Raw genomic sequence first — 57,671 nt, 5'->3', positions numbered from 1 at the left:
TAACGATCATAGTTCACTAGTCTATAGTCTTCAACGAGTTTTTTCATATTATCATTTAATTGATTATCGTCAATTTTATCCTGTCCAACAATGACATAATTACCACCAACAAAAGTAATATTTGCCTTGTACAACTCAATAACCAGTTGATAGAAAGGAGTTCTTTTGTATTCCCCTTGCTCTAATAATTCTGGAATAAGAAACATTGGCGAGAGAACCTTAGTTGAGGTATCTGCTCCATTAACTTTAGTCCGATTCTTATTTTGATAAATGAAATAGGGGGTTAGATATACATCCGGACCAATAGTCTCAGATTTTCCCTGAAGAAAATTTGGTCCGTGGTCACCAAAAAAAATCAGGTTTATTGCTTCATTTTCTCCTTCAAGATCATTGATTAGTGACTCAACGGCTTTATCAGATTCATGAATCTGACGAAAATAAGACTTAACAAGTTCTACATCATCAATTTTTCCTTCTCCTTTAGATAAGTAGGTTGTATCAACCTCAGGAGTAAAATCAGAGTCAGGAACAGCATTCTTTAAATAAAAAGAGTGATTTTGCATAGACAGTGCATTAATAATGCTGTATTTTTTTGCTATAGACAACAAATATTCATGAAAAGATTTATCAGAAACTTTTGTAACATTTTCTAGAGGATATTTATTTGGTATTTCTTTCGAATCAATTAATCGATCAATTCCAAAATCTTTATAAACATTTCTTCTATTATATAGGTTAAAATTGTATGGGTGAGCTGCTACCTTTTGATCGTTATCAAACAAAGAGAAAACAGATGAATGTTGTTGATCTTGTGAAATATAGTCAGTATATGGGGTTACCACACTAGGTTCTTTATGCATGTCCAAGCTCATACTAGTTAGAACAGAAAATTCAATATTAGCGGTCCCGCCTCCGATAAATGTTGATTTAATGTGTCCCCCATTTTTCTGAACCATGCTATTCACAAAAGGTCCCGCTGGTCCATTGATAAGTAGGGAGGGCATATCCCAAAAGCTTTCACTCAAATAGATAATTGTATGTTCATTTCGAAGATCATTTTTCATTTTTGTATTTTCCGTTTTTGCTAGCCCTTGATAGTACGTACCAATTTCAAATATTTTCTTTTCTGTATAATTATCAGGCTTGTCAAATGGTTTTGCGTTGATATCTCTGACAAAAGTTGGTATCAATCCATCTTCTCTAGTTTTTCTAACGGGATTAAAATTTTGTGCATCGTATTCTAGACCTAACCACGTGGACGCAACGATTTCGGATTGAGAATATATGACTGCAAAAAGTAATATTAATATCGAAAACAGTCCTACTCGAACTTTGTTATTCAAATTTATCTGAATTTTTTTGTTGATTTTACCCTCAATTAGAAATAAAAAGACTAAGAAGATAACTGAAACAATAGTTATAATCAATAATGGAATATGCCATTTTGGATCAATAAGTTTCAACATTTCTTTTATGTTAAACAAATTTCTTAGTTCACTAAAACTGACTATACTCTCTCGAGATGTCCACTTCATCTTATTCGCAAACCAGAAAGCCGCAATAACGAGATTGCTACTTAAAAGAGTAACTAACACTCGATTAGATAGAAAATAAAAAAAGAGAAATATCAAGAAAAGCATCGATGTACCGACATGATTAGTAGTAAGTTCTACATTTTCTCCTGCATCAATGAATAAAATCTTATCTAACTCAATTACCCACCAATAAGATATCAATAAGAAAAGACCCATTAATAATAAATGAAAACCAATCTTTTTTAAGACCCCGTTCTTATTTTGTTTTCTATGCTTTGAACGATACAACCTAGTAACCCTCTCTTTAACAAAAATTTATTTTTACACTGTCAATAATTATACTCTCTTCGTATTAGATAAACAATAATTAAGAGATTCAGATCTATCCCCCTCTTTTTTCTTAGTCTTCTATTCTACTGAAAATACACACTGGATTCCTCTAGGTTTCCAATGTGTATCCCTACCTTTTTTATTTCATATACAAATCATAATACGCGTCCATGATTTCTTTTGCAATCTCCACATTTGTGTGATCGCCGGATAATTCCTTGATTTGGGGAATCATGATGCTGATGGATACCTGAGCATTTTCAGAAGGTCCATAAGCAACCAAATTACTGTTGATTAAATTGACTTCTTTGCCATCATCAATTATGAGCGTTTCAGCAGTACCGGTTTTGGCAGATACATCCATTTTTGCTGAAGCCAAACCAGTTGCAGTTGTCCAGCCACTAGTTCCGTGAACTGCATCATAAAAACCGTCTTGGATGATTTTCATTTCTGATTGAGAAATATCTACTGTGTTCAAAACAGTCGGCTCAATTGCTTTTTTCAGCTCGCCAAGATTGCCGTTTTCATCATTGTCATAAATGCCGGAAACCAAATGTGGTTTTATTCGTTTGCCACCATTAGCTACAGTGGAGGCATATTGCGCAAGCTGGATCGTCGTGTAGGTATCATACTGTCCAAATGAAAGGTCTAAAATCAATCCCCCGGTACCATTGGTAGACAAGGATTCTAGGGGTGTAACGATTCCGGAGGCTTCATTTGGCAAATCAACGCCAGTTTCTGTTCCCATTCCATATTGAGCAAAAGCCGTTCGCAATTCATCGAATGCTTTGATCTGTGCCGGTTGATCAATATAAGGCATTGCCACACCAGAACTGTACTCCATTCCCAACAAACGAAAGGCAACTTTCATCATATAGGCATTGGAAGAAATTTCCAACGCTTTTTGTGCAGATAAACTTTGATTGGCACTGCCATCTTTATTATAAATTGACCCTTTGACTGCAGAACCTTGTACTCTGATTGGTTCATCATACAACACTTCGTTTCCTTTTAAAACGCCCGCATCCCAGCCGGCTGTCAAGGTTCCTGCTTTCACTACGGAACCGGGAACAAAGGCATGAGTAATGGTGCCTAGTGCGTATTCTTCAAGTTCAGTAGATTTCGTTTTATGTTGAAAACCTGACATAGCTAAAACACCACCAGTATTCGGATTCATTGCTACCGCATAAATTCCTGGCGAATATTCTGCCCGTCCGCTGTCGATTAAATTCTCAAAATGCTTCTTCAAAATCGCATCGATTTTTTTCTGGAACTCTGCATTGATAGAAAGCACAAGGTTAGAACCTTTTTCTCCTGCAAAAACTTCCTTTTGATTCGAAATGTTGCCTTCATGATCCAAGGTGATCTCGTATTGTGTTTTTGTTCCCTGCAATACTTCTTCATATTGCTTTTCCAGTTGGCTTGTCCCGACACGATCGTTTCGCGCGTAGCCTTTTGCCAAGTATTCTTCTAAATCTTCTGCTTCGATTCCTTGTTCTTCGGTGGAGACACTGCCCATAATGCTCTTCAAGGAACCTTTTTCTTCATATTTCCGTGTCCAGTCTGTTCCAGTAGAAACCCCGGGCAATTCTGCTGTTCGTTCCGAAACGATTGCCAGTTCCTCATCTGTGACATTTCTATTCTTAATAAAAATCGTATTTAAGGCCTGTGCGCCATTCATTCGTTTAAAAATTGTTGCCGCCTTTTCCTGTTCTTTTGAAAATTGAATTTCTTTGTCTGTTACCTTATCAACGATTTTTGCATACTGTTCACTGGTATCTAAATTCTTTTCTTCGTCAGATAAGCGTTCCGTTGCTTCTTCCAGATTTTTTTTATTTCCTAACCAATAATCCTTTTTGTCCCGTTCTCGCAAATTGCTGTCTACAGGGACATCGATCAGTTCATTCAATTTGTTTGCGATGGTATAAAGGTCATCTGCCGTCATCTTATTTCCCCGGGTAAACGTAATTGCCGGGTTGGCTTGATTACTGACTAACGCTTTTCCGGTAGAATCGTAAATCATCCCTCGCGGCGTGCTGCCCTGTACCTTAATCACTGAGGAAGATTTTAGTTGTTTAGTGATATTTTCGCCATTTACAATTTGTAAATAGCCTAATTGCGCAATCAGCGCGACGAATAATGCAAAAATTACAAAAAATAAAAAATTCAAACGAAAGGGAACGTGGGAACGTTTTGCTCCTTTACTTTCCGGTTCCTTTGCACCTTTTTTCATGCTTTCAATCCAGTTTTTTGATTGTAGATTCTTTTTTAAATTTTTCATTCTCCAAATCCTTCCAGACACAGTTGCGTACCATCTCATTTTACCAAAAAAAAGTCAGTTAAGCAGTGACTTTTTGCGAACTATAAAAATATTTAAACACAACAGATAAATTCAACAAAATGTTTCACGAAAAATCTTGAAACTTTTTATTCCTAAAGAATTTTTATTGTCTTTCATTGCTTTCTTGTCTTTTTCAAAAACGCTGCCTGTGAAACACCATCAAAAAAAATACCGCTGTGGAAAAAGTTTTGTGCATAAGCTGCGTATATTTGTTGAGCAATAAAAAAAACTGGTTTCCCAGTTTTTTTAATAGCCGCCTTCTGTGTAGCTTTCCTCATAGTTAGCGCCGGTTTCATCATAATCATAATAGTCGGTTCCCTCTGTATAGGTACCTGTGTCTTCTTGATTTTGCACACTTGCATCATAAGAACCATTACTATCATCGTAAAATTGACCTTCTGCATAGCCGCTTGTGTATTGATCACCTGTAGGCAACGTTTCACTCGTTGGCATATCCAGTTGCGTTTTCAAAGCATTTTGAACTTTTAACAATTCATTGATTCCCAGAATTTGATAGTAAACGCCATTAAGCATCTGACCTTCGCCTTGTAATTGTACTTGTTCGATTTTATCAAAAGCAGGAATGTAGTTTTCAGCGATATCCAGCATATCTTCCCAAGCTAAATCGGTTTTAGAATTTTTTTCCACCGCTTTGAGAATTTTTTGATAATTGCTGACGCTATCCAAGCTCATAACTTTTTTAACGATTTTGGTAATAACTTCCCGTTGACGTTTTTGGCGACCAATATCCCCTTCTGGATCGTCTTTACGCATCCGAGCATAAGCTAGTCCGGTTTTTCCATTTAACGTGATTTTCCCTGCAGGAACATGAACGCCTTCAAGGGTGAAATCAATTTTATTATCCACTTCAATTCCGCCAACCGCATCAATCAAATCTCGCATTCCCTGCATATTGATGGTTACGTAGTGGTCAATAGGAATATCCAACAGATTTTCCACTGAGTCCATCGACATTTCCACACCGCCGTATGCATAGGCATGATTCAGCTTATCCATCGTATCGTAACCAACGATTTGCGTATAAATATCACGGTCCAAGCTGGCAATGGTTGATTTCTTTTGTTCTGGATTCACAGTGACGACCATCATGCTATCTGATCGTCCTTGTTCCGTCCGACCAAGCGCTCCTGTATCGATTCCTAACAAAAGGATGGAGAAAGGTTCACGATCTTCGATACTCACTTCTTTTTCCCGCTTAGACGTTTTGCGATCCACTTTTTCAACAATATTATTAAAAGTCGTGTTCGCATCGTGGTACATTTTGATTCCATAAACAGTTACTCCAGCAACTCCTAATGTAATAATTCCTAGAATCGCTAAAATAATTTTCTGATATAAGCGCATGGTACACCTCGGTCTCTTCAATCTTACAATATCGAATAAATTTTGCCATAGTTTCCGTCTTTGAGCAACGCAACACTTGCTTTATAACACAATCTTAATAATTCTGAAATGAAAATGAAACGCAACGAAAGCCCATTTTTCAAAAAAACAGAAAGATTTAGGTACATTTGCTGAGAAAAAAACTGACGAACATTGAATGTTCTTCAATTCCGTCAGTTCAGATTTTAAATATAATCAACAAAGCGTGCTCGGAATTTCATATGAAGATGGCTTCCTAGGATTAATAAGATAAAGACCATTCCCCAGAAAATCAGCGTAAAATTTGGTTTCTCCCAGAACCATTGGCGGCTCAAGAAACTATCTCGAAAGCCTTCAATGATATAGTAAAAGGGATTCAGCCGTAAAATTTTAACTAAAGCCACTGGCAAATTACGATTATTGATATCCCAAATTGGTCCTGACACATAAAATAATAGACGTAGAATCGACTGTAGCAGAATATGGTAGTCGCGAATCAAAACGGTAATCGTCGCATTTAATAGTCCAAAAGCAAACATAAATACCAGCATGCAGAAAAAGTAATAGAAGTACTGCAACCAATACAAGGTCGGCATGGTATCACTAACAAGGAGTGATCCCACAACGATCACCGTCATTGGAGCGTAAGAAGTAAGATTACTGATAATATTGATTGTTGGCAAAATGCTAACCGGAAACTTCATTTTTGCGACCATACCTACTTGGCGATGAATACTGTTCGATGCCCCCAAAACAGAAGAATTCATATAAAACCAAGCGGTAATCCCAATCAGCATCCAAACAATAAATGGTACGCCGGAAATTTCTCGATTTCGATTGACACCAACGCCAAAAACTAAATAATAGATTCCCACCTGGATTGCAGGATTCAAGATTTGCCAAGCCAATCCTAAATAGTGACTCTGATAAGTTGCCTTGTCTTCATATCGCGACATCCGAGAAATCATTCCCAGATGTTGAAACTGCTCTTTAATTACTACTGAGATTTCTTTCACTAAACTCTTCCTTTTCTCATATATCCCACGAGATATTTTTTGTAATTAATTAAAAACCCGCTGCAACATTTCCAAAGGATGCTGCAATGACCAAATCAATGATTTGTCGCTAAAGGAGACGAGCGCCATAAAGCAAGTTGCTAATACGGCGACACCTAAAATTGCTTTGGTAGGACCACTCATTCGATCCCCCAATGGGATACGTTTCAAGTTTTTTTCAACTGTCGTTTGCGGCAGTTTTTGCTCTGTCAGCCACTTGTCTTGTTTATAATTTTCTGCCAACTTTGCTAAAGTAAAGGCTTTTTGCCCTTCTTTTTGTTCATCTTGGTATTTTTTTTGTTCTTTTTTCGGTTGTTTCTTAAACCAGTCAATAAATGTACGGTACTCTTTCATCACTTCTTCTGTCGGTCCAAACATCCGCATACTTCCGTAATGCATCCAAATCGTTCGATCACAAAGTTTTTCAACCTGTGGCAAAGAGTGGCTGACGAAAAAGATTGTTTTTCCTTGTTCCTTAAATTCAACGATTTTATCCACACATTTTTGATAGAAGGTTTCATCCCCAACGGACAACGCTTCATCAATAATCAAAATATCAGGATCGTTGTGAACTGCAATCGCAAAACCCAGTCGTGATTTCATCCCACTTGAATAGCTTTTAACCGGCTGATTGATAAAATCTCCCAAATCTGCAAAAGTCACGATCTCATTCATTTTTTTGTCAATTTCTTTGTTGGTCATACCAGACATCAGCGCTTTTAAGCGAATATTTTCTAATCCCGTCAATTGGTACTTTAATCCAGCACCGATAGCAATAATCGAGGTGTCCCCATTTACTTCCATCGTTCCGGAAGTTGGCGGAATAATCCCGCTAATCACATTGGATAAGGTTGATTTTCCAGACCCGTTGATTCCAATGATCCCAACTGATTCCCCAGCCTTTACTTCAAAGCTGACACCCTTCAGCGCCCAAAAACGTGGAACATTGCGATGATAGAATTTGAACAGCGCTTTTACTTTATCAGATTTCTTTTTATATAAGTCATACTCTTTTGTTACCAGCGTACTTCTTACTTTGATGTTTGTATTTTCCAATTCATTCATCCTTCTCATGCATAATTGTGTCATAGGAATTCAATGTACATGATACCATATTTTTTCTTCTCGTAAAGTATTACTCTGACAAATAAACAGCCGAGGAGCTATTCTCGGCTGTTAGTCTATTTCAATTTTAAATCATTTTTGATTTGAGTGGTGGAAACTTCTGGTGTTCGGGGTAAATAAATAACTTCTGCTTCTGTTTGTTCTTGGATGAAGTCAAACTTGCCAGCCCAGTCATCTCCCATAACAAACTTATCAATATGGTAAAGTTTGATATCTTCGACTTTTTGTTTCCAACCTTCTTCCGGAATAACCAAATCGACGTAGCGGATTGCTTCCAACAATTGTTTACGTTTTTCATAAGAAAAATAGCATTTCTTTTGTTTTTCGTCCCAATTGAATTCATCCGTAGACAAAGCAACAACTAAATAATCCCCTTGCTCTTTTGCTCTTCTCAATAAATTAATATGTCCATAATGCAACAAATCAAAGGTTCCATAAGTGATTACACGTTTCATCATTTTCCCTCTTTTTTTCATGATACTTTACGATAACAAAAAATAATCAAAATAGCAATATTTTGCCAGAAAGCTCTTTGTTCATCAAAAAGGCACCCAATGAAGGACGATTTCTCGTCCGTATCAGGATGCCTGAAAGCTGCTTGTTGAAGATTAAAGTTTCGTTACTTCCGCTGCTTGTGGACCGCGAGCTCCTTCAACGATTGAAAATTCAACTTCTTGTCCTTCTTCAAGTGATTTGAATCCATCTCCTTGAATTGCTGAAAAATGAACAAAAATATCATCGCCAGCTTCTGTTGTAATGAATCCAAATCCTTTTTCATTGTTGAACCATTTTACTTTTCCTTGTTCCATCTTCTGTGTAGCCTCCAAGAATAAAATTAGTAACGAATACGTTCGTCCCAATTATTATACAAAAAAATGTAAGCGGTAGCAAACTATTTTTCTAAGACGAAATCGTTCATGATAAATCCCTCGCCAATATCGCCATAAAACTCATCAACAATCGTAAATCCGCGATGCTGATAAACAGCCAATGCCTCTGTATTATTTTGATTGACCTTGAGCTGAAGTTTTAGTCCTAATGAGTCTGCCAACTGATCGTACCAATCAAAAATCTGCGTCATCAGTCCTTTTCCCCGATGTTCATGGTCAATGTATAATTTGCTGATAAACACGCAATCTGAGCGGATTTCATACGCGGTATACCCAACAATCTGCTCCTCCGTCAAAGAAAAATAATGGACCCCCGCGCTGATTTCTTGGCAAATATTTTCTGGCGATTGATAATGCTTCAGCATATACTGCACTTGCTCTGCTCCGATAATTGGAGTAAAAAATTCTTGCCAAATTTTTTTGACAACAGGAAAAAGCGTTGAAACTTCATCCGTGGTTTGTATTTCATGCATGGTTAAAATAAGCGGTGCCCCCAAATAAAAAAGATGAAAGGAAAAATTCCTTTCACCTATTGTAGCGAATTATTTTGCATTTGCAAAATGTTCGTTTACTTTTTCCCAGTTTACTACATTCCAAAATGCTTCAATATAATCTGGACGAACATTTTTATATTTTAAATAATAGGCATGTTCCCAAACATCTAACCCTAAAAGTGGGGTTTTTCCTTCCATCAATGGAGAATCTTGGTTTGGTGTGGAAGTAATTTCTACTTTGCCATTTGAAGCAACTAGCCAAGCCCAACCAGAGCCAAAGCGCCCTGTTGCCGCTGTTTTGAATTCATTTTTGAAAGAAGTAAAATCACCAAATGTTTCATTGATTGCATCTTTGATTGCTCCTGTTGGTTCGCCACCAGCATTTGGTGCCATGATTTCCCAAAAGAAGCTGTGGTTTGCATGTCCGCCACCGTTATTACGAACAGCTGTTTTAATATCTTCTGGTATTGCAGACATATCTGAAATCAATTCTTCAACCGATTTTCCACCTAATTCGGGATGTTTTTCGATCGCTGCATTTAAATTTGTTACATACGTATTGTGATGCTTGTCATGATGCAAATGCATGGTTTCTACATCGATATAAGGTTCCAATGCATCGTATCCGTAAGGTAATTCTGGTAATTTGTAAGTCATGAAAAAAAACCTCCTGATTGATAGTCTTTACACTGTAAACACTATCAAAGTTAGGAGGTTTCTTCAATTAATATGCCTACTCTTTGTCGATTTCCTCGATGACAATTTTTTTCTTGAAAATAAACAATTTACTAAATACATAATTGGCAATGACAACCAATATCTGAGTGACTAATTTGGCTAGAAAATCGCCAGAATGAAAAACGTCAATCATTAGAAACATCATTCCCATGTCCATGCCATAAGAGATGACACGATAAAAAATAAATTTTGCAAATTCAACAATCAATTCCCAGAAATTTTCTGATTTAGACTGAAAAACCCAAATCTTATTTGTCAAAAAAGCAAATAAAACCGCTGCAATCCAGGAAATACTGTTGGCATATAAATAATTGAAGTGAAATACATCTTTACTAATAAAATAGGCAGCAAAATTTACCACTGTCGCCAAGCCGCCAAAGAACAGGTAAATAAATATTTCCCATAGACCTCTTTTTACTAATTGTTCTTTAAACCAAAAAAAAAGTTTCATTTCAATGCTCCTTTGATATTTCCTTATTATCATACCTAAAATGAGACAAAATGACTAGTCTCTAGCGATTAATTTATTTCTTTCCCTTGTTTTCTACAGATAGCTTCGTTACAATAGCTTAGAAGCCATACAGTCTAAAAAAGGAGCTTGTCGATGACAGTCTTACAATTATTCAAAAGTTCATTCTTTCGCTTTAAAGATTTAGCGGAAGCCCGCAAGATTTCATTTATAAAAATTATCGGTTATTTGGTTCTTCTAAGCGCCTTTCTCGCAATTCCGATTACCTTTCAAGTTTCAAGGATTATTGATGATGTTCAAAAAGATGGACAGGCCATTGCTGAAAAAATTCCGGATTTTACGATTCAAAATGGTACCTTGACTCCTGAAAAAACAGCGGAAGGTTTTATTTATCAAACAAATTCCATTATTTTTACCTTTGATCCCGAAGGTAAACGAAGCGCCAACGATATTTCTACAGATATGATTGGTAATTTTCTCAGCATCGGTCTGCTAAAAAATAATCTGGTTATTGCCTTACCTTCCTCGGGTTTTACCACTCAATTTCTTGGAGACAATCAGCTGGTTCTTTCCTATAAAGAAGACGCATTACAAACATTAGATGGGAGCCGTATCCGTACATTTCTCCAACAAAATCAAATTCCTTGGTGGATACAACTGGTTACTTTCTTTGTTGCCTTGTACCCTACCTTCTTGGATTTGATTTTGACAGTCTTAATGATTACAGTGGGTGCCACGATTTATTCCAAACTGAGACGTTTACCATTGAAATTTTTTGACAATCTAAAAATTGCGATCTTTTCTGCAACATTACCAGCGATCATTGCTGCGCTTTTCTCCATCTTCGTTACCTTTGATTCTAGTACATTTTTGTTGATTGCGAGTTTATTTATTTATATGCAAGCAGTCAAGGCAGTTTCCCCAATTACCAATTAGTATTTAAGCATTCTCAGCAGTCCTTGAGAATGCTTTTTTTCATCCAATTTGATAGACTAGAAAAAAGGAGGCACTTTCATGTCTAAAATTATTTTATCCAAACGTCCATTTAAACCTGAACTGATTGAACAGATACACGAAATTGCTCCAACCTATGAATTTAAAACCCCAGGAGAAGAATTTTCTTGGGATGAAGTTGCTGTCACCATTGGTTGGTCGGAAGCTTGGAAAGAAAAACTCTTTCCAGTAAAAAATCTTAAATGGGTTCAAACGATTTCCGCCGGTGTCGATTATTTGCCCCTCACACTGTTTGAAAAAAATGAAATTCAGGTGACTAATGGCAGTGGTATTCACGCACAAGCGATTACGGATCACATTTTGGCAACGCTTTTTATGAAGCTTCGTGGCATTGATCAAGCGGTCGCTAACCAAAAAAAGAAACGCTGGCATCCTGCTGAAACCCATTACGGTTATCTTTCAGAGCAACAGATCTTAATTTTGGGTACGGGTCATATTGGACAACGACTTGCTGAAACCTTATCTCTACTTGGTGCTAAACCACTTGGCATCAATACGAGTGGGCATCCAGTCACTGGTTTTTACAAAACATTTTCAATGAATGATCTGTTTACTCAAATCCAACAAGCAGACTTCGTCATTAATATTCTTCCTTTAACAGATGAAACCTATCATTTATTCAATGCTTCTTTCTTCAAAATGATGCAATCTACCGCCGCTTTTATCAATGTTGGGCGTGGGGCAAGTGTAGATACTTCCGCAATCACTGCTGCCTTGGGAACAAAGGAAATCGCCTTTGCTGCCTTAGACGTCTTTGAAGAAGAACCACTACCAGACAACAGTCCACTATGGGAACTGCCAAATGTTTTGATCACTCCCCACATCGCAGGAATGACGCCACATTTTCAAAAAGCTTTTATGGGTATCTTTTTGGAAAACCTTAAAAGCTATGTGAAAGATGGTACGTTGTGTCGCAACGAGGTGGCATTGGAAAAAGGGTATTAAAAAAAACTGCCAGATTTACTTTTCTGGCAGGTCTTTTTGATTCGTTTTAATATCCTCATCCGTTTCCTTCACAATAAAATGCGGTCGTTTCTTGGTCTCTAAAAAGATTTTTCCGATATATTTTCCGATGATACCTAAGCAAAGCAACTGCAAGCCACCAACGAAAAGAAAAATCGACACCATAGAGGGCCAACCGCTCGTTGGATCCCCGTACAACAATGCCCGAATAATAATGAACACTAGTGCAATTCCCGACCCCAAACATGAAAAAGCTCCGACAAACGAAGCGATATTTAGCGGTGCATCAGAAAAGTTAATAATTCCATCAATCGAATATTTAAATAATTTCCAAAAAGACCAGGAAGTACTCCCTGCCACTCGCTCACGGTTTTCATAGGAGATATACTCGGTATCAAATCCCACCCAACTAAAAATCCCTTTAGAGAAGCGGTTATATTCAGTTAATTCTAAAATCGCATCTACCATTTGACGAGTCATCAGACGAAAATCCCGAGCGCCATCCACCATTTGAGTATCACCAATTTTGTTGACTAACTGATAAAATAGCTTTGAAAAAAAACTGCGAATTTTGGGTTCTCCCCTTCGATTGGAACGACGAGTCCCCACACAGTCCAAATTATTAGCTTCTAAGCGTTGAAACATCTCTATCAGTAGTTCTGGTGGATCTTGCAAGTCAGCGTCCATGACAGTAATATAATCCCCTTTTGAAGCTAATAGACCTGCATATAAAGCAGCTTCTTTTCCAAAATTTCTAGAAAACGACAAATAACGGACATTCTCATGACTGGTTGTCGTAAGAGAACGCAACACCGCTAAGGTCCGGTCAGTAGAGCCGTCATTGACAAAAATGTATTCAGTTGGCATATCTAAATCCAACACAACTTTATTTATATGTTCAAAGAAAAGCGGGATACTTTTTTCTTCATTGTAGCATGGAACAATTACTGATAACATTGCGTTACTCCTTTAAAAACATCCTATAAATAAAAAATGTATTCTTCAATCCTAAAAAATAGGCTAGTGATTAGCCTATTTTTTTTGCTCATCTTCATGATTTTTTTCAAACACATACTTCGGTTCATCCAGTTTTTCATCATAATCCACCACTAGATCATATCCTTTAAAAAACCATTCATCCGTTTCATCGATAAAGAATAAAAGACCATCAATGGTTTCTTCTACTACTGGTTGACTAGGAACATCCACAGCCATTCCGACAGAAAATCCTTCATGAACCTGCGTTTTTCCATAGACCTTTCCGTAAAAGCGTACACCCATTCCATTATCCACTACAAGTTCCTTTTTGAACCATTCAATTGCTTTTTCGGTAACTGCTAATTTCAAACCTATCGCTCCATTCTAATCATTCATTTTATCATCAAGGATATCGACGTCACCCGTCTCACCGATCACTAAAAGATTGTCATTTTCCTTAACGATCTCGTCTGCAGTTGGTGACACAACCACTTTTCCGCCAACCCGACGAATTCCTACAACAGTTAAACCAAACCGTTGTCTAAAGTTTAGCTCTAATAATGTTTTATTGAAAAATTTCGGATTGGATACTCGAATTTCAGCTAATGAATAATCATCAGACAGCTCAACATAATCCAAAATATTTTTTGAAACTAGATTGTGGGCGATTCTGATTCCCATATCCCGCTCTGGATGGACAACTCGATCTGCCCCGATTTTCTCCAACACTCGCGCGTGATATTCGTTTTGTGCCTTAGCAAGAACATCCGGTACACCCATCTCTTTAACCATCAAGGTAACCAAAATACTCGCCTGAATATCTTCGCCAATCGCCACAATTACATGATCAAAATTGCGAATCCCCAACGACTTTAAAGTCATTTCATCCTGCGCATTCCCAACAACCGCATGAGTAGCAATATTCATATATTCATTCACCCGATCTTCGCTGGTATCAATAGCTAAAACCTCTTGTCCAGCTTCAATCAATGTTCGACAGATACTACCGCCAAATCTTCCTAAACCAATAATTGCATAATTTTGTTTCATTTTCTTCTCCTTGTAAACGCCTTTATTAACATTACCAGTATAACAAAGACCTCTCCATCTGACTACGGAGAGGTCCTTTTTTATTTCACTAACCCATGTTTAAACGCATAAATCGCTGCTTGCGTCCGGTCTTCCACTTCTAATTTCGATAAAATATTGGATACGTGTGTTTTGACCGTTTTCAGCGTAATAAATAATTCATCTGCAATTTCTTGATTGCTTTTTCCTTGTGAAATCAACATTAAGATTTCATGTTCCCGATTGGTAAGATCCTCATGCAGAATAGGTGTGCGACGAGTCAACCGTTCCATCATCTTGGTAGTCACTTCTGGTTCAAGCACTCGTTCCCCCCGTTGTGTAGCACGAATCGCATCCGCAATTTCATGAGCTGTCGAGGTCTTCAACATATAGCCGGCTGCACCAGCTTCAATTGCCGGATAAACTTTTTCATCATCAATAAAACTTGTCACAATAATAATTTTGGCTTCCGGCCAATCTTTTAAAATAGCTTTTGTGGATTCGATTCCATCCATCACGTCCATGACCAAATCCATCAAGATGACATCTGGGCGTAATTCCATCGCTTTTTCATAACCGATTTCGCCATTTTCTGCTTCACCAACGACTTCAATATCATCTTGAATCGATAAATAAGAAGAAACACCCAAACGAACCATCTCGTGATCATCCACGAGCAATACTCGTATCATTTTCAATAACCTCCTTCAACAGCGGGATCTTTATCTCAATACTCGTTCCCTGTCCTTTAAAACTAATAATTTTCACCGTACCACCAACACCATTGACCCGCTCACGGATATTCATCAAACCATAACTCCCGGCTTTCTGATTGCTGGCGTCAAAGCCAACACCATCATCAAGCACCCGCAGCAAGACATTTTGGTCCACTTGATGCAAATAAACTTCCAACTCATCAGCTTTTGCATGTCGCAACGTATTTGACAGTAATTCTTGAATAACACGGAATAATTGATCTTCAATCGCCGCTGATAACGGAATATCTTCAATTTCCCATTTCAATGAAATTTTTATTTTTGTTTGCAGCTCTTTTAATAATTGCTCGATTCCTTGACGTAAACTTTTACCCTCTAAGGTTATCGGACGCAAGTGCAACAATAGCGCCCGCATTTCTGATTGTGAGGCGTTGATAATATCGGTGACCAACGCTAACTGTTTTCGCTGATTTTCAGGCGCTTGCGTTTTTTCTGCCTGTTCATTCAGTGCCGACATCATCATCATGGCAGCAAAAAGCTGTTGCGAAACGGAGTCATGCAACTCACGGGCCAATCGATGCCGTTCTACCTCTAAAATCTCTTCTTTCGTCTGCCCATCAACCAGCTGCGGACGGCTGTTCAAAAGTTGCAGCTCAGAAGACATTTCTTTCATCTTTTCCGAAACCTTCGTAATGTCTGCATCAATTTCTTGAATATACCGATTTTCTTTTGAATGGGGAATAGCTTCCGAAAAAATGGTACTTTCATAATTGCCGCCTGCTAACAAGCGTAGTTTCTCTTCAATTCCACTATAGAACCTTTTACGAAAGACACTGATTAGTAGATAGGCAAGCAACCCGATACCCACCGAAATCGTGAGGATGTAAAAGATTATCGGGATGTAAAAAATTTTTGTTTGAAAGGTCAGCGCCCACCAGTTGCTCTGCCCGCTGGCATACAAAAAAGAAAAGTACAGTAGCATTTGAATCAAAAAAGCAGTGATTCCAATATATAGAGCCAACATTCCTTTGGTAATTTTTGCGATCATACACGGATCACCTCAATATCACCAAATAAGGTGTTTGTAATCACCTTGATTCGTCTGGTACTCTCATCATAATCTTCACTGTAGACTTTTAGGCTTTCATTTTTTAATGCGGTCTTTTCCCCTTCAAAGTTCACTTCACCTATAAATGTTGCATGCTCCAGCATCACACCCACACCTGAAGGAACCAGAACTCGCGTACGACCAAATCCTTTACGGATCAGAACAGTATTGTCTTTTTTAGGTAATATTGTATTACCTAAATCAACGATGGTATCACCTGATAGGATATTGATATTGATATCATCCCACTCATACACTTGATTACCGATTCGTTCATTGCCTACCCATTGTTGCTTGATTTTTTCTTGACGATGACTCCGTGGTTGATCTGTTTCAACAATGATCATTTGTTTTTTTCGCCAAAAAGCATTTTTCGTCAAGTCAATCCCGGAAATTTCAAAACCTTTTAGGCCGATAAAGATCACCGCAAATACTACCATAATCCACAAAGCAGGACTGTTTAATAAACTGATAAAAATCGCCAGACAACCAATAACTAACAAAAAATTATTTGCATTGGTTTTTTGCTTGCGCTTATAGGCTGTGTAAAGGAAGAAAACACCAATTATAAGTAGGATTAATAGCGGTGGATTGCTTATAATCTGCCAAATCGCAAAAATAAACAACAATGCCTCAACTACAATGAAAAAACGCCATGGATTATTCATCTATCCACCCCCATTCTTAATTCTATCTTATCATATCGCATTCTTAACAAAATAAAATCGGTCTGTAGTCTGAAACAAACCTGTCTCTTAAAAAAGCTGGAACAGCATCTTTTGCGGCTCTATAATTTATGGGACTGATGAATCAGAATTGATTCTTCAGTCCCATTTTCATTTTAGGTATTAAAAAACATATCGTTCTCTAGTATGATTAAATCACCACAAAATAAACAGACTGAGAGGACGATATGCTATATGAATGATTCTATCAAAAAAATGCTGAGAATAATAGATAAAGATTTGATGATTAAAGAGGTCTCTTACGAGACCTTTCAGAAGGAAAAGACGTTAATCGTCGATGCTGTTCTCTCGCCTGCTCCTCGTGCTTGTAGAAGTTGTGGTTCTACTGTGGTAGATGGAAACGGGAAAGCAATTATAGTGAAAAATGGAAAAAAGGAAACTATTGTCCGTTTTGAACAATACAATCATATGCCAATGGTTATGCGCCTAAAAAAGCAGCGCTATACCTGTAAGAACTGTCGAACCCATTGGACTGCTCAAAGTTATTTTGTCCGACCCAGACATTCAATCGCAGATCATGTTAGATATAAAATTGCTTCTTTACTGACTGAAAAAGTATCTTTATCTTTTATTGCGAAAAGCTGTCAGGTATCTTTGACCACCGTTATTCGTACATTGAAAAAGTTTAAAAGCTATTTACCAAAGCAATCTAAGAAGATTCTCCCCAGAGTATTGATGGTTGATGAATTTCGTTCGCACACTTCCATAGAAGATAAAATGAGTTTTATTTGTGCAGATGGCGAAACAGGAAAATTAATTGATGTCTTGCCTACGCGTAAATTGCCTCGATTAACAAGCTATTTCTTAGGCTGTACCAATCCAGAAGAAGTAGAATTCTTAGTTACAGACATGAACGCCGCCTACTTCCAGCTCACCAAACGTGTTCTACCAAATGCGAAAGTAGTGATTGATCGGTTTCATATTGTCAAACACATGAATCAGGCGTTCAATGAGTTGCGTATCCGTGAAATGAATGAACTTCGTAAAGCAGGACAGAAAAGCCAAGCAGAAAAACTGAAAAAGAACTGGCGCTTTTTGCTAAAAAATCGTGCAAACATTAACCATTATGAATACAAAACATGGAAAAGTTTCCGAGCGCCAAAATACCCGTTTCTTACTGAAGCGATGATGATCGATCGATTGCTTGGCTTTTCCACGCCCCTTAAGGAGGCATATCCCATTTTTCATGAATTAGTTGAAACCTTTCGAGACAAAGACCCTGACTTGTTTTTCTCCTTATTGGCAGAACTTCCCGAAACATTAGATGACGGCTTTCGGGAGAAGCTTCAAAACCTTCTGACCTATGAAGAAGGCATCACCAACGCGATGATCTATCCTTATTCCAATGGAAAAATAGAAGCGAAGAATACCCACATAAAGACAATGAAACGAGTATCCTACGGATTTAAATCATTTGAGAACATGAGAATTAGAATCTTTTTGATCAATCAATTAATCAATGTAAGATAACAAAAAAATCTGAGCCAGAATGAGGTTCATTCTGACCCAGATTTGATTTTGCACAACTCATCAGTCCTTATTGACAAAGAGCCTCTTTTGCTCTCCCAGCTTCTGCAATGACTATTTTGTTTGAGCCACTTCAACGATTTTTACTAACATATCTCCACCAGGTGTAGCAATCGTTACTTCATCATTGACTTTTTTGCCAATCAACGCTTGAGCGATTGGAGAATCATTTGAAATCTTTCCAGAAAATGGATCTGCCTCAGCACTGCCTACGATCGTATATTCTTCTTCTTCTCCATCTGGTAATTCAATAAATTTAACAGTTTTTCCAAGGGACACTTCATCTTTATCAACACCTTGGTTATCAATAATCTGTGCAAAACGAATCATATTCTCTAATGTTGTGATCCGACCTTCAACGAAAGCCTGTTCATCTTTTGCTGATTCATATTCCGAGTTTTCGGATAAATCGCCAAAGCCACGGGCGATTTTAATTCGTTCAATAATTTCGCCACGTTTGACCGTTTTCAATTCTTCTAATTCTTGTTCTAATTTTTCTTTTCCTTCTGCTGTCATAGGATATACTTTTTCTACCATATTAATAATCTCCTTTGCTTCATCTAAAAAAATCGCAAAAGGTAATCTTTTGCGAATAAGTCCACAAAAGATTACCATGCTTTCTGCTAAATGTAAATAACATAATTGATAAATAATTGATTAATTATTTACATATTTCTCTACTAATTCCATGTGTTCTTCATAGGTTTCAGCGAAATAAACTTCCTTCGTATCAATGTCTGCAACGAAATAATAGTAATTATTTGCTGTTGGTTCCAAAACTGCTTCAATCGATTGTTCGCTTGGGCTGTCAAAAGGTCCCGGACCGTATCCGGTGTTAATATAAAGGTTATACGGTGAATCCGTTTGTGTTTCGGCAATCGTTACGACTTCTTTATGTTCACCAATTGCGTAAAGAATAGAGATATCTGATTGCAGTGGCATATCCGTAGCTAACCGATTGAAGAATACTTGTGCAATATTTTTACGATCTGTTTCTTTTTCTCCTTCTTTTTCAACAAGTGAGGCTAACGTCAGTACTTCTTGCACCGTCATATCCTTTTCTTTGATTGTTTCAAAATACGGAGTCAGTACCGCATTTGATTTATCAACCATCTGCGTAACCATCTCTTTAAGCGACGTTCCTTTGAAATAATCATAGGTTGCTGGGAATAAATAACCTTCCAGTCGATAGCGAACATTTTCCGCTTTTGCCGCACTATCCAAAAGATCTGGATATTTTTTATGCAGTTCATCAAAGAAAGCTTGATCTTTCATCAAGGCAATGAATTCTTCTTTTTTGATTTTCGTTGCTTTGGCAATAGCATCACCGATTTGCTCAATGTCATATCCTTCTGGAATTGCTAATTTTGCATCGACACCAGCCGATCCTGCGCCACCTTGCTGCAAAGCTTCACCGATGTCATCTAATGTCATATCTGGTGAGAATTGATAGCTACCTGCCTGGAATCCTGTCAAATTATTAAATTTCGTATAATAATTAAACACCATACCACTTTTAATAACATCTTTGTCCTCTAAAATTTCTCCAATTGCTTTATTGGAGGATCCACTTGGAATCTCTACGGAAATTTTTTCAGAACTATCCGGGTCTAATGGTCGTAAACTGGCTGACACATACCGATAAACGGAGAACACCAATATTCCACCAATCACTAATAACGCTAGCACAACGACCGTAACGATTTTATTAACAATTCGGTCTTCTTTGCGCCGCATCACCTTACGTTGTTTGACATCACTTGGGTCTTTACTATCAACTATATTTTTTTCTATTTTATTTTCTGTTTTCTTTGCCTTTTTTGGCGTAGGCTTTTTTGAAGAGCCAGCAGGTTTGCTTCTTCTAGATCCCACTGATTCTGATTGATCTTGCTGATCGTTATTTTGGGCCATAATTTTTTCCTTCTCGGCATCCTTTAAAGCGCCGGTAGTATTACTTGAATCTGAATTATTCAGAGAATTTAATATCTTATCTTTAAATGATTCTTCCTCTGGATGTTGTTTAGACAAAAACAACTCCTCCTTACTTTCGTAGTACTAGCTTGTACTATTATACACGAAAGTTTGGAGGAGGGGAACAGGTTTAGAAAAGATTAAAAAATCACTTTGTACATAAACTTATAATGATTTTACAAAAGATTTATTAGCAGTAATATAACCATTTGAAGTTTTCAGTCTAGGATATCCATTTGTATCAAATTCGACATCTATGACCTCAATGACCTGCCCTTTTTCAATTTTTACTGAGCGATTTTGTTCTATAAAGTTCGTAGAGTTATAGTAATAGTCATCTATCAAAAGTTGAACTTTTTTTACATCTGTATAATATTTTTCATAATGTGATGTTATTTTCTCTACATAATTCTTATTTGCAGTTAAAAATCCGTTAGATGTTACTAATCTTGGAATTCCCAAAGATGGCATAAATGATATCCCCGAAGTTTTTATAACTGCTCCTTTATTGATAGATTCGCCTTTTACTTTAAAGGAAAGATCTTTATAATAAGTATCAGCTTTTTTTAGATAAACATACGATGGATTGTTCAAGTAATAGGTTGCATAGTTTGCTGTCAAAACATTCACTATAGATTTATTCGATGTAATAAAGCTACCGTCTGCCAATTTAAATCGAGGAAAGCCATTTTCACTGTATGTGATACCGGTCACTTTAATTGAACTACCGGCATTATATCTATTTTTTTCACAGTGAACATTGTGTCTACGTAAGAATAATCAGCTTTTTTGAGATAAATAGTACCCGTTGTAGATCCGGTATAAAGATAATTTTTATAATTAGAAGTAATTTTTGTAACATAAGCCATATTTGCAGTGAGGTAACCCTCAGATATTTTTAATCTGGGGATACCTTCTTTTGTTTTTTCGATTCTTTCTACTTTATATATATCATTCTTACTTATTTTTCTTCCACGATTATTAGTACTAAAATTTATACTCCGATAAATATAATCATCTTTATTCATAATGACATATCCAGGATTTATTTGATAATATTTTGCTACAATAGGCTTTGTAGTGAATTTTTTTGTATAATCTGAAGACATATCGAATGGAATATTTATCCCAGGATAAAAAACACGTGATGTCCATTGCCATGCCCCATAAGCTGTATAAAGTTGTGTTTTTGATGGATTGTATGGGTACGCTGCCACCCATACATTTTTTTCACCCAACGTTTTTGCGTTTATCCGGCCTTCATTAATCCAATTTAAACCAATATAATGTTGAATATTCGAGTATCCTAGTTGTTTCAATCGATTGGCAAATGCTTGAGAATTCTGTGTATGGTTTTTATTCTCTTTAATTTTTGGTTCTTCAATATCATTGACCATAATTGTCGATTTAGGTAACTTTAACTCTGCCGCATATTCAGCAAAATAATCTGCCTCTTTAGCTGCCTCAGCACTTGTAGTAAACCAACTGTAATGATACGCATGAACATTCAAACCAGCTGCCTGAGCGTTTGCAATTTGACTTGCAGCATACGGATTTCTATAAGTCGTATATTCAGTTAATTTAACAACTACTGCCTTGACACCATAACTTTTCATAAGACGATAGTTTGCCACACTAATTATTCCATTATGAGAAGAGACATCAATGAAATCTTTTGTTGGAGTATTAGAATTATCATGAGCGATATCAGGAAGTGATGGCGTAGCTGCTCGTGCACGACTTACGGTTGGTTTGATCATTTCATATAAATCCGACCTCCCCTTATCTGAAGGAAATGCATTTGGTGAAACTTCATACTCGTTCGCTATTTGAGACTGCTTTGTTACTTCTTTTGATACAGTAGAAGACTGAACGGTGTTTTCAGATGTTGAATCACTACTTTCTGAGCTTTGTTGAGTAGTAGAACTATCTGAACTATTTCCCGAAACCGGAGTCGAAGACTGACTTTCATTCTTAGTTTCATCAATTGTTGTGGATTCGATACTTTCATTATATGAACTCCCAACCTCTTCTGCTACAGATATTTTAGGATTCACACCAATGAAAAGAATGAGTAGTAAACCAAATGAATAATAAGTTCTTTTTTTCGTATTTTTCATCTATTCCTCCATAAATTTTATTTTAATTAAATTATAATACAATTTTAATTTTTAAGCAATTGCATTGTATGTACTGTACACATTGTCTATAAAACAAGTTTCTAGTTTAAAATATTTGATTGACTTATAATAAGTCAATCAAATATTTTTTCCTTGAGGAGCTATCCGAAAAATCTCCATAATTTTAATTAAGTATAGTATATAATTTTTTTAACGCCTCTTGATTATATTCATCCACATCTAGCCCAGAGGAAATATCTTTACCTTCCAAATATGCAATGATTCCCTTTTTCAGTCCTTCTATACTATTTTCCACAACCAATCCCTTAGTATCACCTAAAACTGATCGGTTTCCAGGAATATCTGTTGCAACAATTGGTTTCTCCAATGCTAAACATTCTAGCAAGGTCATAGGTTGACCTTCATGATTCGATGGAAAAATAAAACAATCACATAAATCAAGAAGTTCCATAGCTTTATTAGTTTGACCAACAAAAATAATATTCTCCTCTAGTTTTAACCCCTTAACTAAAGCCTTCAATTTTAGTTCATCTTCTCCAGAGCCGACTATATATAATTGATATTGTATTTTTGTTTCATCAATTATTTGTTTAAAAGCTTTAATTAATTTTTCTTGATCTTTTTCAGGTGATAAGCGACCTATAGTGATAAAGTTCTTCTCATTTTTCTGAGGAATTTTTATTCCAGCCATCTCTATTTTTCCACATTCTTCGTGCATGTCAATAATCAATTTTTTTTCATCTAAAATATTCCCTAAAAATAATTGTGGATTACTTCTATGAGAAAAAAGATAGTCTTTATCTAATAGATTGGGAATATAGGTAAATTTTTCTTTTGGAACGTATTCGGTTAGATTTACCTCATTTTGTTCTTTTGTAAGTTTTCCAACAGAAGCAATAGAATCAAAATATTTGTATAATTGAAAAATAGTAGATAAGTTTTTCTTATGAACATATCTTCCTGAAACAATTTTTTCTGATTCTTTCTTCATATCATTATGCTGATAAACAATTTTTTTTCGTGCATTCGAAAATGCCATCATATATGTCCAAAAAGGAGCATAGCCGCCAAAGTCGATTGCAATATCAACACTAGTTTTTCCCAGTAATCTCTTCCACTCTCTTTGAACAAATATCCTATGGTCATCTATATTTGATACTAATGAACGATTGAATAATTTATTATACTTAATCCATTCAGAATAAGTTAGATCAATTCCTCCACCACGATAAAGAACATGTGCTTTTTTCGATATCTTAGCTACATTATCATCAAACTGTTTATTTTTAGCATTTTTATCAATAACAATTAAATTATATTTCTCATAGTCCAAATTTTTGGAAAGATTAATTATCGACGAAGTAATTCCGTTGTTTAACAAAGCTCCTCCGTATAATATTATGTTTTCTCTCCCATTATTAAAAGATATATCCTTTAGTACCGATTTTTTATTGTTAAAGATATATTCTACATAATCTTTGGTTACTACACCTGTATCATATGGTACATACTCATTTTTGAAATTACAAATCTCAGTTTTATTTTTTTCTAAAACAAGATCAGAATTATTAATATAGTAACTAACGCTATCCTCGTCTAAACAGACTTCGCCTGGCAAAGATTCTAAATCAAAATAAACACCTCGAACCTCTTGATATTCATCTTTATCATACATAAAAAAGATTATTGGTTTATCTGTTACTAAATAATCAAAAAAGATGCTGCTATAATCTGTTATCAACAAATCTGTAAAATACAGCAATTCATTTGCATCTACCCAATCTGATATAAAAGTTACATTATCAATATCAAATTTTTCAACGAACTGAAAAACTAAAGGGTGCACTTTCACAAGTAACTCGTTCTGATTCTTATCTATTTTAGAAACTATTTTACGAATTCTAGACATTAAATCCTCAAATGTATTTTGTACTGAACCAGTTTGGCCTCGCCAAGTAGGTGCATATAGTATTACTTTTTTTTCTAAGTCAACACCTTTACTATTTAAATAGTTTTTGACAATTTGACTTTCACTATAGATGCTATCTATCCTTGGATAACCATTCTCTAAAACTTTTCCGTTAAAAATACCATCTACTTGGTAAGAAAAGATTAATTTATCAGTAGTAAACTGGTTTGGTGATAAAATATAGTCCGCTTGCAAAAAATTTCTTTGAACATTATAATTTTGAGAAACAGAGCCCAACATTTCTTTCCCTAATGTTTTTAATGGTGTACCATGCCATGTGTTAACATATATTTGCTCTTCTTTTTTTATAAAATAAGGAGGCAAAGTAACATTATGGATCAGATATTTAGCAACACAGAGATAATAGAAGTATTCTTTAGTATGTGGCTGAATAAATTTTACATTTTTAAATTTCGAATAATATTTCACATATTCATTTTCTTCCGTATCTTCTAGAACCCATATGTGGACAAAATGATCATATTCTTTAGAATCAATAAGATATTTAAAAATTGCAAATGGATTATCATTCATAGCCTTGCCGTGAAAAGATTCATACAATATATAGTTGTCTCTTACTCTGCTTTTCAGATAATACTTTGTATAATTTATTCTCCGATAAAATTGTACATCTGTATAATTTTTACTTATATTTTTAATAACACCTTTTACATCGACCATTTAAATTCCTCTATTCATAAATAAAATTTTCCAACTTTTTAATTATTCTATTACAAATTTTCACACTTCCTCTTACGATAGGGGTAAGAAAAGTATAAATAACAATTCCAACAATATATATAGCTGTGGTCACAAGTACGCCATATATCAAAATATATTTTCCAGATAAAAATCGTTGTCCATTAACAAGAATAGGCCATAGATATTCTGTACTGAACCATGGAGCACTCTGTAGAAGATAGACTCCAAAAGCAGCTCTTGAAATATACTGGTATGCTTTCCTAGGTTTTATTTTTATTTTCATTGCTATAATAAAAATATTAACAGCCAATAAAAGCAATAAGGGACTTGCATCACGTGTATAAAATATTGTTTCGTGCCATCCCAAAAAGGTTAATATTTTAGTGAGCATATATTCCTTATTAGAAAATAAATATTGTAAACTAATATTAATCAATACCAAAGAAGAAAAGATCACAATAACATTAACAAATAACTTTTTGAAAGTAATATTCAAAAAGTTATTTTCATTTAACCTAATATGTGCTCCTAAGCTATATAAAAAGACAAACCAAATTGGAAAACTAAAAGTCATACCTTTATCATAATAAATGAAAGTATAAATAGATAGTAAGACAAACGTAATGCTTAATATTCTAACTCGCTTTTTATCATTATAATCCAACATAATTTTATTAATAATTGGAATCACTAAATACATGAGAGAATACGCTGTAACAAACCAATATTGGCCAAAAACAACTGGGAATAAGCGGCGAATAAATACTTCCATACTAAAAACTTGTCCCTCCAGTTGAAATAAAAGTGTGAGGAAATAGATAAATAATGAAATTACGGTCGTTTCCATCCAAACTATAATCAAGCTCTTTATTTTAGGAGAAGACTTGATCATAAAGTAACCAGTAATCATTATAAATATATTTACTCCCAACTTTCCTCCTACCAATAACGACTGCGCGATTATTTTATTAAAATGAATACCTTTTTCAAAATTCCAGCCAGTCCACAATGCGTAATGATGCAAAATAATAAAAAATATAGCACCTATTTTCAAAACATCAAAACTACCCATTCTTTCATAATGCTTCATTACACTTTTTCATTCCCCTCTATTTTTTGATCTTTCGCATTTTTGTAATACCCCCAAGCTAGTGCAAAAGAAATAAAAGCAATAAAGTAGTTGGGGAACGCATAACGAACATCTTGAGCTGGTATAGCAACAAACATTGTACCTAGGTTTAATAAAAACGGAGTAAATGCTAGCGTAAGCTTAAATGCTCCCTGCCACCAAAGTACTATAAGAGAGAACATAAAAATACAAAAATACAACGCTGGCATCAAAAATAAATAGAGACCCTTTTCTTCAATGTATTTTAGGAACTGTGATAAAGTTCGATTTAAATAATTATTTTGATATTTTGACGGTTGTATTACCATTCCTTTATAATCTGGTTTATATTTTTTAATTTCTGCCTGACGCATGAAATAAAATGGACCTTGCTTCCCAATCAATGGTTTTCTAAAAATTGGTCTCATGTTCATAAGTTCCATATTGGTGTGCCATAAAATTTCTGTTTGTAATAAATAAGCTTTTAATGCAATAACGGGATTTTTTATTGAAAGGCTAAGAGCATTTAGAAGAAATTTTCTGGGATTTTCTTTTAAAATTTCTTTATCAAACCGTTCTTTGAACTTAATCTTATCTACATCTCTCGGATCATATAACTCTTTCCAGTCTTTTTCATCCATTATAGAGTATAGATACTTTTCCTCATTTAAAGATATATTTCCGTCGTGTTTAATAACTGCTGCCGAAATCTGGACAAATATCCCAAAAGATTCTGTAGGATCCGATTGGATAACTTTAAAGTGAGAATATATTGGTCCCGTTGTAAAAAGATAAATACCAATACACAAAATTGATATCAAATAAAAACGTAAATATCCTTTTCTAAAAAATAATGCAAGAATAAAAATTGACACCAAAAAAACAGGCCAACCATTATGTCTAAAAAATAAAACTCCAAGAATAGAAATCATTAGCATAAGCAAGTTAAATTTGCCTCTTAACCAAATTCCCTTGGATGAGATGATTTTGATTAAAAGCAATATATTCCATACTAAAAAGTATGTATATAAGCTATCTTTTACTACATATATAGAGGAGAGGGGAAAAATTGGAACTAGAGTAAAATAAAGTAAAAAAGAAACAACCATTTTTTTACTTAAGAATCCTTGCAAGAAGTCAAAAATCTGTCCCATTACAAAGCTGTAAAAAATAACTTGAAACAGGACGAACGTAACTAGTTGATCACCAAAATATGTCATAATTTTTATCATCATTGTGTGGCCAACAGGATGCCAATCATTCCATGGGATGCTCGAATGTATTTGATTCCACTGATTAATAGAGTCCGGTACTAATATTCCTGGGTAAAATGCCCATAAATATAGTAATGAACTAAGGAAAAACGAACTAAAAAAAATATAGAATCTTATTCTTTTACTTTCCTTTTTTTTCTGTTGACTGCTAATCACCTTAGTTATATCTCCTAAAAACAGATAGAAAAGTAACATTAAACAGACAACTTCTATTTTCTTATGAGCAATTTCTTCAATGGTTGATAAGCTTAATATTGAAAAAGTATAGAAAACACTTAAGATTCCAATTATCATATTTAAAACGTTTGATAATGGGATTTTATGATATCTTATCGTAAAAAAATGTATTCCAATAATAAAAAATGAAAGAATACTTCCACAAAATAAGAACTGCCAACTAATATCTTCAAAAAGTAGCAATAATGCACCAAAAGAAATTATTACTCGCAACACTAGGGACATAATTAGTTTCATTTTAATTTATTCTCCAACCTTAATTGAAAAATAATTAGTTGAACATCTATTTCATACTGAGAACGAGATTTCCTTGCTACAGTATCCAGAATGAGTCCACAGACAAAAAATAATATTGCTAAAACCACCAGTCCTACGGCTAAAATGGCAGATGGCATTTTTGTAATTATTCCTGTTTGATGAAATTCTGAAATTACAGGTAAACCCACTAATAATCCTAGCACCAAAAATACTATCATCCATAATGTAAAGAAAATTAATGGCTTATAGTCTTTAAAAAGGGAAAAGATAGTTTTTAGCACTTTAAAACCATCAGAAAATGTATTAAGTTTAGACTCACTACCTTCTGGTCGATCACGATATTCTATAGGAACCTCAACCAAGTTAAATCGTTTATCTAATGCATGTATACTCAATTCAGTTTCAATTTCAAAACCGGGACTCAAAACTGGAAAACTTTTTACAAATAGCTTATTAAACCCACGATAACCAGTCATAATATCTCTATAGTTTGCTCGGTAAAGTCCGTTTATCAAGGAACGCACAAGGTTATTTCCGAAATCGTGAAATGCTCTCTTATTCTCTTCAGAATAAGTTCCGTTAGAGAGTCGGTCACCAATTGTCATATCAGCTTTACCACTCTTTAAAGGAGCGAGAAGTTTATCTATCTCTTCAGCTGGGTAGGTATCATCTCCATCAGCCATAATGTAGTAGTCAGCATCAATATCTCTAAACATTGCGCGAACAACGTTTCCTTTACCTTGTTTATATTCTTTCTTAACGATTGCTCCAGCCGCCTTAGCAGTTTCATAAGTTTTATCTGAAGAATTATTATCATATACATATATATCTGCCTCTGGTAAATATTTTTGAAAATCTTTTATTACTTTAGCAATTGTCAATTCTTCGTTATAACATGGTAATAGTACAGCTATCTTCTCATTCATAGATACTCTCCTAAAAAATATATTATTGGCTATGGTATTTTCTTAATTATATCATAATGATTAATTAGTTCTTGCTATCTTCAAATTTAAAACTTAATTCAAGGATAGTGACTTAGCAATCTCCTTAATTGTCTCAGAACTATCCCTATTCAAATATTTTTTTTCTATTATTGTATTATATTCTGTCTTACTAGGTTGCATAATTTCATCTGCCAATTCTTTTTCTGTTAAGTTTCTCCCTGTTAAACCAGTTTCAGCAGCAAGGTCAAAATACCAGCCGATTAATTTTTGATAATCAGTTTTATCTTCTTGTAATACAATCGTTTTCTTCTTTAGATGAGCATAATCAAACATAGCCGATGAATAATCGGTAATCAATACATCAGATATTAAAAATAATTCTTGTATATCTGTTAACTCATTTGGAAAACAATGAACTCTTGAATCAATATTACGATAAGTATCAAATAATTTTGATTCTAGTGGATGTAACTTAACAATGATTTCATAATCTGATGGTAACCCTTGGACCACTTTTTTAAGGTCCAAGGCGCTTACTTTCTTCCTTTTATTTTTTCGCCAAGTAGGACAATAAAGAATATATTTTTTTTCTCCTCCGAACGGCTGGTTAAAATATTTTTGTATAATTCTTATTTTTTCATTCTTATTATTCTTATTATTAATTAAATAAGAATTTCTTGGTGCCCCTTTTTCTATAATTTGTAAATAATCGTTTTTTTCTAACATAAAAGCACTATAAAATAATTCTGTGTTTCTAGATGACGAAGATAGGAGATAATCCCATTTCAACATTCTAGGTAAAAAAGCTTGACTTTCAATCTTTTGTTGTTCTTGATTTTCTAAATCAAATACCATTTTTTTCAATGGAAATCCGTGCCAAGTTTGAAGAAATATCTGTCCCTTAACTTTTCCTACTTTATCTAACGAATTACCATTAAGTATGACCAATTTTGATTTCCTGAATTTCTCAATATATTGATTTCCACCTAATCGTAATGGAATACATCCATTATCTAAAATTTCCATGTCTACTAGTTCATTAATTGAACTCACATAAATTATCATTTCAGGATTTTCTTTTTTTAATGCTAAGGCCAAGTATTTAGGATCCCCTGAAAAAGATTTTCCATGGAATGATTCAACAAATATAAAATTATTCCATAGCTTTCCTTCAAGTAACCGATCCGTTGATAATTTCTTTTTTTTAAAAAGGGATAGTGCTTTTTTGATAGAATTTTTTATATAGTTACTGCTAACTACTTTTCCAATGAAAGGAAGTTCCTTCATTCTTAAATATACGTTTAATATCAATCGTTCTTTTTTTAGATTATTATTTTCCATTAGCTTATTATAAATAAGCTCTTGTGAAACACTTGAAGTGTATTCCTTTTTATATTTTGAATTTATAACTGTTAGAATATACTGTCTTCCGTAATCACGTAAAGTTAAAGTTTCTCTTGCATGTTCAACATCAGCAGCATATTTTTTCTGTGATTCACTGAAAGAGCATGATAAAAACCTGTCAATTTCTTGACTGTCAGAAAAAATATTTTTGTTAATCCAACAGATAGATTTAAATCCTTGGTAAATATCGGAAAGTGATTGATCATCTCCATGATAAAGAATGATCTGTTTCCCCTCAGAAAAAGCTTCCATTATAGAATAGCCAAATGTTTCATATCGAGCTGTGGATAAATAAATATACGCATTTGGTTTTTCCTGATTGATAAATACATAACTTTGCAAAGAATAGAGTTCTATCAATTTTCTGTACAAAATTTCCCCAGAACCATTGCCATTTATATAAAGGAAATAGTTTTTTTTCTTTAATTTATTGACATAGTATTCCATTAGTTTAATTGCATAAGCTATATCTTTCTGTCTTTCATCAAAACGAGAATATATTAAAAAATTTTTTCTATTCTCGTTATTTTGATATGTCATATTAAATTTTTTAATATGGCGAGCACTCACGGGGAAAACAACAACATTATCTCCTTTAATTCTTTTACAAAACTCCTCCTTTATTGATTCAGTGGCTACTCTGTAGACATCAATAGAATCAGGACAAAGATCAACCTCTGGTTCGATTAAATCTAACGGTGCATGTACTTCTCCAATGACTTTACTATCAGGAAAAGACAATTTTATTACTTTTGAAAATAGGAATAAACTTTCCCTAGTAATAATATATGTATCACATGAGTCAGACTCTCTGAATTTATCAACAGTAGAAAAATTAATACTTTTCCTGTCTAAAATTTCTTCTTCTATTTTCTTTATCTTTTTTTTAGAGAAAGGAAGAAGATTAAAATAAGTGACAGTTTCACCAATTTCTAAAAATTCATTTATTAAGTTAATATTACTTCGACTTGTCCCTCCAGTTCCAAACAAATCGTAGCCAATAATTCCAATACTCATAAAATACGGCAGCTATACTGACTACCGTCTTCCCTCCCTCATCTTCCACCATAAACTCTTTACCACAAAAACCGGCAGTTGAAAAATTCGACCGATTCGCGCTGGATTGCTCAACGAGCGATACAGCCATTCCAAATGATGATCCAAATAAAACTGCGGTGCGCGTTTCACATGACCACTCAATACGTCGAAACTGCCGCCGACGTCTTGAAAAATCGAAACTTTGAGGCGTTCGCTATTCCGTGCCAACCACTGTTCTTGTCGGGGAAAGCCAAGTGCAACAAATAAAAAATCAGGAGCTGCCTGATTGATTTGTTCAACGACTTGGTCTTCTGATAAGGTGGTATAACCGTCAATCGCTCCGGCAATTCTCATCTTAGGATATCTTTTCTTAAGATTTGCGATGGCATCTTGCAAAATTTCTGGTTTTGCACCATAAAAAAAGGCACTGTGCCCGTAGAGATTCGCATATTCTAAAAATTTCTGCATCAATTCAAAACCCGCCACGCGCTCATTAATTTTTCCACCTGTTAATTTCGAGACCAACACAATTCCGATTCCATCAGGGATACGGTGCGTACTTGTCTTGATAAAGTCAATTACTTCTGGATAATTTCTTGCCTGAGTGACAATTTGCGGATTGACACTGATTGCAGTCATTTTTTTCCCTGAACTCAGATACTGAGGAACCTCTGCCAGAATCATGTCATATGTTAATTGATCGACCGGGATTCCCATAATGTATTCATGCGCCATTTTCTTCCATCCAATTCGTTAATTGTTTCATTGCAGTTCCGTGATTGTATTGATTCCACGTACGATTAAATACCTGAAAATCGATTGACTGGGCTGCTGCCGTTTTTTTGATTAGCTCATCCAAGGTTTCTGCCACAGCCTCTGGAAACTGTTCAAAAAACGCTGTTTGAATCCCCACCTCTGTTTGATAGCTCTGCAAATCATAGCAGAAGAAAAGTAATTTCCCTTGCGGATTTGCTAAGGTATATTCAAAAGGAACAGAGGAATAATCCGAGATTAGGCAATCTATTGAAGGCAGGATTTCCTGCAAACTCATTTTTTTAAAGTCAGTGATTACCTGTGGATCAGCCGCTAATTTTTGTTGCAACGTTTGATCATGAGGATGTGCCTTTGCGAATACTTGCCACTCATCCCCTAATGCTGCTGCTAATTTTGAAAAGTCAATCGGATTGGCGGAGTCATTTTCCCGATAAGTGGGAACATAGAGCAAACTTTTTTTTGTGCCAAACAAGTGACGAAATTGTTTTTTTGCTTGTACAAGCCAAGCTTCATCAAAATAACGATCCGTCGGTATATATCCGAAGGGCAAAAATTCTGCATTTTTTGCTTGATAACTCGCTTTAAAAATTTCCGACATTCGATTTGAACCAACAACATAATGCGTTTGCCGATCATAGACTCGTTGAAATCGCTGGCGATCTTGGATTGAACTATTTTTGGCGTATTCTGCTTGAAGTCCAAAGGTTTTGATGGCACCACCTGCATGCCAGAGTTGAACAACTTTTGTGTCTTCATCAAAAGTGACACCTCCCAAAAATGGAAAATAGTTGTCACACAAAATCATAGTAGATCCTTTGATTATGGGAATAGCTTTCCATAAAAGTTCGCTGAAAGAATCCAAACGATAGATGTCGCAGCCGAGATTTTGATAACTTTGCGCCAATTCCTGTGCATTTTTTGTGTAGCAAATAACTAGCCGTTTGCCAAATTTTTCGTACAGTCCGGTTAACATCCAATGACTCGTCAGTGGAAAACTCAACAAAAAAATAATTTTGTCATTTTTTTGTGTTTGCTGATTGCTTCTTTTTGCTACCATGAAAAGATAAAGAGACTTCATACTAGCTAATAGGGCCTTCATTAAAATCCCCCTTTACACTGCTTCTTATTTTACCTGAAAGCCCGGGAAAAGAAAACAATTGTAAAGAAACTGTCATATTTCTTTCAATCGTTTTCAATTTTTTCACAAAAAAAGCTTGCCGTTTATCAAGAGTCTTGATACCAGCAAGCTGCATACTTTTTAAATTTTACTAGATTTTAACTGAAAAAATATTTTTCTCCTACTTGTTGTTTCACATCGGCACAATCAGCAAGTACGGTTGTTGTCGCCTTGTCTCGATCACAGATATCACAATATTCGACATCAAACACGATTCCTTTTCCAGTGATTTCCTTCGCGACACCAACAAATGAACGGTGAAATTCGTGAGGTTTGACTTCATACTTCTTTCCAATTTGAATCGCTGTTTTTGTAATCATTTTAAAACTCCTTTACTGTTAACCTACATTTACAATACCATACCAATTATCATTTATCAAATATCATCATGGAAATATCTATATTCTCATCGTGTATATACAAGTATACCATTTCTAAATAAGAGAAAAGTTATTCCTTTTTATTCCTTATATAGAAAAAAGCTTTCAAAATCCCGACAGATTTTGAAAGCTTTCATTTTATTTATGGATAAATACGATTCAACAAACGTGGAAACGGTATTGCTTCCCGGACATGCTCGATACCTGAAAGCCACGTGACCGTTCGTTCCAAGCCCAGACCAAATCCAGCATGAGGTACAGAACCATATTGGCGTAAATCAAGGTACCAAGAATATTCCTGTTCATCTAAACCATGCGCCTTGATTTCCTCCAATAGATATTCATAATCAGTGGCACGTTCAGAACCGCCGATGATTTCCCCATATCCTTCTGGAGCAATCATATCTGCACAGATAACAAGATCTTCCCGGGTTGGGTGTGGCTTCATATAAAATGGTTTGATCGCTTTTGGATAGTTCAAAATGAACACCGGTTGATCAAAGGAATTGGCAATAAAGGTTTCATGAGGTGAACCGAAGTCGTCTCCCCACTCAATATCTTCAAACCCATTTTTCTTCAATAAAGTGACCGCATCATCATAGGAAATTCGTGGATAAGGTAATTGCGTATATTTTTCCAACACTGCCCGATCCCGCCCTAATACATGAAGCGCATAATCGCAATGGTCTAATACATTTTGAACCAGATAAGCTACATAATTTTCTTGAATTTCTAAACTTTCTTCTTGATGCATAAATGCCATTTCTGGTTCGATCATCCAAAATTCAATTAAATGACGACGTGTTTTCGATTTTTCTGCCCGGAATGTTGGACCAAAAGAAAATACCTTGCCAAAGGCCATTGCCGCAGCTTCCATATATAATTGCCCTGATTGAGAAAGATATGCCTTTTGATCAAAATAATTGGTTTCGAATAAATCGGTCGTTCCTTCTGGTGCTGAACCAGTTAAAATCGGTGGATCGATTTTGATAAATCCTTCTTTGTTGAAAAATTCGTAACTTGCACGAATAATTTCATTTCGAATTTGCATGATGGCGTGTTGCCGTGAAGAACGCAACCACAAATGGCGATGATCCATCAAAAAATCTGTTCCATGTTCTTTTGGCGTAATAGGATAATCTTGGCTTTCACCTACAACTTCAATGCCGGAGATGCCAATTTCGTAACCAAATTTTGAACGGCTGTCTTCACGAATTTCACCTTCCACCCAAATAGATGTTTCTTGGTTTAAATTTTTTGCCAATTGAAAAATTTCTTCGGATACTTCGCTTTTAACGACTACCCCTTGAAAATAGGCCGTTCCGTCTCGTAACTGTAAAAAAGCGATTTTGCCGCTTGATCGCTTATTTGCTACCCATGCACCGATTTTCACGATTTCACCTACATGATTCTTTGCGTCAATAATTTGAATTTGCTCCACTGATGTCTCTCCAATCTAATTTATACACTCATAGAAATTTTATTACTTTCCTTGCTTCTTTTCAACAAAAGAATGGATTCGTGCCACAGCCTTTTCTAAGGTTTCCCAATTTGCTGCATAACTAATCCGCAGATTTTCCGGTGCACCAAAGCCTGCCCCCGTTACAAGAGCGACCCCCGCTTCTTCCAAGATTGCTTCAACAAAAGCATTGATATCTGAGTAGCCGCATAAAGTCATCGTCTTTTTGACATTTGGAAATAAATAAAAAGCACCTTGCGGTTTGTCCAACTTGACTCCTGGAATTGCTGTAATCAAGGGATATAATTTGTTCAATCGTTCTTCAAACGCTTTGCGCATGATTTCTACGGAATCTTGCGGACCATTTAACGCTTCAACTGCTGCATATTGACTCACTGCGGTCGGATTGCTGGTGGATTGCGAAGCGATATCAATCATTGCTTGAATAACAGTTTCGTTGCCCACTGCAAAACCGATCCGCCAACCAGTCATGGCATACGTTTTAGAAACACCGTTAATGATAATCGTTTGTTTGCGGATTGCTTCAGAAATTGTGGCGATTGGGGTAAAGGTATTTCCGTTATACACAAGATTGCCATAAATATCATCAGCAATGATCAAAATATTTTCAGCAACTGCCCATTCACCAATCAGCCGCAATTCTTCTTTCGTATAAATCATTCCTGTTGGATTTGACGGTGAATTTAAAATCATGGCTTTCGTTTTTGGAGAAACCGCCTTTTTCAGTTGTTCAACGGTCACTTTAAAGTTATTCTCGTGACGACCTTCAACAAACACCGGAACGCCTTGTGCCAGCTTGACCTGTTCGCCATAGCTTACCCAATAAGGAACAGGAATGATAACCTCATCTTCCGGATCCAGAATTGCTTGAAACAGCGTGTAGAGAGCAAATTTGGCCCCATCTGTCACAATGGTTTGCTTTACCTCGTATTCAAGGCCATAATTTTTCTTGATCCACGAAACAACAGCTTGTCTAAGCTCAGGGATACCTGCAGATTGCGTGTAAAAACTAGCTTTGCCGCTTTCAATGGCACGGATTGCTGCTTGTTGAATATTTTTAGGCGTAACAAAATCCGGTTCCCCGACAGTCAAACTTAAAATATCTTTCCCTTGTGCTTTCAACGCCTTTGCTTTAGTAGACGCTGCCAGCGTTACTGATGGTTCTAATTTCTCCGCTCGTTGCGAAAGTTTCATACCCTTCACCCTTTCAAATTAAACGTTCGTGATTGTTTTAATCTCTTCACCATTTTCAAACGCAATTAAATAATAATTAACTCCCTTAGATGTTCGTGTGACGATTTCCCAAACCGGTTCGTCCTCAAAAATTCCCAGACTGGCCTTTTCCACGGATTCTTTTGGATAGGTTTTTGCGACCATCGCCTTTGCTGCATCCTCCGTGATCCCATCTTTTTGTGCCAACAGCGTGATTTTCTTTCCATCTTTTGGAATGATTACAGCAATTTGCTGGCCTTTTTTATTTTTGCCAGTCAAACTAAAATAGGTTTTCTCCCGGGTAAACCAATAAAATTGGTCCACCTCTTCAAGATCCGTATATTTTTTTGCCATGGCCGTCGCTTCTTTTTCTGCTTGTCTTAAAGGACGAGTTGCTCGAGTATAAAAAATACCGCCAAACAAAAGAATTGCCGCCAACACACTAGCTAAGATGATTAAAATAACTTCCTGTCGTTTGCTTTTGTCTTTGCTCACTACATTACTCCTTGTTCCTTTTTTGGCGCTGAATTTTATGTCCCTAGCTGACGGGTAACAACATAAAGTCAGCTCAGGTCTTCAACAAATTGTTGTTATTCATTATAGCAGATTTTTTTGTTTCCATACCGCTAATTTTCATCCGTTGCTGAGGATTTATCCAAAAATTTATACATTTCTGAAGATATTTCTGAAAGCGGCAGCTCTGCGATCACGGCTTCTTTCGGTAGTGCTTGCCGGATTCGTTTCCCGTATTTCGTTGTTAGCAGTCGACGATCCAATAAAATCATTACCCCATGATCTTGTTGGGAGCGAATCAATCGCCCCAACCCTTGACGCAATTTCAATGCCGCTTTTGGAATAGCTTCTTGAAAAAAAGGATTGATTCCTTTTTCCTGTAAAAAGGCGTTTTTAGCTTGAACTTCTGGACGTTTAGGATTTTCAAAAGGCAAGCGGGTCACGATTACCAGCTGCAAAGTATCTCCTGGGAGGTCGATTCCTTCCCAAAAACTATCTGCACCAAATAAAATTGCCGCATCTGATTGACTGAAGCGTTTCAAGATTTTTTCCCGGCTACCACCAATTCCTTGGGCAAAGATTTCCCTTCCTTTGGTTAAAAACGCCAAGTGCATTCGACCGTAAACTTTTTGCAAAATTTCGTGGGAAGTGAACAATACCAGCACCGGCTTATTGAAATCTTTTAAAAGATTTTCCAAAGTCTTAACTAAATAATCCACATATTCTTCGGAAGAAAGTTCTGGAATCGAGCTTCCTTCTGAAGGAATAAAAATCCGAGCCTGCGCTTTATAATCAAAAGGCGAGGGCAAAATTTTTAAGGGTGCTTCCGGTATTCCCATTTTTTTAGGAAAATACAAACGATCAGCAGCGATTTTCAACGTTCCACCAACATAAATGATTCGATCATATCGTTGATACCACGTAGTTTGAGGTAACAAGGAAGCTTCAAAATCGGTGATTTTTATTATTCCAGCCGGCGCCTTCGTTCCCGGAACAAACCAATGAATATAGCGTTCCTGCCAATTTTCCAGCCACCGTGACATCACCATCGCCTGCTGTTGCATCTCCTCAAATAAATCCAACAATTCGGTATAAACAAACTGCTCCCGTTTCAACCACTTATTTTCGTCTGGCAAAAGATAGTCGGTAATTTGCGTCTGCAATTCGATGATTTCTTCATAATACAATTGGATTTTCTGAATATTTTTGGCATCTGATAAAGACAGTTGCTGCAACGTATCTGCAGTAATAATCGTTTCTTTTTCAAAAGATACTTGTTCCGACAAAGCTTCAAGAAAAAGTTCCTGGCTTTCCACCAAAAAACGAATCTCCTCTTGATAAATAGCCAACAACCGCAAACACTCTGACTGATCTTCCAACAATTCTTCAAGTCGAGCAAACAACCCGATAGGCTCCAACAGTTGTTGAGCTTTTCGATGAAATACCGCAAAATTAACCGATTGGCTGGCAACTCGCTCACAAATATCTGGAAGATGATGTGCTTCATCAATAACTAAATAAGGGCTTCGGGGCAACAACGGGTTCTCCCGCAAGCTTTCCTGCGCTAACAGCGCATGATTTACAATCAGAAAATTGCTCTCCTTCATCCGTTGATGCAGATAACGTAAAAAATCCTGTTCATAAAATTCATCTGTGACAGACAGATGGGATACTCCCCGATGGTGAATTTCTTTAAACAGCAGATGGTTCAAACTAATAAGATTTAGTTCATCAAAATCTCCAGTCGTTGTTTGAGTTAACCAAACCAAGACTGCCGACTGATACAGTGCATATTGTTTTTGCGGCAATGGCCGCTGCAATGTCGCTTTAAAGCGTTGTAAATCGATGTAATGCTGATTGCCTTTGATCACCGTTGCTTGGATGGGTTGGTGAAATAATTGATTCAATAGTGGAATGTCTTTTTTCAACAATTGATCCTGCAAAACAAGTGAAACGGTACTGATAATCGCTGGCTGTTCCGGTGTGGCAACATAATTCAGCGGCAAAAGATAACCAATCGTTTTTCCCATCCCGGTAGCAGCTTCAATCAGCAGATTTTTGTTGTCCGGTGTCTCGGTAAAATGCCGATAGACCAAATTCATCAATCGTGCCTGATCTTTTCTGAAGGCAAGCTTTCCGGCAAAAAGATGTTCTTTGCCTTTTTTCTTTTTGGGATAATCCTCTGCAAAATAATTTTTCTCAAAGTAAGTAAGCCTTTTTTTGCGCAAAGCAATCCCGCTAACCACCTCCAGTTGACTGTCCAATGGTTTCGGGTGTCGTTTCATTTCATTTGCTAATGAGCGAATATAGTTGCTGGTCTGCATGCCTAAAGGTTTGCTCAAAGCGGCGATTTTCTCCACTGTGATGACCGGCAGTTGCTTAATCATCGCTTCAATATATAAAAATAATGCTCCGGTAACTTCCGCATCACTATCTGCCTGATGAGGATTTTCATGGCTCAAGCCCAGACTTTCCGCCAAATCTCCCAGACGAAAACTGATTTCTGTTGGCAAAAATATTTGTGCCAGCTCCACCGTATCGATTCCAGGGATCGTCAATTCCGGCGCACCGCAACGTTGCAATTCCTTATTCAAAAAATTGTAATCAAAATAAATATTATGGGCGACAAAAACCGTATCTGCCAATAAATTGTAAATCGTTAAAGCGATATCTTCAAAATAAGGGGCTTTTTTTACCCGCTGATTGCTAATATGCGTCAAATTTTCGATTTGTTTCGGAATAAGACGATCGGGATTGACATCTGTTGCAAAGCGCTGGATCACTTGCCCATTTCGAATCAACACACAGCCAAGTTGAATGATCCGATCAACTTTCGGATCTGTCCCCGTCGTTTCTATATCTACAATTGCGTACGTCTTCATTTTGACTGGTAGCCTCCTTGCATATACCTTTGCATTATACTACAAATCCCAAAGACATTTCAGCGCTTTTCAAGTAGATGCCTGCATTTTTGAATAAAAAAAGAGGAAAAAGCAACTTACCTTTCTCCTCTACTTTTTGATGACTGGCATCATCTTTTTATTTTTTTCCATTGGCTGCTACTTGTTTGGGAAAATCTTTCTTAAACTGCAACCATTTTTTATTGTCCACGACAAGTAACTTTTTTTCTGTCCAATCGAAAACAGGAATCGTTTTGCGCACACTACTTACTACCAACCAGAAAATCATGATCCCAACTAATAAAAGTAGCCACCATAAATTTTGTACAAAGGCAAAAATAATTGAAACAAGTGCAAGAATGCTAGTGAGGATGAATAAAATCTGCGTCGCTTTCGTCGCTTGCTGCGAATAAAGGTGATCTTTATTTAATGAATCCATGTTTGTTCCTCCTTTTTTATTAGTTTACTCCATCTAAAAAAATTGGTAAAGAATACTGGCAAAACGATTTTTGGGTATAAAAAAAGCCTGATGCAAAAGCACCAGACTTTCCAAGTCAATAATTAGAATTAAGCTTTGTTAACGTTTGTTGCTTGAGGGCCACGTTGACCGTCTTCAACATCAAATGTTACTGCTTGACCTTCTTCTAAAGTTTTGAAGCCGTCACCTTGGATAGCTGAGAAATGTACGAATACGTCATTTCCGTCTTCAGCAGTGATGAAACCAAAACCTTTGTCTGAGTTGAACCATTTTACTGTACCTGTTTGCATAATAAAAATCCTCCTTGTGTTTGATACACATATTTGCAATTACTTGTATCGGGTGAAAATGTGGAAGATGTTTTAAAATGAAACAAGCTTACCATAAATTACCGTAACAAATACTACATAAAGTATTGTACCACACTAATTTGTTTCTGGCTAATCTTTTTAGCAAATTATGAATTATTTAATAACTTTTTCAGTCTCAGCGAATGAAATTTTATTAATAAATCTACTAATTAAAAAATAACTACCTGCTTCCCACAAAGAAAAGCAGGCAAGAGATCAGTCTTTCTTGAAAAATGAAGGATTCAGCAATCAATAGCGCAAAATCGCAACGAGACTTTTTTCATCCGGTGCATCTTTTTGATCAAGAATAAATACTTGTCCGCCGTTTTTCACCACTTCATCTGCCATCGTATTCAATACTTGGCGCCGATCATATTCCGTATCGACATCTTCTCCAAATCCATCTACCAGATTGGCTGTTGCGATGAAAAGATGAGAGATACGCCCTTCTGTAGCTGCTAACTTGATATCGACTAATTGATCGATAAATTTTCGATCCATCAATTTTTGATATTCAGCCATTTCCTTTTTCGCCAATGCTTCTGTCAGCTGCTCTGCGCCATTCTTGATTTCTTGAATAGAAAGTTGTGCAGGAGAAGCCGACACAGCCGCATCACTGCAATAATAAGGGGTTTTCGCATATTTTTTGAACATCGTTTGATTTTCCGGCAACGCATAAAGATAAAGCGGGTAATTTTCTTCATTGTTAAATTCATCTTTAAAGAAAGTATCAACTGCTTGATAATAATTTACCCAGTCAATTTCTACTTCTTCATCTTTTGCATTTACGCCATGATAAGCAACGCCTTCTTTGGAGCCATTCCGACTGCCTTGAGAGCTGTAATTCAAGCTTCCACCAGTCAATTCATCGCCAAGTGCCGTGGGAACATCCACAGGTGCCCCTTCTGGCAGTTCCACTTCTTTAACAATTTTATTGTCAACAAAATACAGCTTAATGGAATCACGATTCAATCCCAGTAAATAATAAGTATAATTAAATTGAGCATTTTTGATGATAGCTAAAATGTAAGGAAGATTGCCTACATAGTATTGATCATCAACTGAAATACTCAAACGATGGATATAACAGTCACTTTCGGTAAGAATGATTGCCACACTGGTCGTGCCGCTACGCCAAAAGGATTGATCCGCCAATAACGCATCTACATTTTTTTGGAACACCGTCCAATCTTTTTCAGGATATTTTTTATCAAACCGTTTTTTTGCTTCTTTCGCAAAGTTTTTCAACTTGATTTGATCCTTTTCTACGTTTTGATGCCCCACGTGAGTATTCAGCATAATGGTGACAAAGGGTCCCTCTACGCCTTCTGATGTTAATTGTGACAATAATTTCTTCCCAATTTTTGTCATGTAACGATCCCTCCTTGGATAGCTTTAAATTCTACAATAAAAGTGTAACACGCTTACAACTATTCATAAAGAAAAACGATTTACACCATTTTCTGACTATCTTTCTTTCAAAAAAATCAAACTTTACCTTTTGTTCGCTTTACAAAAGCAAACGTACGTTCGTATAATTAAGAAGAGGTGAAGCACATGAGAACCATCGATTACACACAAGAACCCGTTCGCGATATTTTGTTTATCGATGTTAAAAGTTTTTACGCCACCGTCGAATGTGCCATGCGGGGATGGGATCCCCTAAAAACTATGTTGGTAGTGATGAGTAGCGAAGACAACACCGGCAACAGCTTGATTTTAGCATCTTCTCCCGAAGCAAAAAGAATTTTAGGCATCACTAATGTCACACGAGCGGATAATTTGCCCAATCATCCAGACTTAAAAAAAGTGCCACCGCGAATGAGTCTATACATCCAAGAAAACAAAAAATTCAACGCCCTTTTCCGCCGCTATGTGGCAGATGAGGATTTGCTGATTTATTCCATTGATGAATCGATTCTGGATGTCACCCATTCCCTCACACTATTTATTCCTGATGATTCCTTGACTCGACAAGAAAAGAGACAAAAATTAGCAGAAAGAATTCAGGAAGAAGCCAGGACTGAACTCGGTTTGATTTTTTCAGTAGGCATCGGTGATAATCCCCTATTAGCTAAGCTGGCTCTTGACAATGAATCAAAACACAATGCCAATTTTATCGCTCAATGGTGCTACGAAGACGTCGAAAAAAAAGTTTGGTCTATTCCGGAGATTACGGATTTTTGGGGGATCGGTAATCGCATGAAAAAGCGCTTGTATCAATTAGGAATCGATACGATCTATCAATTAGCGCATACAGACCCCGATTTTTTGCATTGCCATTTCGGTATTCTAGGAGAACAATTGTATTACCACGCCAACGGAGTCGATCGAACGTTACTTTCTGAACCGTCCCCGATAACTAAAGACAAATCCTATGGGAACAGTCAAGTATTGCCAAGAGATTATTTTAAACCGCAAGAAATCGAAATCGTGGTCAAGGAAATGGCTGAACAAGTAGCTGCCCGCTTGCGGCGTCACCATTGCTTGACCCAATGTGTTTCCTTGTACATTGGTACTTCGCGAGGAGCCAACGAAAATGGTTTCTCCCATCAAATGAAAATCACCGCTACTGACAGCACGAAAAAGTTAATTCATTATTGCCTACAAATTTTTCGCACTTACTATTCTGGACAGGTGGTTCGCCATGTCGGAGTCAGCTATTCAAACTTATTATTTACTGCCGACAAACAACTTGATTTGTTTGAACTTCCCGAACAAAGTATCGCAAATGAACGCTTGGATCAAATTATTGATAAAATCCGTGAAAAATATGGATTTTCAGCGATCGTCTATGCTACTAGCAAATTAGACGGCGCAAGAAGTATTGCCCGTAGCCACCTGATTGGCGGACACGCTGGCGGAGCAGGAGGTTTAGATGGCCTATGAGTTTACATGAATACCACGATCGCAAGAAATTAAAATGGCAAGGCTTTTATTTGTCTGAACACACCAATCAGCTTGCCCAGGAAAAAAAAGAACGTTCTTTTATCTGGCCGGCAAAAGAAGTCATGACAAAAAATGAGATTGATCATGTTTTATATGAAGCCAGACTCAAAGGAAGAATGATTGCAATTCAAAAAGAAGAAATCAACGAGGAAGGATTGTACTCCGCGGATATTATTGGAAAAATACAAGGATATGATGAATTAGGCATCTACTTAGCAGATCAGAAAATTGATTACGATGAAATTCGTCATGTCGCTTTTCATCAGCAAAAAAAGTGGAGTGACCTGACGTAGATATAGAAAAAGAATCGTCCCTGACAGTGGGACGATTCTTTTTTCTATCGATTGATTGAACGGGCAACTCGATTGATCGTATGACGCATCCCCCGAATAGCTACCGACATTTCAAAAATATTTTCAGTGGGTGCCATGCCACCATACCCAGCATCACCGATATGTTGAATATCCACCCCGCAGGTTTTATTGATGATCGCCATTTGTCGTAACGTTTCCGGACGTGCGCTTTCCTGACTGGTTCCGATTGCAGTCATCGTTAACAGATTACGCGCTTTCGCAAAACGAACCGCTTCCACAAGGTCTTGTTCTAAAAAGCCTTGGATTGTACCAACAGAAGGTAAAAGTAAGATATCTGCCCCGGCTTCGGCATAAGCCTCAATCGCTTCTTTGGAGACCACTGGTTCATCTGCACCAGCACTGTGCATCTTACCAGCAATAACTAAACCGGAAAAGTTTGCTTTCGCAATTTTTACTGCCTTAGCAATCTCCGCATTGGTCACACCAGTTCCCGGATTTCCAGTGAAGCAAATAAAATCAAGCCCCAATTCTTCTGCTTTTTGAATTGTTTCTTTTGATGCTGCTCGACCTTGGCTGATTGAGATTTTTTCACTCAGCATATCCGTTGTATCGGCGATTGGTTCAAGATTGATTCCCACTGGTCGACCAATCAATTCCTTCAAACGAGGAATCGGATTTACAATCGTTCCATCCGGTTGTAGGGCTTCTTCTCCCTGCCCTGGCATCCCGGCAATATACGGATGAAAACAGTCAAAAGCATTCAATAAAAGCAAGTCTGCACCAAATGCTGCCGCTACTTCGGCGTTAGTGATATCATCTGCTTGCGGTTGTGAAACAACCACATTCTCCGCCAAAAGTACTCGACCTTCACTTGCCTTGATCGATTGTTTTAATTCCTGAGCATCCATTAATGCCACTTCGCTATAATTTGCGCTGATTAGGCGTTTTACCATGATTTTTTCTCCTCTACTCATTAAATTTATTTGATTTCTAGTCATTTCTATGCTAAAAAATCGTGCATTACCAAGTTGATACTGGTACTAAAGAAGACACCTCCACAAAAAAGAAAGCCTTGAAAAAACAAGGCTTTCTGAAGGGGCAACGTCCTTGACTGGAATTGAACCAGCGACCTGTCGCTTAGGAGGCGACTGCTCTATCCTACTGAGCTACAAGGACAAGTCACTTCATTTTAGCCTTATCTTTTCTTCTATGCAAGCTACTTTCAACTTTTTGTGTGTTTCATTTGTCATCTTTTACAAAATGAAGATAAGTGCTTAAAAATAATCCTCTAAAATCGGTTTTTGCGAAGGCAAAATCTCTTGAACAGCAGACAGTGCCTGCGCATCTCCAGAAATCAGTCCATGAAACGCCAACCTCTCCGCAGATTGGTATCCCATAAATAATTGGGTGAAGTGCTGAATCGATGTTGTTATTCGTGGCAAGGAAGTCGTCGCCGTTTTGGTGACTGTCGTTTGTCGCTTCTCAAGACTCACTTCATATATTCCATCGTTCCAAGGTGCATAGGTATCCCCTTGAATTTCAATAGCAAAATCTGTTGTTAGATTTTTTAAAAATGGATAATCCACCAAAAAGTCAGCGACATTTACAACTCGTGCCATCATTTCAGGACGAACACTGACTTTCTCAATCGGTGCATTGGCTAAAAATTGTTGGTTGTCGCCGCCAAATCCTTCTTCATAAAAAATCGTCTGCACTGAGCCGTTATGAGAGGCAATCAATCGGTTTAATCCCCGATAGGCTTCCCCAGTCAGGTAAGACCATTCATAGGCGACAAATTTTCCGCCCTCCACTTGATAGATAAGATAGCCTTCCACTTCATTTTGAGTATTTTTATAAAGAGCATAGGTAAAATCTTTTCGTAATGGAAATTTGAAGGTCAACCACCAATCGGCGCGAAGAACGCCTCCACGATGATGCTTGGGAATTTGTTGATACACTTCTTTAATCGCTTCTTTTGCATCCTCCCAGGAAACCCGCTCCACATGCCCAGATACTTTTTTGCTATCTGGCCATTGAGCCGCAGGTACTTCATAGGCAATTCGCTCGAATGTCAATTCGTACCCATATCGACGATAAAATGGATAGGAAAATGGTGCCAGATAGGATAAAACCACACCGCGATCGTTGCAGTCTTGCAAGAGTTGCTTCATGATTCGATCAATCCGTCCTTGACTGCGGTATTCAGGATAAGAAGCCACAAAGCCGATACCCGCCATCTTATACTGCTGTCCAAAAAAGTCAACCGTGAAAGGTGTTGCCATTACTTGACTTGCTAAAGCACCACGATCATCAAAGGAACCATAATTCCAGGAATTTTTCGTCAGCATATCAAAGCGCTTGAGATTTCGTTCTGAAAGCTCCCATTGAAATGCATATGCAACTAAAGCCAGCATCTCTTTTGTATAAAGGGTGCCCATTTCTTTTACATCTGTCATACTCTGTCCTCCAAATAAAAAAGGCGTCGACCGACCCCTTTTTAATATGATTCTTCAATCATTTCCAGCATTTTTTTGAATTGGCGCCGTTTAAAGAACATCAAGATTGTTCCCAGCAGCATATCGTTTAACCGCTGAAGAATGCCAAAAGATTCCATCGTCTCTGTATATTCCACTTTACAGGATTTATCATCTAATTGATCTACTTGATAACGAGCAACAAATTCATTTCGTGTCGTAGATGTTTTAAATTGATAGGATTGATTTTCAACGACTTCTTCAATCTTGATTTTTGCACGACTGGACTGAGAAAATTCTTTCACATATTCAAAATCTTTTAGTTGTTTTCTCGTCAAGCTTTTACCGGTTGCTTTTCTGACATCAAACAGAACCGAATCCATCACCTTATCATAAAAGAAACTGGCAGGGATATTTAATGTTTTAACGACTTTCATCCTTGTTTACCCCCGTTTTGTCCTTCTGATTTTTTCTTCCCTTTGAAAAAAATATACGCTCCCAGGGCGACTAAAGCCACGCCTGTTGCTAAACTAAGAACATCTAGCTGCATATTGCCCGGCTTCATGCTGAATAAGATAATCAAAAAACCGATACTGCATAAAAACAAACCATTTCTTTCCATCTTCAATCATCCTATCTCTTAATTAAACTGCTACTGATTGGAAATAAAGTACTGTGCCCCAAGGCTGTGCTTTGATCAATTCTTTGGCTTTTTTAGCCGCTGCTTCTTGATCTTCTCCGGTTGTTTCAAAAAACATCTTAATTCCTTGTTTTTCCTTAAAAGTAAAAGAAAGTCCATCCTCATTGTAACCTTCCAAAAGTTCTTTGATTGCGTCTTGTTGCATTGCGCTTGCGATACTAATCATTGTGCATTCCTCCTATATAAATCTATTCTCCCACAAAACCTATCTATTTTTCAAGTAAAAGAAAGAACTGCTCCCACCTCGTTGGAAGCGACAGCAGTTCTTCGGATAAACCGTTGATTATTCTCCAGCAGCTACATCGATCTTGTTTGCAGAGATAACGAATGGTGCCCAGATGAAGAAGGTAACGATCATACATACCAATGTAACGATCGGTGCTCTCCAGTCTGCCCCTGTTGCCAAGAATGAAAGAAGTAGTGGCGGAACAACCCAGGTTACTTGTTGTGAAACCGGTGCAACTAAACCAAAGTATGTTGCTAACCAACCGATTGTTGTTGCGACAACTGGTGCAACCAAGAATGGAATAAACATGATTGCATTCAATACGATTGGTAAACCAAACATAACTGGTTCATTGATGTTGAACAAGCCAGGTCCAATTGACAGTTTAGCAACTGTCAAGTAGTCTGCACGTTTTGAGAAGAGCAAGATAGCGATCAGCAATGTGATCGTACCACCAGATCCACCAAACCATGCAAAAGCATCAAAGGACCCACGTACCCACATGTACGCCTTGCCGTCTTCGATTGCTTCTAAAACTCCGGCCGTACCAGTTTTACCATTGTATCCTTTTTGGAAAACGTCAATATTTACTAATTGTGCTTGGCCCCAAATACCTTCTAAAACGGGTGCCAAAACGTTAGGTCCATGAATACCGAAGAACCAGAAAAGTTGAACGAATACGGTAACGATCAATACAGCTCCGATACCTTGAGAAAGCCCCAAGAATGGTTCAGCGATATATTTTTGTACCAAGTCGATGATCAATTGACCATCTGTTAATTTACCAACGACAAAGTTGATGATTGCAACAACATACAATGCCAATGTTGCAGGAACGATTGCTGCAAAGGCTTTGGATACTGCTGGTGGTACAGAATCAGGCATTTTGATTGTGATATCAGCCAACATTAATTTACAGAAAATAATTACTGAAATAGCTCCCATGATCATAACAGTGAAGTAAGCATTTGCATTTAAGTGGTTCAGGTTCAGCCAACCCCAACCAGTTGCTGTTAATCCTTCTGCTGTTGCAGACCAGCCTGTATCAGCAGAACCCGCGTTGATAGAATCAACCAATTCTGGAGAAACAGTTGTTGCCAATGTGTTTGTATAAGAGAAGGCAATCCCTTGAACCAAGGTTGCCAAACCTACGATCCCACCGGCTAAATCATTGACGCCATAAGCACGTGCCAAATTATAACCCCATGAGAAGGCAAACACCAAACCGGCGATTGCTAAAGTACCATTCCAAACAAATCCATTGACGCCGATGATTTCGCGAATCACTGGAATTGTGTTACCATCATAACTTGGCCAAAATTGTGGTGGTAAATCACGAATAATTGCATTGATCATTACGGCGATCGAGCCGGCCATTGTTGCTGGCATTGTCCCAATAAATGCATCACGTAGCGCGACTAAGTGCTTTTGGGCACCAATTTTAGCGGCTACTGGAAGGATGTGTTTCTCCATCCAACTTGTTAATCCGTTCATTTCATTTCCTCCTATAAGTTCTATTTATATAAAGAAAGGAACTTCTTCATACCTTTTTTCAAAGAGCTGTTCAAAACTATCCGTTCAAAGAAAATTTTGATTAAGAGTGATTTATTTTTCGTCTAAACGGCGATATAAATCAATAATTTCTTTTGCAAGATCCGTAAAAGCAATTGCGGTCATTAAGTGGTCTTGACTGTGAACAGTCAACAGTGTCACCGTAATATGATTTCCTTGTGCTTCTTGTGTCAGCATGTTGGTTTGTGAATGGTGTGCTTCAACTAGAGAAGCTTCTGCATCAACGATTTTTTGATCAGCTAGTTCAAAGTCGCCTTTTTTTGCAGCTTGAATCGCTTCCATTGCATCACTTTTCGCATTTCCTCCATACATGATTAAACCCATAATTGCTTCTAAATTTTGTTGTTCCTCCACTTAACTGTCCTCCAAATTCTTTTTATCCGGTATGAACTATTTTTCGTCCATCAGTTTTTCTGCTTGCGCAAGTACCTTTTCACCATTCATCATGCCATAATCAGACATATTGATAACGTCAAAAGGAATTCCTTTTGGTGCAAGTTTTTGCTCGAATTGTGCTTTCATAAAACGAACTTGAGGACCTAACAATAAGACATCCACGTTTTTCGCTTCTAGATTGTTATCTGCATCAGAAGCAGCTACCGCAAAAATATCGGCATCCATTCCTTTTGCTTCCGCAGCTTTTTGCATTTTGGTAACCAATAAACTGGTACTCATTCCTGCAGAACAAACTAACATAATCGTTTTCTTTGCCATTTTTTTCACCTCTCTTTCTTTACACTTAACTATAATGCAAAAAGCATGCCAAAAATTAAGAAAGAGTAAAAGCTGATGATGATAGCGTTTTACTCTTTCTTTTATTTGCACACTAGTCTAAATTTATCTTACACACTAAATTTGTGTGTAATTTTGTAATCGCTTTTTATCTTATTTTCTAAAAACATCTGTGTAATAAAGGCAACTTCATCCTCAGGAATATTAATTTGGTATTCTTTTTCCAACGACATCAAATTGGTACGAATCGAATCATTTTCAAGTCGATACTTTTTCTGGAACTCAGAAAGGTTCTGAAACACCCGTGTCCTTTCGCCTTTGATCAAGCCTTCAATCAGAAACGCCAAATGCATAATCAGACCCGCATCAACACTGGGTTCTACTACCAAATGAAGCTGACCTTGAATTTGATGAACGATACGTTGCAGCAAACGAATCAATTGGGTAAGCGAAGGAACATGAATCAAGGTATCCTTTAAGGTCTGAACGATTTTCTCCACCGGAATTTCTTCACTGACGATGCGTTTCAACACATTGAGTCGTTCGTCATCAAACACTTCGTAAGCAGAAAAGAAAGGAATGTTTTGATAATCTACTTCAACGGTTCCGGCAATTGCCTTGATTTCATATTCCTCCATTAAAGAATCAATATGCTTGATGAAGGCTTCCCGTTCAATAAATTGCATTTGAATAATATCCACTTTTGACTGGTCGATTACCGGAACAATTCGTTGATAAAGCTTTGCAGCTACCCCTTCTCCAGTAAAGCACGTAACGACAACCGCTTTTTTTACTTCTTTTCGGTCGTGTTTTTCTTTGAATTGTTCACGAATGATATTTTCAAATGACAACTGAATGTTTTGATAGATATCTTCCAAGCTTCGACCATTTGCTGCCATCCGCAAAGCTTCAATCACAATCATTGTACTGGTCATCGAAATCGCCTTAGTACGAACCCCGGTTTCTTCAAACACCAGATTGGCAAAAGAATTCAGCGAGCCCATATCGGTCAATAGCAACACGCCGTTTGATAAGCGGCCTTTGTTTTGTCGCACATGAGTCAATAGTTGTTCATACATCGCTTGAACCTCGGTATCCAAGTGCATGTTCATCGCAATTCCGTTAGTCATACCTAATAGCTCCTGAGCCGTGTTCAACATACTGGAGGCCGTTGCATTGCCGTGCATCAAGACGATAATTTCCACCAGATTTTCTGGCGTTTTTTCGCTATTGCCGACTTGGATTGAAAGAAACATACTGATAAAACCGATTTCATCAAAGGGAATCTCAATATCCCATTCTTCTTCAATAATACTGGAAAGATCCAAAGCGATTTGAAATTCTCTTTTAAGATTTTTACGAATGGTATTTAAATCAGGATGGACAATAGTATGTCCTTCCTTCAACCGTTCAATCGTACTTTGTAAATGCAGGGCAAAAGCAAAACGAGCTTTTTCATTGTAAGTCCGCTCCAATTTTTCTTCTGCAATATCATACAAGTGATTGGTCATCAACCAGATTTTCTCCGGCAATAGTTCTTTGTGTACAGTATTTTGGGTCAATTCCTCCACGTAAGTCTCAAAATAAGCGTCCACATCTCGAGAAATCAATTTTTCCAAGTCAACACTGGCAACTCCGGTTTCACTTAGAGAAGTAACTTTCTCTTCAATGTCATTGTAGACCTGCATGTTTCGTTCGGGATCTTGAGACCAAACAACTTCAGCTTCCCCAGGTTCAAAACTTAGATAATTTCCTTTTCCCTCCAAGAAACTATCCAACCGATCCGAAATGTCTCGCATTTTTAGCAAACCCTTTTGGACTTGCAAAGAACAATCCTGTTTATGAATTAACAGACTTTTTTCATTATGAGTTCGATAATGAAGAAAGGCTTTGGCACAAACTAGTTTTAAATCACGTTTGACTTGACCAATGTTGCCTTCTGCATCATAAAGCATGAAGGCAATGATTGCTTCTTTTTCCACTTCGATTCGCTGATTCAAACGATTGGCTTCTTGTTTGATAAATAAGGTAATAATTTCATAGCGTTCATCCAATGAGCGTCCGGCTAAACTGGGCAACGTGATCGACATTGGGATTCGTCGATTGAAGGTTGTCAAGAAAGATTCTGAGGATTCTGTCGTAGCACCAATGATTTGGACTGAAGCTTCATAAGTTTTGGCACTTTCGCCTAAAGGTCGATAGGTTCCCTTATCAATAAAGGTGAACAGCATTTCCTGTCCTTCTGGTGGCAAACGGTGGATTTCATCCAGGAATAAAATTCCGCCGTCTGCTTTTTCCAGCAACCCCGGCGCATCTTCAGCCGCCCCGGTGTAAGCCCCTTTTTTTATACCAAAAATATGCCCAAATAAAAGCTGCGGATTTTGAGCATAATCTGCACAGTTAAAAGAAACAAAAGGAGCATCTCGTTTTACCACGTGTGATTTTACCGCAAAATGATACATACATTCAGCAAAAAGGGATTTCCCGGTACCCGTTTCACCAAAAATAATCGTGTGGAGTCCACGAGGGGGATACAAAATCGCCGCCTTTGCTTGCTGGATTGTCATTTTCAATGAACCATTTTTTCCCACTAAATTATCAAAAGTCACTTCTGAGGAGGTATCCACATGGACTTGTTCTTCTACTTCATTTATTTCGTAAACCACAGGTCGACCGGAATGTTTGCTGATTTTGCCTTCTTTAGCCAGTTCATTCAAATAACGGCTAGCGTTTGTGCGATCAATGTTCAGCAGTTCTGCAATCTGCAGCGCCGTCGTTCCTTGTTTGTGCATTTCTAAAGTATGCAAAATTTCTTCTTTTCGAGAATTCATAAGTATCTCCTTCGATCGAATAAAAAGCATTTTTTCCCTTTAATGGTAACACAAAAAGGCGCTCATTTGCGCCTTTTTCCTTTGTCTTTTTGTGATTTTCGTTTTTTATGAAGCGATTTCTTACGTTTTTCTTGTGTCGTCGCTATTTTTTCGTGAATCTCTAATTTTTTGGCAAAAACCGTTGGTGCTTTCTTTGGTTTTTCTGTTTGACTAATCGGTGGGGTTGTTTGTAACGCACCCCCGTGAAGAAAAATTTCTTCTATGGTAAGGCCCAACTCCTTAGCCAATCGTTGCAGATCTCGCATTTGATTGTCTTGAAGGATAGTGATTACCGTTCCCGTTTTCCCCATACGCCCTACTCGCCCGGCACGATGGAGATAGCTTTCTTTTGTTAGAGGTACTTCGGCATTGATCACAAAAGGCAAATCCGTAATATCCAATCCTCTAGCAGCAAGATCTGTTGTCAATAATTCAACGATTTTTCCTTCTCGAAAGGAGCCCAATGCTAATTTGCGGCTTTGTTTGGATTGATCAGAAGCAAGAGAAGCCACTGGCACCCCGTGATACAACAATTTTTCTTCAGCGTTGCCCATCTCTGTCAGTTGATTGAAAAAAATCAATCCCCGAAAGGAATCGAGGTAAGCCAAACGACGCAGTGCATCCACACGTTTTCTTCCGGGATAACGCAAGAAGTAATGGTGGATTACGCCTTTACTGTCATCTTCTTTAGTCACATCGATTACTGTTGGTACTTGATCAATCAGCGTCGCAATTTCAGCGATAGCTGCATCCGCTGTTGCTGAAAAGAAAGCCAGTTGTGTTTCTTTTTGCAGTTGTTTAACGATTTCGGTCACTAATTCTGTACTGCCTTTTTGCAGCATTTGATCTGCTTCATCCAAAACAACCGCCCGCAACAAATGACTTTTTAGTTTTCGTGCCTTCATCAATTCAATGACTCTGCCAGGTGTGCCAATCAAAACTTCCGGCTTTTCCTTCAACTTTTCGATTTGCCGTTTGACATTTGCTCCGCCAATCAAAGATTGAACCCGTAAATCGATATCCTTTGCCCAAATATTGGCAACATCTGTAACCTGTACAGCCAATTCTTGAGAGGAGGTCAGAATTAATAGTTGGTTGCCATTGTCTTTTTCAACGTTTAGTAAAAGCGGCAATAAATAGGCGAGCGTTTTCCCCGAACCGGTGGGAGAAATTCCGACGATGGTTTCGTGGTTCTTTAATGGAGCAAAAACTTGTTGCTGGATTTTTGTCGGTTCTTGAAAGGCTTGATCAGTCCATCTTTTTTGCCAAGCTTCTGGTAATTCTTCTCTATTCATTCACTAACTTCCTACTCTTTTTTGTCAGCGGCAAATTCGATTCCTGCCTCTTGACGCATATGATAAATAACTTTATTAACATTGCGGGACAACTCGACCCATTCTTGGTAAAGTGCACCTTGCATTTTATCTTCTGGGTGTTGGATTACTTTTGCAAAGTCGGCTGCCTCTTCAACCATAGGATTTTCCTTAGCTGTCAGATCCAGTTTTACGATTTCCTTTTGGTTGCGATCATGAAACTCTGCTGCGTCAAAAGCATTGATGCCACTCATTACCAAGGTACCATTATCTAGATAAATTTCAGAGGGCAAATAAGAGTCGGCAATTTTCCCTTGTTGAATAGTTACATCAAATAAATCGTACCGCAAAATAATCGTGCCGATTCCGTCTACTTCGGTGGCAATTTTCCGAGCAAAATAATGCATGGATTCAGGCATTCCAAACCAGCCCATTGCAGCATACAGCGGATAAATTCCCAGATCCATGATGGACCCACCGGAAAAACGTGGAGAAAAAATGTTCGGTTCCTGTCCGTCTAAAACGGCATCGTAACGGGAGGAGTATTTCATATAGGTAAAGTTTGCTCCAATGATATGATCTTTTACTGGTAAAAATTCAGCAATTTTTTTATAGCTTTCTTCGTGGATGTTACGAGCGGCTTCAAAGAAAAAGACCCGTTGCTGATTTGCCAGTTCAATGATCTCGTCCATTTCTGCCGGTGTGGAAAATGCCGGCTTCTCAACAATTATATTTTTTCCTGCCAAAATTGCCTGCTTGGCCTGTTCAAAATGCAGACCGTTTGGTGAAGCAATATAGACAGTATCCATATGAGCCAATCCAAAAAATGTTGTTAAATCCGTTGCATACTCTACCTCGCCATACCTTGCACCAAATTCTTGTGCAGATGACAGTCTCCGTGAATAAACAGCAACCAGCTGATAGCTTTTCGTAGCATGAGCTGCCTCAACAAATTGATGAGTAATCCATCCTGTACCAATAACGCCTAAATGAATCATCTTTCTCCCCCTCTTTTAATTTGGATCGATGAAAGGATAATCCAATTCAAAAGGAATCGCCTCTTTCACCGTCACAGTATTTGGTTCTACGATACAATTATACGCTAAAACTTGCACGCCGTCTGCCATAGCCTGTAAAAACTCATTTCGCAGCTCTTCTTGCATGGCTGTATGGATCGTTGCAAGCTGAACTTCTTCAAATTGAATAATAAACAAGACGTAGCTTCGGTAGCCTTCCTTTATTGCATCTGCCAGTTCATGTACATGTTTTTTCCCTCGCAGAGTTGGAGCATCAGGAAAAGCCCCGATTCGCAGGTTTTCCAAGGTCATTCCCTTTACTTCAATAAACACTTTTTCTCCAAGAGTGGTTTCCAGTGCCAAATCAAATTTGGAGTTTTCAAAACGGACTTCCCGTTTTAAAAGAGTGACCTCACCTGCCAGTCCGGGTAAAATAATTTTTCCATCCAATATCCCTTCGTATGCCAAACGATTAGGCAATTGACTGTCGATGTTGAACCATGCATTTTTCTTTTTGACTGCAATCAGATCATAGCTGGTTTTTCTGGTGGGGGCTGGACAGTGTTGCAAAGCGACTACTGCTCCCGGCAGCAACACTTCTTTTCCCCGTCCGGTATTTTTTACATGAACCACCACAAGTTCGCCAGTTTCCAAGCGACAATGAGCAATAAAACGATTTACTCGCTCAATAAATGCTGCTAAAATGACATCTTTGTATTCCATTTTTTCACCTACCATCTGTATCCTATCACACACAAAGTTAAGTTTCTAAAAATTCAAACTTAAGTCTGAGTCTTTTCGACTTTTTTCATGTTATACTACGTCTGTACTTTGAAGAAGGGATGTGAAGCGAATGAAAAAACATTTTCCGTTGGTGATCGGAGCATCTTTGCTCACAGGATTGGCGGGTTCTATCTTGTTGCGAAAAAAGCAGTCCGTCCATTCTGAAAATTATCGCCGGTTCATAGGAGAATGGCAATACAAAAAGGGACGTACCGGAAATCCGATAGCTGTAACAGTGACGGACAAGTATCAGCTCCTTTTTCAAGATCAGTTGGAACCAACGACTTTAGTCGAATTGACTCCTTCTCGATTGGTTTTATTGGATAAATTAGGCTACCATATTATTTTTGAAGAAAAAAACAATCAGTTGACCTTTTATGACGAAACCGAAGATAAAACATTCTCCCTCACTCCCATTAACAAAAAAAGTTAGGATAACAAAGCTAATTTATTAGTAGGAACAGGAAAAACTTGTTATACTAAAGTAGGAAGAAGAATTTCAGCACAATTAGATAAAATTTTGATAGAAAGAAGGTCATGCATATGTTTGCTCCATTAGCTACGCTTTTAACGATCTTTAGTTTGATGGCCTTATTAGCCATTTCGTTAGTTGCCGTTTACAAATACGTAGAAGAAGATCAACGGATGGAAAAAGTTCCCGTACGGATAAAAGATCAACACCATCGCTAATTGTACTTTATGTTATCACTGACGAAGTTTTGGCTTCGTCTTTTTTTTGCGGAAAATTTGTCAATTAGCGCCAGATTCACGGCGAAAAAACAGTGATTTTCATCATTTTTCTTAAATCAGCGGTTTTCTTGCCTTCTGATATTGAAACTAAGGATATACTTTGCTAAACTTTTGACTTAGATTGTATTAACAAAGGAGACTATTCATGTCAAAAAAAATTCGTACCCTCTTTGCCCTCGTATTCAGTTTGATCCTGTTGGTAAGTATCACACCTATACGCGCAAATGCTGCTGAATCAGATTTTCAAGTAGATGCTAAAGCAGCCATCTCAGTGGATTATGAAACCGGCAAAATTTTGTATAATCAAAATGCTGACACACCGTTGGGCATTGCTTCAATCACCAAAATCATCGGACTGTATTTAGTTGAAGAACAAGTCAAAGAAGGTAAATTGGCTTGGGATGATACGGTGGAAATTTCTGATTATGCAGAAGAATTAAGTGTTACCCCAGATTTGTCCAATGTTCCGTTACATAAAGAAAATCAATACACTGTCAAAGAGTTGTTCGATTCTGCGGTTATTCAATCAGCAAATGCATCAATGGTAGCTCTTGCTGAAAAAATTTCCGGCAGTGAATCAAAATTTGTTGATTTAATGAAAGAAAAACTAAAAAGTTGGGGCATCACGGATGCAGTCCTCGTCAATGCTTCGGGATTGAACAATAGCTACTTAGGAGAGCATCTTTATCCGGGTTCAAGTGCAGATGCAGAAAACACACTTTCTGCCAAAGATGTTGCTATCGTTGCCCGCCACTTATTGATTGATTTTCCCGATTTCTTGGAAGTATCAAAAACGACCACCAAAATGTTTGGTGAAAATACCCAATCTCCTGTTGAAATGGTCAATTGGAATTGGATGCTACCGGGTTTCATCAATGCCAAAGAGGGTGTTGACGGATTGAAAACCGGAACAACAGAACTAGCGGGTGCTTGTTTCGTGGGTACAATGGAAAAAGATGGCCGACGAGTTATTACTGTTGTGTTAAACGTTGCTGGTCATGAGGAAAATCCCAGCGTTCGTTTCATTGAAACGGGAAAATTGATGGACTATTCTTTTGAAAACTGGTCGTTAGAAGAGGTTTCAACTGCTGATGCAACCATTCCTGATCAAAAAACGATTGCAGTGACAGATGGCAAAGAGTTGAAAGCACCAATAATTTTGAAAGATTCGGTAAAAGC

At 37.1% G+C, this 57,671-nt stretch carries 55 protein-coding genes and 1 tRNA gene (2 of these 56 running past the window's edge); 8 read left to right on the top strand and 48 right to left on the bottom strand.

Translation table 11 applies throughout. From position 1 onward, the window contains the following. The 10 genes from BN1875_RS11715 to BN1875_RS11670 form a co-directional block, all read right to left on the bottom strand. A protein-coding gene (locus tag BN1875_RS11715) for an LTA synthase family protein (protein WP_048605014.1) crosses the window boundary here: on the bottom strand, positions 1-1,823 show its 5' portion. 46 nt of this gene lie to the left of the window's left edge; only the first 1,823 of its 1,869 coding nucleotides appear in the window; it begins with the start codon at positions 1,821-1,823; its stop codon lies beyond the left edge, outside the window. A gap of 181 nt (positions 1,824-2,004) precedes the next feature. Continuing rightward, positions 2,005-4,146, bottom strand: a complete 2,142-nt coding sequence (locus tag BN1875_RS11710; RefSeq protein WP_048605013.1) for a peptidoglycan D,D-transpeptidase FtsI family protein — start codon at positions 4,144-4,146, stop codon at positions 2,005-2,007. Positions 4,147-4,452: 306 nt separating this feature from the next. After that, entirely contained in the window at positions 4,453-5,571 is a 1,119-nt protein-coding gene (locus BN1875_RS11705; protein WP_048605012.1) for an LCP family glycopolymer transferase, read from the bottom strand. Positions 5,572-5,795: 224 nt separating this feature from the next. Continuing rightward, positions 5,796-6,605, bottom strand: a complete 810-nt coding sequence (locus BN1875_RS11700) for an ABC transporter permease (protein WP_048605011.1) — start codon at positions 6,603-6,605, stop codon at positions 5,796-5,798. Positions 6,606-6,650: 45 nt separating this feature from the next. After that, the gene (locus BN1875_RS11695) at positions 6,651-7,709 is read right to left on the bottom strand and encodes an ABC transporter ATP-binding protein (protein WP_048605010.1); all 1,059 of its coding nucleotides are present in this window, start codon (positions 7,707-7,709) and stop codon (positions 6,651-6,653) included. A 116-nt stretch (positions 7,710-7,825) separates the two neighbouring features. Further along, on the bottom strand, positions 7,826-8,224 hold the full coding sequence (tagD, locus tag BN1875_RS11690; RefSeq protein WP_048605009.1) for a glycerol-3-phosphate cytidylyltransferase: 399 nt from the start codon (positions 8,222-8,224) through the stop codon (positions 7,826-7,828). 153 nt (positions 8,225-8,377) lie between these two features. Then, positions 8,378-8,578 carry a cold-shock protein gene (locus tag BN1875_RS11685; protein ID WP_048605008.1) on the bottom strand — a complete coding sequence of 67 codons (201 nt, stop codon included), beginning with the start codon at positions 8,576-8,578 and terminating at the stop codon, positions 8,378-8,380. Positions 8,579-8,661: 83 nt separating this feature from the next. Continuing rightward, positions 8,662-9,033 (bottom strand): GNAT family N-acetyltransferase, encoded by a 372-nt coding sequence (locus BN1875_RS11680; RefSeq protein WP_315968931.1) that lies wholly within the window; start codon positions 9,031-9,033, stop codon positions 8,662-8,664. A 168-nt stretch (positions 9,034-9,201) separates the two neighbouring features. Beyond that, positions 9,202-9,810, bottom strand: a complete 609-nt coding sequence (locus BN1875_RS11675) for a superoxide dismutase (protein ID WP_048605007.1) — start codon at positions 9,808-9,810, stop codon at positions 9,202-9,204. A gap of 76 nt (positions 9,811-9,886) precedes the next feature. Continuing rightward, positions 9,887-10,342: a GtrA family protein gene (locus BN1875_RS11670; protein ID WP_048605006.1), complete on the bottom strand. Its 456-nt coding sequence runs from the start codon at positions 10,340-10,342 to the stop codon at positions 9,887-9,889. A 153-nt stretch (positions 10,343-10,495) separates the two neighbouring features. On the opposite strand from BN1875_RS11670, the gene BN1875_RS11665 reads away from it, so the two are divergent. Next, the gene (locus BN1875_RS11665; RefSeq protein WP_048605005.1) at positions 10,496-11,296 is read left to right on the top strand and encodes a DUF1189 domain-containing protein; all 801 of its coding nucleotides are present in this window, start codon (positions 10,496-10,498) and stop codon (positions 11,294-11,296) included. Between the two features lie 78 nt (positions 11,297-11,374). Beyond that, a complete protein-coding gene (locus BN1875_RS11660) occupies positions 11,375-12,319 on the top strand; it encodes a phosphoglycerate dehydrogenase (protein ID WP_048605004.1) in 945 nt (314 codons plus the stop codon). Between the two features lie 15 nt (positions 12,320-12,334). On the opposite strand, the gene BN1875_RS11655 is transcribed toward BN1875_RS11660, so the two are convergent. The 6 genes from BN1875_RS11655 to liaF form a co-directional block, all read right to left on the bottom strand. Beyond that, positions 12,335-13,294 carry a glycosyltransferase family 2 protein gene (locus BN1875_RS11655; protein WP_048605003.1) on the bottom strand — a complete coding sequence of 320 codons (960 nt, stop codon included), beginning with the start codon at positions 13,292-13,294 and terminating at the stop codon, positions 12,335-12,337. Positions 13,295-13,369: 75 nt separating this feature from the next. Next, the gene (locus BN1875_RS11650; protein WP_048605002.1) at positions 13,370-13,684 is read right to left on the bottom strand and encodes a HesB/YadR/YfhF family protein; all 315 of its coding nucleotides are present in this window, start codon (positions 13,682-13,684) and stop codon (positions 13,370-13,372) included. Between the two features lie 15 nt (positions 13,685-13,699). Next, positions 13,700-14,365 (bottom strand): potassium channel family protein, encoded by a 666-nt coding sequence (locus tag BN1875_RS11645; protein ID WP_048605001.1) that lies wholly within the window; start codon positions 14,363-14,365, stop codon positions 13,700-13,702. 80 nt (positions 14,366-14,445) lie between these two features. After that, positions 14,446-15,075 (bottom strand): response regulator transcription factor, encoded by a 630-nt coding sequence (locus BN1875_RS11640; RefSeq protein ID WP_048605000.1) that lies wholly within the window; start codon positions 15,073-15,075, stop codon positions 14,446-14,448. Then, complete coding sequence (locus tag BN1875_RS11635; RefSeq protein ID WP_048604999.1) at positions 15,050-16,147, bottom strand: sensor histidine kinase; 1,098 nt, start codon at positions 16,145-16,147, stop codon at positions 15,050-15,052. The genes BN1875_RS11640 and BN1875_RS11635 overlap by 26 nt, the downstream gene beginning before the upstream one ends. Beyond that, the gene (gene liaF / locus BN1875_RS11630) at positions 16,144-16,875 is read right to left on the bottom strand and encodes a cell wall-active antibiotics response protein LiaF (RefSeq protein ID WP_048604998.1); all 732 of its coding nucleotides are present in this window, start codon (positions 16,873-16,875) and stop codon (positions 16,144-16,146) included. Before liaF ends, BN1875_RS11635 begins: the two co-directional genes overlap by 4 nt. Before the next feature lie 252 nt (positions 16,876-17,127). Between liaF and BN1875_RS11625 the strand changes: the two genes are divergently transcribed. Beyond that, entirely contained in the window at positions 17,128-18,423 is a 1,296-nt protein-coding gene (locus BN1875_RS11625) for an ISL3 family transposase (protein WP_048603109.1), read from the top strand. Positions 18,424-18,534: 111 nt separating this feature from the next. On the opposite strand, the gene greA is transcribed toward BN1875_RS11625, so the two are convergent. From greA to BN1875_RS11530, 19 genes are all read right to left on the bottom strand, one after another. Further along, entirely contained in the window at positions 18,535-19,017 is a 483-nt protein-coding gene (greA, locus tag BN1875_RS11620) for a transcription elongation factor GreA (protein ID WP_048604997.1), read from the bottom strand. Positions 19,018-19,137: 120 nt separating this feature from the next. After that, positions 19,138-20,508, bottom strand: a complete 1,371-nt coding sequence (gene mltG, locus BN1875_RS11615; RefSeq protein ID WP_048604996.1) for an endolytic transglycosylase MltG — start codon at positions 20,506-20,508, stop codon at positions 19,138-19,140. Between the two features lie 108 nt (positions 20,509-20,616). After that, the gene (locus tag BN1875_RS11610) at positions 20,617-21,165 is read right to left on the bottom strand and encodes a DUF5776 domain-containing protein (RefSeq protein WP_048604995.1); all 549 of its coding nucleotides are present in this window, start codon (positions 21,163-21,165) and stop codon (positions 20,617-20,619) included. After that, positions 21,162-22,571 carry a GH25 family lysozyme gene (locus BN1875_RS11605; protein WP_053082159.1) on the bottom strand — a complete coding sequence of 470 codons (1,410 nt, stop codon included), beginning with the start codon at positions 22,569-22,571 and terminating at the stop codon, positions 21,162-21,164. Before BN1875_RS11605 ends, BN1875_RS11610 begins: the two co-directional genes overlap by 4 nt. 184 nt (positions 22,572-22,755) lie before the next feature. Further along, positions 22,756-25,242, bottom strand: coding sequence for a glycosyltransferase (locus BN1875_RS11600; protein ID WP_048604994.1), 2,487 nt, complete (start codon positions 25,240-25,242; stop codon positions 22,756-22,758). Positions 25,243-25,252: 10 nt separating this feature from the next. Continuing rightward, positions 25,253-26,353, bottom strand: a complete 1,101-nt coding sequence (locus tag BN1875_RS11595) for an acyltransferase family protein (RefSeq protein ID WP_048604993.1) — start codon at positions 26,351-26,353, stop codon at positions 25,253-25,255. Next, positions 26,353-28,119 (bottom strand): DUF6020 family protein, encoded by a 1,767-nt coding sequence (locus BN1875_RS11590; protein ID WP_048604992.1) that lies wholly within the window; start codon positions 28,117-28,119, stop codon positions 26,353-26,355. The genes BN1875_RS11595 and BN1875_RS11590 overlap by 1 nt, the downstream gene beginning before the upstream one ends. Next, positions 28,116-29,066 (bottom strand): glycosyltransferase family 2 protein, encoded by a 951-nt coding sequence (locus BN1875_RS11585; protein ID WP_048604991.1) that lies wholly within the window; start codon positions 29,064-29,066, stop codon positions 28,116-28,118. The genes BN1875_RS11590 and BN1875_RS11585 overlap by 4 nt, the downstream gene beginning before the upstream one ends. A gap of 93 nt (positions 29,067-29,159) precedes the next feature. Beyond that, entirely contained in the window at positions 29,160-31,508 is a 2,349-nt protein-coding gene (locus BN1875_RS11580) for a CDP-glycerol glycerophosphotransferase family protein (protein WP_048604990.1), read from the bottom strand. A 21-nt stretch (positions 31,509-31,529) separates the two neighbouring features. Further along, entirely contained in the window at positions 31,530-32,264 is a 735-nt protein-coding gene (locus BN1875_RS11575) for a WecB/TagA/CpsF family glycosyltransferase (RefSeq protein WP_187115928.1), read from the bottom strand. Continuing rightward, a complete protein-coding gene (locus BN1875_RS11570; RefSeq protein ID WP_048604989.1) occupies positions 32,254-33,402 on the bottom strand; it encodes a CDP-glycerol glycerophosphotransferase family protein in 1,149 nt (382 codons plus the stop codon). The genes BN1875_RS11575 and BN1875_RS11570 overlap by 11 nt, the downstream gene beginning before the upstream one ends. Before the next feature lie 176 nt (positions 33,403-33,578). Next, on the bottom strand, positions 33,579-33,800 hold the full coding sequence (locus BN1875_RS11565) for a hypothetical protein (RefSeq protein WP_048604988.1): 222 nt from the start codon (positions 33,798-33,800) through the stop codon (positions 33,579-33,581). A gap of 202 nt (positions 33,801-34,002) precedes the next feature. Further along, entirely contained in the window at positions 34,003-35,301 is a 1,299-nt protein-coding gene (gene asnS, locus BN1875_RS11560; RefSeq protein WP_048604987.1) for an asparagine--tRNA ligase, read from the bottom strand. 42 nt (positions 35,302-35,343) lie between these two features. Continuing rightward, positions 35,344-36,534: a pyridoxal phosphate-dependent aminotransferase gene (locus tag BN1875_RS11555; protein ID WP_048604986.1), complete on the bottom strand. Its 1,191-nt coding sequence runs from the start codon at positions 36,532-36,534 to the stop codon at positions 35,344-35,346. A gap of 18 nt (positions 36,535-36,552) precedes the next feature. Next, positions 36,553-37,047: a cell wall elongation regulator TseB-like domain-containing protein gene (locus BN1875_RS11550; protein ID WP_048604985.1), complete on the bottom strand. Its 495-nt coding sequence runs from the start codon at positions 37,045-37,047 to the stop codon at positions 36,553-36,555. Between the two features lie 131 nt (positions 37,048-37,178). Beyond that, the gene (locus BN1875_RS11545) at positions 37,179-39,947 is read right to left on the bottom strand and encodes a helicase C-terminal domain-containing protein (protein ID WP_048604984.1); all 2,769 of its coding nucleotides are present in this window, start codon (positions 39,945-39,947) and stop codon (positions 37,179-37,181) included. A 157-nt stretch (positions 39,948-40,104) separates the two neighbouring features. Then, complete coding sequence (locus BN1875_RS11540) at positions 40,105-40,404, bottom strand: hypothetical protein (RefSeq protein ID WP_048604983.1); 300 nt, start codon at positions 40,402-40,404, stop codon at positions 40,105-40,107. 128 nt (positions 40,405-40,532) lie between these two features. Next, positions 40,533-40,733, bottom strand: a complete 201-nt coding sequence (locus BN1875_RS11535) for a cold-shock protein (protein WP_048604982.1) — start codon at positions 40,731-40,733, stop codon at positions 40,533-40,535. A gap of 309 nt (positions 40,734-41,042) precedes the next feature. Next, the gene (locus BN1875_RS11530) at positions 41,043-42,164 is read right to left on the bottom strand and encodes a baeRF6 domain-containing protein (protein WP_048604981.1); all 1,122 of its coding nucleotides are present in this window, start codon (positions 42,162-42,164) and stop codon (positions 41,043-41,045) included. A gap of 186 nt (positions 42,165-42,350) precedes the next feature. On the opposite strand from BN1875_RS11530, the gene BN1875_RS11525 reads away from it, so the two are divergent. Together BN1875_RS11525 and BN1875_RS11520 are read left to right on the top strand one after the other, a co-directional pair. Continuing rightward, a complete protein-coding gene (locus BN1875_RS11525) occupies positions 42,351-43,682 on the top strand; it encodes a Y-family DNA polymerase (protein ID WP_048604980.1) in 1,332 nt (443 codons plus the stop codon). Then, entirely contained in the window at positions 43,679-44,035 is a 357-nt protein-coding gene (locus BN1875_RS11520; RefSeq protein ID WP_048604979.1) for a hypothetical protein, read from the top strand. Before BN1875_RS11525 ends, BN1875_RS11520 begins: the two co-directional genes overlap by 4 nt. Positions 44,036-44,079: 44 nt before the next feature. Here BN1875_RS11520 and BN1875_RS11515 read toward each other — a convergent pair whose 3' ends face one another. The 13 genes from BN1875_RS11515 to sfsA all read right to left on the bottom strand — a co-directional run bounded on the left by BN1875_RS11515 (position 44,080) and on the right by sfsA (position 55,682). Further along, positions 44,080-45,009, bottom strand: coding sequence for a DUF7916 family protein (locus BN1875_RS11515; protein WP_048604978.1), 930 nt, complete (start codon positions 45,007-45,009; stop codon positions 44,080-44,082). 149 nt (positions 45,010-45,158) lie between these two features. Next, positions 45,159-45,232 (bottom strand) — tRNA-Arg (locus BN1875_RS11510). A 98-nt stretch (positions 45,233-45,330) separates the two neighbouring features. After that, complete coding sequence (locus tag BN1875_RS11505; RefSeq protein ID WP_048604977.1) at positions 45,331-46,512, bottom strand: GNAT family N-acetyltransferase; 1,182 nt, start codon at positions 46,510-46,512, stop codon at positions 45,331-45,333. Between the two features lie 41 nt (positions 46,513-46,553). Beyond that, on the bottom strand, positions 46,554-46,967 hold the full coding sequence (locus tag BN1875_RS11500; protein ID WP_048604976.1) for a DUF3284 domain-containing protein: 414 nt from the start codon (positions 46,965-46,967) through the stop codon (positions 46,554-46,556). Continuing rightward, positions 46,964-47,158 (bottom strand): DUF3188 domain-containing protein, encoded by a 195-nt coding sequence (locus tag BN1875_RS11495; RefSeq protein WP_371851521.1) that lies wholly within the window; start codon positions 47,156-47,158, stop codon positions 46,964-46,966. The genes BN1875_RS11500 and BN1875_RS11495 overlap by 4 nt, the downstream gene beginning before the upstream one ends. A gap of 16 nt (positions 47,159-47,174) precedes the next feature. Then, on the bottom strand, positions 47,175-47,396 hold the full coding sequence (locus BN1875_RS11490; RefSeq protein ID WP_048604974.1) for a hypothetical protein: 222 nt from the start codon (positions 47,394-47,396) through the stop codon (positions 47,175-47,177). Between the two features lie 117 nt (positions 47,397-47,513). Next, positions 47,514-48,929, bottom strand: coding sequence for a PTS sugar transporter subunit IIC (locus tag BN1875_RS11485; protein ID WP_390622609.1), 1,416 nt, complete (start codon positions 48,927-48,929; stop codon positions 47,514-47,516). A gap of 132 nt (positions 48,930-49,061) precedes the next feature. Continuing rightward, positions 49,062-49,382 carry a PTS lactose/cellobiose transporter subunit IIA gene (locus BN1875_RS11480; RefSeq protein WP_048604972.1) on the bottom strand — a complete coding sequence of 107 codons (321 nt, stop codon included), beginning with the start codon at positions 49,380-49,382 and terminating at the stop codon, positions 49,062-49,064. A 36-nt stretch (positions 49,383-49,418) separates the two neighbouring features. Then, the gene (locus BN1875_RS11475; protein ID WP_048604971.1) at positions 49,419-49,742 is read right to left on the bottom strand and encodes a PTS sugar transporter subunit IIB; all 324 of its coding nucleotides are present in this window, start codon (positions 49,740-49,742) and stop codon (positions 49,419-49,421) included. Between the two features lie 128 nt (positions 49,743-49,870). After that, positions 49,871-52,591 carry a sigma-54-dependent transcriptional regulator gene (locus tag BN1875_RS11470; RefSeq protein ID WP_048604970.1) on the bottom strand — a complete coding sequence of 907 codons (2,721 nt, stop codon included), beginning with the start codon at positions 52,589-52,591 and terminating at the stop codon, positions 49,871-49,873. Between the two features lie 62 nt (positions 52,592-52,653). Beyond that, positions 52,654-53,925 (bottom strand): DEAD/DEAH box helicase, encoded by a 1,272-nt coding sequence (locus tag BN1875_RS11465; RefSeq protein WP_048604969.1) that lies wholly within the window; start codon positions 53,923-53,925, stop codon positions 52,654-52,656. 11 nt (positions 53,926-53,936) lie between these two features. After that, on the bottom strand, positions 53,937-54,941 hold the full coding sequence (locus BN1875_RS11460) for a Gfo/Idh/MocA family protein (protein WP_048604968.1): 1,005 nt from the start codon (positions 54,939-54,941) through the stop codon (positions 53,937-53,939). A gap of 15 nt (positions 54,942-54,956) precedes the next feature. Then, the gene (sfsA, locus tag BN1875_RS11455) at positions 54,957-55,682 is read right to left on the bottom strand and encodes a DNA/RNA nuclease SfsA (protein WP_048605337.1); all 726 of its coding nucleotides are present in this window, start codon (positions 55,680-55,682) and stop codon (positions 54,957-54,959) included. Positions 55,683-55,812: 130 nt separating this feature from the next. Between sfsA and BN1875_RS11450 the strand changes: the two genes are divergently transcribed. From BN1875_RS11450 to BN1875_RS11445, 3 genes are all read left to right on the top strand, one after another. Beyond that, positions 55,813-56,175, top strand: a complete 363-nt coding sequence (locus tag BN1875_RS11450; protein WP_048604967.1) for a DUF4828 domain-containing protein — start codon at positions 55,813-55,815, stop codon at positions 56,173-56,175. 110 nt (positions 56,176-56,285) lie between these two features. Then, on the top strand, positions 56,286-56,432 hold the full coding sequence (locus BN1875_RS13745; RefSeq protein ID WP_171000836.1) for a hypothetical protein: 147 nt from the start codon (positions 56,286-56,288) through the stop codon (positions 56,430-56,432). Between the two features lie 205 nt (positions 56,433-56,637). Continuing rightward, positions 56,638-57,671 carry the 5' portion of a serine hydrolase gene (locus tag BN1875_RS11445; protein WP_048604966.1) on the top strand. It continues 271 nt past the right edge of the window, so only the first 1,034 of its 1,305 coding nucleotides appear in the window; the start codon lies at positions 56,638-56,640; the stop codon falls past the right edge of the window.

Source organism: Enterococcus massiliensis (assembly GCF_001050095.1).
Taxonomy (GTDB): Bacteria; Bacillota; Bacilli; order Lactobacillales; family Enterococcaceae; genus Enterococcus_C; species Enterococcus_C songbeiensis.
The sequence above is the reverse complement of the archived record's forward strand: the minus strand, read 5'-3'. Positions and strand labels throughout refer to the sequence as shown.

What these genes read in the sequence shown, in the direction of transcription:
- BN1875_RS11685 (WP_048605008.1), bottom strand. Translation starts at nt 8,578, where the DNA reads ATGGAACAAGGAAAAGTAAAATGGTTCAACAATGAAAAAGGATTTGGA.
- BN1875_RS11475 (WP_048604971.1), bottom strand. Translation starts at nt 49,742, where the DNA reads ATGGCAAAGAAAACGATTATGTTAGTTTGTTCTGCAGGAATGAGTACC.
- BN1875_RS11695 (WP_048605010.1), bottom strand. Translation starts at nt 7,709, where the DNA reads ATGAATGAATTGGAAAATACAAACATCAAAGTAAGAAGTACGCTGGTA.
- BN1875_RS11530 (WP_048604981.1), bottom strand. Translation starts at nt 42,164, where the DNA reads ATGACAAAAATTGGGAAGAAATTATTGTCACAATTAACATCAGAAGGC.
- BN1875_RS11515 (WP_048604978.1), bottom strand. Translation starts at nt 45,009, where the DNA reads ATGGTAAAACGCCTAATCAGCGCAAATTATAGCGAAGTGGCATTAATG.
- BN1875_RS11675 (WP_048605007.1), bottom strand. Translation starts at nt 9,810, where the DNA reads ATGACTTACAAATTACCAGAATTACCTTACGGATACGATGCATTGGAA.
- BN1875_RS11625 (WP_048603109.1), top strand. Translation starts at nt 17,128, where the DNA reads ATGAATGATTCTATCAAAAAAATGCTGAGAATAATAGATAAAGATTTG.
- sfsA (WP_048605337.1), bottom strand. Translation starts at nt 55,682, where the DNA reads ATGGAATACAAAGATGTCATTTTAGCAGCATTTATTGAGCGAGTAAAT.
- BN1875_RS11575 (WP_187115928.1), bottom strand. Translation starts at nt 32,264, where the DNA reads ATGGCGCATGAATACATTATGGGAATCCCGGTCGATCAATTAACATAT.
- BN1875_RS11600 (WP_048604994.1), bottom strand. Translation starts at nt 25,242, where the DNA reads ATGGTCGATGTAAAAGGTGTTATTAAAAATATAAGTAAAAATTATACA.
- BN1875_RS11465 (WP_048604969.1), bottom strand. Translation starts at nt 53,925, where the DNA reads ATGAATAGAGAAGAATTACCAGAAGCTTGGCAAAAAAGATGGACTGAT.
- BN1875_RS11500 (WP_048604976.1), bottom strand. Translation starts at nt 46,967, where the DNA reads ATGAAAGTCGTTAAAACATTAAATATCCCTGCCAGTTTCTTTTATGAT.
- BN1875_RS11535 (WP_048604982.1), bottom strand. Translation starts at nt 40,733, where the DNA reads ATGCAAACAGGTACAGTAAAATGGTTCAACTCAGACAAAGGTTTTGGT.
- BN1875_RS11565 (WP_048604988.1), bottom strand. Translation starts at nt 33,800, where the DNA reads ATGATTACAAAAACAGCGATTCAAATTGGAAAGAAGTATGAAGTCAAA.
- BN1875_RS11470 (WP_048604970.1), bottom strand. Translation starts at nt 52,591, where the DNA reads ATGAATTCTCGAAAAGAAGAAATTTTGCATACTTTAGAAATGCACAAA.
- BN1875_RS11555 (WP_048604986.1), bottom strand. Translation starts at nt 36,534, where the DNA reads ATGAAACTTTCGCAACGAGCGGAGAAATTAGAACCATCAGTAACGCTG.
- BN1875_RS11585 (WP_048604991.1), bottom strand. Translation starts at nt 29,066, where the DNA reads ATGAATGAGAAGATAGCTGTACTATTACCATGTTATAACGAAGAATTG.
- BN1875_RS11545 (WP_048604984.1), bottom strand. Translation starts at nt 39,947, where the DNA reads ATGAAGACGTACGCAATTGTAGATATAGAAACGACGGGGACAGATCCG.
- BN1875_RS11540 (WP_048604983.1), bottom strand. Translation starts at nt 40,404, where the DNA reads ATGGATTCATTAAATAAAGATCACCTTTATTCGCAGCAAGCGACGAAA.
- BN1875_RS11655 (WP_048605003.1), bottom strand. Translation starts at nt 13,294, where the DNA reads ATGTTATCAGTAATTGTTCCATGCTACAATGAAGAAAAAAGTATCCCG.
- BN1875_RS11485 (WP_390622609.1), bottom strand. Translation starts at nt 48,929, where the DNA reads ATGGAGAAACACATCCTTCCAGTAGCCGCTAAAATTGGTGCCCAAAAG.
- greA (WP_048604997.1), bottom strand. Translation starts at nt 19,017, where the DNA reads ATGGTAGAAAAAGTATATCCTATGACAGCAGAAGGAAAAGAAAAATTA.
- BN1875_RS11590 (WP_048604992.1), bottom strand. Translation starts at nt 28,119, where the DNA reads ATGAAACTAATTATGTCCCTAGTGTTGCGAGTAATAATTTCTTTTGGT.
- BN1875_RS11570 (WP_048604989.1), bottom strand. Translation starts at nt 33,402, where the DNA reads ATGAAGGCCCTATTAGCTAGTATGAAGTCTCTTTATCTTTTCATGGTA.
- BN1875_RS11640 (WP_048605000.1), bottom strand. Translation starts at nt 15,075, where the DNA reads ATGATACGAGTATTGCTCGTGGATGATCACGAGATGGTTCGTTTGGGT.
- BN1875_RS11595 (WP_048604993.1), bottom strand. Translation starts at nt 26,353, where the DNA reads ATGAAGCATTATGAAAGAATGGGTAGTTTTGATGTTTTGAAAATAGGT.
- BN1875_RS11705 (WP_048605012.1), bottom strand. Translation starts at nt 5,571, where the DNA reads ATGCGCTTATATCAGAAAATTATTTTAGCGATTCTAGGAATTATTACA.
- BN1875_RS11580 (WP_048604990.1), bottom strand. Translation starts at nt 31,508, where the DNA reads ATGAGTATTGGAATTATTGGCTACGATTTGTTTGGAACTGGAGGGACA.
- BN1875_RS11710 (WP_048605013.1), bottom strand. Translation starts at nt 4,146, where the DNA reads ATGAAAAATTTAAAAAAGAATCTACAATCAAAAAACTGGATTGAAAGC.
- BN1875_RS11520 (WP_048604979.1), top strand. Translation starts at nt 43,679, where the DNA reads ATGAGTTTACATGAATACCACGATCGCAAGAAATTAAAATGGCAAGGC.
- BN1875_RS11490 (WP_048604974.1), bottom strand. Translation starts at nt 47,396, where the DNA reads ATGATTAGTATCGCAAGCGCAATGCAACAAGACGCAATCAAAGAACTT.
- BN1875_RS11660 (WP_048605004.1), top strand. Translation starts at nt 11,375, where the DNA reads ATGTCTAAAATTATTTTATCCAAACGTCCATTTAAACCTGAACTGATT.
- liaF (WP_048604998.1), bottom strand. Translation starts at nt 16,875, where the DNA reads ATGAATAATCCATGGCGTTTTTTCATTGTAGTTGAGGCATTGTTGTTT.
- BN1875_RS11670 (WP_048605006.1), bottom strand. Translation starts at nt 10,342, where the DNA reads ATGAAACTTTTTTTTTGGTTTAAAGAACAATTAGTAAAAAGAGGTCTA.
- BN1875_RS11460 (WP_048604968.1), bottom strand. Translation starts at nt 54,941, where the DNA reads ATGATTCATTTAGGCGTTATTGGTACAGGATGGATTACTCATCAATTT.
- BN1875_RS11635 (WP_048604999.1), bottom strand. Translation starts at nt 16,147, where the DNA reads ATGATCGCAAAAATTACCAAAGGAATGTTGGCTCTATATATTGGAATC.
- BN1875_RS11645 (WP_048605001.1), bottom strand. Translation starts at nt 14,365, where the DNA reads ATGAAACAAAATTATGCAATTATTGGTTTAGGAAGATTTGGCGGTAGT.
- BN1875_RS11605 (WP_053082159.1), bottom strand. Translation starts at nt 22,571, where the DNA reads ATGAAAAATACGAAAAAAAGAACTTATTATTCATTTGGTTTACTACTC.
- BN1875_RS11665 (WP_048605005.1), top strand. Translation starts at nt 10,496, where the DNA reads ATGACAGTCTTACAATTATTCAAAAGTTCATTCTTTCGCTTTAAAGAT.
- BN1875_RS11525 (WP_048604980.1), top strand. Translation starts at nt 42,351, where the DNA reads ATGAGAACCATCGATTACACACAAGAACCCGTTCGCGATATTTTGTTT.
- BN1875_RS11450 (WP_048604967.1), top strand. Translation starts at nt 55,813, where the DNA reads ATGAAAAAACATTTTCCGTTGGTGATCGGAGCATCTTTGCTCACAGGA.
- tagD (WP_048605009.1), bottom strand. Translation starts at nt 8,224, where the DNA reads ATGAAACGTGTAATCACTTATGGAACCTTTGATTTGTTGCATTATGGA.
- BN1875_RS13745 (WP_171000836.1), top strand. Translation starts at nt 56,286, where the DNA reads ATGTTTGCTCCATTAGCTACGCTTTTAACGATCTTTAGTTTGATGGCC.
- BN1875_RS11505 (WP_048604977.1), bottom strand. Translation starts at nt 46,512, where the DNA reads ATGACAGATGTAAAAGAAATGGGCACCCTTTATACAAAAGAGATGCTG.